The sequence below is a fragment of the Pseudomonas sp. GL_135 genome, assembly GCF_057834665.1.
This window is the reverse complement of record NZ_CM174408.1, coordinates 2472194-2529864: the sequence shown is the minus strand read 5'-3', so window position 1 is coordinate 2529864 and position 57671 is coordinate 2472194. Positions and strand designations below refer to the sequence as shown.

The window sequence follows — 57671 nt, the reverse complement described above, 5'->3', positions numbered from 1 at the left end:
GGGCTGGATGCGTGGCAGGCTGCCCATGTGCAGCCTGAGGTATCGGACAGAACGGCGGCGTGAAGATAAGCGCTGCGGCCGATGTGGAAGCGGGCTATGACCTCGACTGTAGGACTGGCTTTAGCCGGGAAGACGTCGGGTGCCTCATCGCGAATCTGATGGTGCCCAAACCGGCCCCTTCCCGGCTAAAGCCGGTCCTACTTCTAGACCGCGTGCGCTCAGCGGGCCGAGCCGCTCCCTCAAAGCCACAATCGTCTTGGAAAAATCAGATCCCGCTCAGCGCCAAATCCATCGCAAAGTACGTGAAGATCAGATCCGCACCCGCGCGTTTGATCGCGCCGAGGGTTTCGCGCACGACGCGTTGTTCGTCGATGGCGCCGGCCTGGGCGCCGAACTTGATCATCGCGTACTCGCCGCTGACCTGATACGCCGCCAGTGGCAGGTTCGAGGCTTCGCGGATGTCGCGGATGATGTCCAGGTACGCGCCGGCTGGCTTGACCATCAGCGCATCGGCGCCTTCGGCCTCGTCCAGCAGCGATTCGCGCAGGGCTTCGCGGCGGTTCATGGGGTTCATCTGGTAGGTTTTGCGGTCACCCTTCAAGGCCGAACCGCCGGCTTCGCGAAACGGGCCGTACAGCGCCGAGGCGAACTTGGTCGAGTACGCCATGATCGGCGTCTGGGTGAAACCGGCGGCGTCGAGGGCGGCACGAATGGCCTTCACCTGGCCGTCCATCGCGGCCGACGGGGCAATCACGTCAGCGCCGGCACGGGCTGCCATCACCGCCTGCTTGCCAAGGTTTTCAATGGTCGCGTCATTGTCGACATGGCCACCGTGCATCACGCCGCAATGGCCGTGGTCGGTGTACTCGCAGAAGCAGGTGTCAGACATCACGATCATTTCCGGCACGGCGGACTTGATGGTCCGCGAGATCCGCGAGACCAGGCCGTTTTCCTGCCAGGTGTCGCTGCCGGTGGCGTCCAGGTGGTGGGACACGCCGAAGGTCATCACCGACTTGATGCCGGCGCGGGCATAGCGCTCGACTTCCTGGGCCAGCTTTGATTCGGGGATGCGCTGCACGCCGGGCATGCTGTTGATGGGCACGAAGTCGTCGATTTCTTCTTCGACGAAGATCGGCAACACCAGATCATTCAGGGTGAATTCGCTTTCCTGAAACAGCGAGCGAAAGTTTTCGTTGCTGCGCAGACGGCGTGGACGGGCAGCGGGAAACAGACTGGACATGGCGGTTCCTGAGTCAAGAATATCCGGGAGATCGCCGGAGCCAACACGTCCGGCGATATCAATGGCGCGAAGCTTATGCCTGCACCGGCGCCGATTCAAATGCCGTGACGAGAAAGTCCGTTACTTGCGACGCAACAGTGGGCGTGAACGACGCGAAGAAACCGAAGCAGAAACCAAGTGAAGAACCATTGCCACGGCGCCGGGTCATTTAGCAATGCCGCAGCCGTTTCGCTTGCGCATCGCCAGAATGAGGCCGACCTTGAGCAACCCATCCGATCAGCGCAACAACCGTTCTCTGGACGGTCTGAACTTCTTTCTGGCGGATGTGCGCGACGGCCTTGGGCCCTATCTCGCGATCTATCTGCTGGCGGTGCACAAGTGGGATCCGGCGAGCATCGGGCTGGTCATGACCCTCGCCGGGATTGCCGCGCTGGTCACGCAAACCCCGGCGGGTGCGCTGATTGACCGCACCCGCAGCAAGCGGCTTGTTGTCATTGTGGCGGCATTACTGGTGACGGCCGGCTGTCTGGTGCTGCCGTTCATTCACTCGTTTACCTGGGTGGCGATCACCCAGAGCATCAGCGCCATAGCAGGCTCCGTGTTCGCCCCAGCCATCGCGGCCATTTCCCTGGGGATCACCGGGCCGAAAGCCTTTACCCGCCGGACCGGACGCAACGAAACCTGGAATCACGCCGGCAATGCCTGCGCCGCCCTGCTGGCTGGCATCTTTTCGTGGATGTTCGGGCCGATTGCGGTGTTCTACCTAATGGCGTTCATGGCCCTGGCGAGCATTGTCGCCGTGGCGTTTGTCGACGCCTCGGCGATTGACCACGACGTCGCCCGAGGCTTCGACCCCAGCCATGACCAGGGTAAGGACCAGCCAAGCGGCTGGGCAGCATTGCTGCACAACCGGCCCCTGTTGATATTCGCCATCTGCTGCGGGCTGTTTCACCTGGCCAATGCGGCGATGCTGCCGCTGGTGAGTCAGAAGCTCTCGCAGATCGACGTCAACCTCGCCACGCCGCTGACCTCCGCCTGCATCGTCGCCGCGCAACTGGTGATGGTGCCGGTGGCCTGGCTGGTGGGCGCCAAGGCCGACGTATGGGGACGCAAGCCCTTGCTCCTGGCGGGTTTCATTTTCCTGCCGCTGCGGGGTGTGCTGTATGTCATGTCGGATAACCCTTACTGGCTGGTAGGCGTGCAATTACTCGACGGCATCGGCGCCGGGGCGTTTGGCGCGCTGCTGCCGCTGGTGGTCAAGGACCTGACCCGCGGCACCGGGCGCTTCAATGTCAGTCTCGGTGCCATTTCGACGGTGTTCGGCCTGGGCGCGGCGCTGAGCAACGGCCTGGCCGGACTGGTCGTGCGCGAGGCAGGCTACAGCGCGGCGTTTCTGACGTTGGCGGCGATTGCGGCGGTGGCGTTTGTTCTGTTGTGGCTGGCGGTGCCGGAAACCGGCGACCGCGTGGCGCAGGATCAACCCGAGGGCGCGCCGGCCACCTGATCGGCAGGGTTAACGGTCGGGGGTCGTGCTTGCGCCCTCCCCCAGTTCGCGCTGCATGATCACCGTGTCCAGCCAGCGGCCGTGCTTGAAGCCGACGGACTCGAACACGCCGACCTGGCGAAAGCCCAGTCGCGCGTGGAGCCGGATAGAGGCGATGTTCTCGCTGTTGCCAATGATCGCCACCATCTGCCGGCGGCCGGATGCCGTGCAGTGCTGGATGACCGCCCCCAGTAACGCGTGACCAATCCCGAAACCGGCCATGCCCTCGCGCACGTAAACCGAATCTTCCACGGTAAAGCGATAGGCCGGGCGCGGCCGGTACGGGGTCGCGTAGGCGTAGCCGACCACTTCACCGTCGCGCTCGGCGATCAGATAGGGCAAACCGTTGGCGCAGATGTCGGCGCGGCGCTGCAGCATTTGCTCGAGGGTCGGCGGTTCCAGCTCGAAGCTGGCGGTGCCGTGAATCACATGATGGGCGTAGATCGCCTGCACGGCGGGCATATCGGACTCGCGGGCGTCGCGCAGGATCAGTTCGTCGGCCATGGCATTTCCTTTTCCGGATCAGCACGCAGAGAGCGCTGAGCTTGCCCGTGAAGCGATGGGCTGTGCAACCCGCTTAGCCGCGTGTGCCCAAGGGTTTCGCGGCGGACGCAGGGGCGACGAACGCGGGTTCCACGATTGGTCTAGAATGCCGACCCTTCCCACTGCCGACCTGCCCGCCACCGATGAATGCCGACGCCCTCGACCTGCTCGACTCCCACCTTCACACCGCCCTCGCCGACGCGCCCGCCGAGACCCGCCGGCTGTTTCACGGCCGTGGCCGACGCTGGCCGGGGCTGGAACAACTGACCGTCGACTGGATGCAGGCCGTGGTGCTGGTGTCGCTGTTCAAGGAGCCGGCGGCCGATGAGCTGGAAGCCCTGAAGCAGCGGTTGTTCAGGGTGATCGAGTCACCGGCATGGCAGCAATCCGGCGCCCATACGCTGTTGTTGCAGCACCGCTATCTGCCGGACAGCCGCACCGAAGCGTTGCTGGGCGAGGTGCTGGAGGAATGGACGCTGACCGAGGGCGGCCTGCGCTACCTCGTGGACTTCGGCAAAAAACAGAACACCGGGTTGTTCCTCGACATGCGTTACGGGCGCGATTGGGTGCGGGCCAATGCCGCGGGCAAACGGGTGCTGAACCTGTTCGCCTACACCTGCGGGTTCTCGGTGGCGGCGATCGAAGGGGGCGCTGATTGTGTGGTCAATCTGGACATGTCCCGGGCGGCGCTGAGTCGCGGCCGCGACAACCACCGCCTCAATGGCCATGACCTGCGCAAGGTGACGTTTCTCGGCCACGAATTGTTCAAGTCCTGGGGCAAGGTGAAAAGCACCGGGCCGTATGACCTGGTGATCATCGATCCGCCGTCGTTTCAGAAAGGCAGTTTTTTGCTGACCAAGGATTACCAGCGGGTGCTGCGCCAGCTGCCGGAGCTGTTGACGGCGGAAGGCACTGTGCTGGCCTGCATGAACGACCCGTTGCTGGGCGCTGACTTTCTCATCGAAGGCGTGACCCGCGAAGCGCCGGGATTACGGTTTGTCGAGCGGTTGGAAAACCCGCCCGAATTCGCCGATGCCGAGGAAGGGGGTGGCTTGAAAGCGTTGGTGTTCCGCCAGGGCTAATCGTCACGCCCGGTAGTTTAGTGGGACCGCGCTGTGTCAGTAGGACCGGCTTCAGCCGGGAAGAGGCCCGTTTGTACGCCATCAATTCTGCGGCGTGACGACCGACGCTTTCCCGGCTAAAGCCGGTCCCACTAAGTGATCGCGCTGTCTCAGTAGGACCGGCTTCAGCCGGGAAGAGGCCCGTTTTTGCGCCATCAATTCTGCGGTGTGACGACCGACGCTTTCCCGGCTAAAGCCGGTCCCACAATGTGATCGCGCTGTGTCAGTGGGACCGGCTTCAGCCGGGAAGAGGCCCGCTTGTACGCCATCAATTCTGCGGCGTAACGACCGACGCCTTCCCGGCTAAAACCGGTCCCACTAAGTGATCGCGCTGTGTCAGTGGGACCGGCTTCAGCCGGGAAGAGGCCCGTTTGTACGCCATCAATTCTGCGGGGTGACGACCGACGCTTTCCCGGCTAAAGCCGGTCCCACAATGTGATCACGCTGTGTCAGTAGGACCGGCTTCAGCCGGGAAGAGGCCCGTTTGTACGCCATCAATTCTGCGGCGTGACGACCGACGCCTTCCCGGCTAAAGCCGGTCCCACAATGTGATCACGCTGTGTCAGTGGGACCGGCTTCAGCCGGGAAGAGGCCCGCTTGTACGCCATCAATTCTGCCGTGTGACGACCGACGTTTTCCCGGCTAAAGCCGGTCTCACAATGTGATCACGCTGTGTCAGTGGGACCGGCTTTAGCCGGGAAGAGGCCCGCTTGTACGCCATCAATTCTGCGGTGTGACGACCGACGCTTTCCCGGCTGAAGCCGGTCCCACAATGTGATCACGCTGTGTCAGTGGGACCGGCTTCAGCCGGGAAGAGGCCCGTTTGTACGCCATCAATTCTGCGGCGTGACGACCGACGCTTTCGCGGCTGAAGCTGGTCCCACTCTGTGATCGTGCTGTGTCAGTGCGACTGGCTTTAGCCGGGAGAGGCCCATTTGTGCGCCACCCGATGTGCGGCGTGACGACCGACGCTTTCCCGGCTGAAGCTGGTCCCACTCTGTGATCGCGCTGTGTCAGTAGGACCGGCTTCAGCCGGGAAGAGGCCAGCGTGAACGCCCGAGTGTTACGCACTCAACCGCGAAATCACGTCATTCAAGCCCACCGACAACACATGCAGATTCTGGCTCGCAGTCTGCGTACGCTGGACGTTGTCCTGGTTGGTGGTGGCGATGGCGGTGATTTCCGTCAGGTTGCGGGAGATGTCTTCGGCCACGGACGTCTGCTCTTCCGCCGCCGTCGCGATCTGCCGGTTCATGTCGCGGATGGCTTCGACGGCCGAGGTAATGCGTTCCAGCGAAGAACCTGCCAGCGCTACCTGATCGACGCTTTCCTGGCTGCGGGCCTGGCCGCTTTCAATCGCCTGGGCAGCATCCACCGCGCCGGTCTGCACCGAGCTGATGATCTGGTTGATTTCCGCCGTCGAGGCCGCGGTGCGCTGGGCCAGGGTGCGCACTTCGTCGGCGACCACCGCAAAACCGCGCCCGGCATCGCCGGCACGAGCCGCTTCGATGGCCGCGTTCAGCGCCAGCAGGTTGGTCTGCTCGGCGATGCCGCGAATCACTTCCAGCACCTTGCCGATTCGGCCACTGTCGGCTTCCAGACGGCGAATGACGTCAGCGGTATTGCTGATTTCGGTGCGCATCTGGGTAATGGCGGTGATGGTCGCGCCCATCACCTTGCTGCCTTCCTGGGAGCTGCGGTCCGCTTCGTCGGCGGCCTGAGCCGCCTGAGCGGCATGGCGTGCGACTTCCTGGGCGGTGGCAGACATCTCTGTCATCGCCGTCGCCACCTGATCGGTACGCTCGAATTGCTCATGGGTGCCCTGGGCCATCAGCGCGGCGATCGCTTTCAGTTCGCCGCCGGCGCTGTCCAGGTCGGTGGTGCTGCGCTTGAGGCGGGTAAAGGTGTCGGCGAGGAAATCCCGCAGGGTATTGGCCGCAACGGCCAGACGCCCCAGTTCATCCTGGCGGGTGATGCTGACACGGTCGCTGAACTTGCCCTGACTCAACTGCGCAACGTATTCGATGAGCATGCTGATCGGCGCGACGATGTTGCGGTTGACCACCCACAGCGTCAGCACGCCGACCAGCAACGCCGAGGCGAGCATGACCAGCGTGCCGATCAGGATGGTCTGGTCGGCCGTGCTGCTGAGGATTTTCGACTGTTCGTCACTCTGTTTGCGCAGGCCGGCCACCAGGCCGGTCATCTGCTCGCTGGCTGCGCGGTCGACGCCCTTCACGGCCATATCACCGGCGACCGGATCACCACCGGAAGCGATGTAAGCGTCACGGCCCTTGCGATACGCGGCACCCAACGTGCGGTGCTCGGTGCGCAGGGCATCGATCTGGGTCTTGGTCGTGCTGTCCAGGCCATTCATGGCGCTCAGTTGCCCAAGCGTATCCTGCACCTGACGCTCCTGGTCCTCGAACTGCGCCCAGAATTTATCGCGATCGGCCGGCTGCTTGCCGCGCAACAGTACGTTTTTCCATTCCTGCACTTGAATCTTGAATTGCAGGTTGGCCTGATCGACCAGTTGCGAGGCGTGCAAAGGCCCTTCAAGCAGACCGCGATAGGCGTGTACGTTGCTGGAGAGGAACTGGAAACACGCAAGGGCAATCAGCACGACCAGCACGAGGCTGCCGCTGAGCAGCGCGAGGATCTGCAATCTCAGGGATTTCGACATACGGGGATCTCAAAAGGGAGGACAACCTGCTCCGAGGATCACCCGGAGTTTTTGCGGCTTGCCACATCCCTGTGCCATCGCGTCGGATCGATCCGAAAGCGAGGCGCCTACACAGACTGATTCGACCCCGCGCAGGGCTTCTTGAAGGGCAGCCCGGCGCAGCCGACGGGTGGTGGAAAAGCGTCAACGATCTGCCTTTCAGCCCCGTCAAACGATTGTCGAAACGCGCTAGACGGGATTTAGATGAGTGCCCAGGAAGCAGCGATCACTCCCGCTGACCGAACACTTGAGAAGGTCTGCGCAAGACCGGATCGAAGGGGTTGATCTTCTGGCTGATCGCCGTTGCCTCGCGCTTGAGCATGTCCACCACCGTGGGCATGCGATCGGCACTGAGGCGATCACTGATGGTCGCCACGCTCAACGCCGCCACCGCCCGGCCATCACGGTCGAGGATCGGCACCGCCAGACCCGCCATGCCTTCCAGCACGCCGGTGTTGCGCGCGGCGTAGCCAGTACGCCGCACCGTGTCGATTTCCGAGCGCAGCATCACCTCGTCGTAGAGGTGGAAATCCCGCAGGCGCGGCAGGTTGTAGCGGATCACGGTCTCGCGTTCTTCTTCCGGCAGAAACGCCAGGATGGCCAGACTGCCCTGCCCTACGCCCAGCGCCACGCGGCCGCCAATGTCGCCGGTGAAGGTGCGGATCGGGTATGGACCTTCGCTGCGGTCAAGGCACACCGCGTCGAAACCACTGCGCGCCAGCAGAAACAACGAATCTCCCAACGAGGCCGATAACCGCAACAAACTCGGACGCACCACGTCCCGCAGGTTGCCAGACTGCCCGGCCCGAGCCGCCAGGGCGAAGAATTCCAGGCTCAGTCGATAGCGCTTGCTGCGCAGGTCCTGCTCGACCATGCCTTCGTGCATCAGGCTGCGCAGCAAGCGGTGGGTGGTCGGTTGCGACAGGCCCACCTGCTGCGCCAGTTGCGTCACGCGCTCACTGCCATCGGGACAATCGCCCAGTGCACGCAGCACGGCAAACAGGCGCGACACCGCCCCGACACCTGTTTCTTTCTCGACGCTATTCCGCTCAGTGAAATCCATATAGCGCGTTTTCCAATCTATTTCCGCTGAATGAATGAATTCGAAAAAACGACTCACTCAATGAAATTGCCCGTTGAGCGCATCCTAGTCTTGGGCCTAGGATCGGTCCACAGGGCGATTTGAATAACAGCGGCAGCCGACAGTGATCGAGCGCCAGCGTCCACGGCCACACGCAGCACTTCTCTTCGCATCTGCCCATAAAAAACGCGCGCCTCCGGTGCGCACGAAAAAAGGTGGAACGCAGCCATGGCTTTTCTTGAACTCCAGGCACTGTGCAAGCGCTACGGCCCCGTCGATGCCGTCGTGGCCACTGACCTTTCCGTGGAGCAAGGCGAATTCGTCTCCCTGCTCGGCCCCTCCGGCTGCGGCAAAACCACCACCTTGCAAATGATCGCCGGCTTCGTTGATGTCAGCGCCGGCCGCATCTTGCTGGACGGCCGCGACATCACCCACGCCAGGCCGGCAAGTCGCGGGCTTGGCGTGGTGTTCCAGTCCTATGCGCTGTTCCCGCACATGACCGTGCGCGACAACGTGGCCTTCGGCCTGAAGATGCGTAAAGTCTCCACCGCCGACATCGAGCGCCGCGTTTCACGGGTACTGGAGCTGGTGCGCCTCACCCCCCATGCCGAGCGTTACCCCCGCGAGCTGTCCGGCGGACAGCGTCAGCGGGTCGCCCTGGCACGGGCGCTGGTGATCGAGCCGCCGGTGTTGCTGCTGGACGAACCGCTGTCCAACCTCGACGCCAACCTGCGCGAAGAAATGCAGTTCGAAATCCGGCGCATCCAGCGCGAAGTCGGCATCACCACCCTGATGGTCACCCACGACCAGGCCGAAGCGCTGTCCATCAGCGACCGCGTGGTGGTCATGCAGGCCGGGCGCATCACCCAGATCGACGAGCCGTATCATCTCTACGAACACCCCCGCACGCGTTTCATCTCCGGCTTCGTCGGCAAGGCCAATCTGCTGCGCGGCGATCGCGATGCCAGCGGCGCCCCCCAGGTGCGCCATGAGCCCGGCGACGGCCAGCTGGTGCTGAGCCTGCGCCCGGAGAAAATCGACCTGGTGCCTGCGGGGACCGGCCGTCTGCAAGGACGCGTGGTCATGCGCTACTTCCTCGGCAGCCAGTGGCTGTACCGCATCGAAACGCCCATCGGCGAAATCACCGTGGTGCGCCGCAACGAGGGCGACGCGCCGATGAACGAAGGCTTCGCGGTGGGGCTGGACTGGCCGTCGGATCTGCTGCGCGTGTTGAGCGTCGACGAGGTGCCGGCATGAGTGTGCTGCGCGACACCGGACGCGGCTACCTGCTATCGGCCCCGGCCCTGGCGCTGTTCTTCGGACTGCTGTTGCTGCCATTGGCCTTAACGCTGGTGCTGTCGTTCAACGTGTTCGACTACGAAATCGGGGTCAAGGGCGGCGAATGGACCCTGGCGCAGTACGTCAATCTGCTCACCGATTCGTACTTCTACGAGATCTTCCTGCGGACCTTCTGGATCAGCGCGCTGGTGACCCTGCTGTGCGTGGTGATCGGCGTGCCCGAGGCCTACATCCTCAGCCGCATGGGCACCCCGTGGCGCTCCATTTTCCTGATCCTGATCCTCACGCCGCTGCTGATTTCGGTGGTAGTGCGGGCGTTTGGCTGGAGCCTGCTGCTGGGCGCCGACGGTCTGATCAATCAGGCGATCCAGGCCCTCGGCGGGCGTCCGATCAAAATGCTGTACACGCCGTTCGCGGTGATTCTGGCGCTGGTCCACGTGATGCTGCCGTTCATGATCATCCCGGTGTGGACCTCGCTGCAGAAACTCGACGCCTCCGCCGAACAGGCCGCGCTGTCCCTCGGTGCCACCCAGGCGCAAGTGATGAGGATGGTGGTGTTGCCGCAAGTGATGCCGGGCGTGCTGTCGGGGACGTTGATCGTCTTCGGCCTGTCGGCCAGTTCGTTTGCCATCCCGGGCCTGCTCGGTGGGCGCCGGCTGAAGATGGTCGCCACCGTCGTCTACGACCAATACCTCTCGGAACTCAACTGGCCGATGGGCGCAGCGATCGCCGTCGCACTGCTGCTGATCAACCTGTTGGTCATGCTGTCGTGGAACCGGCTGGTCGAAGGCCGCTACAAAAAATCCCTGGGGGAATGAGCCATGTCCAAAAACGGTCCTCTGGCCCTGTCGTTTCATGCCCTGGTGGTGATCTTCATGCTGGCGCCGCTGGTGGTGGTGTGCCTGGTGGCCTTCACCCCGGAAAACACCCTGAGCCTGCCGTGGCACGGGTTTTCCCTGCGCTGGTTCAGGGCAGTGTTCGAGCGCGCCGACTTCATTCAGTCGTTCTATAACAGCCTGATTCTGGCCGTGGTCGCGGCCACCCTGGCGACGTTGATCGCAGTGCCGGCGGCGCTGGCAATTACCCGCTACCGCTTTCCTGGCCGGGATTTTCTCAACGGCCTGTTCCTGTCGCCGATCATCATTCCCCATCTGGTATTGGGCGTGGCGATGCTGCGCCTGTTCGCGCTGATGGGGGTGAACGGCAGTTTCGTCTGGCTGATGTTCGCCCACGTGGTGGTGATCACGCCGTACGTGCTGCGCCTGGTGATCGCCGCCTCCATCGGCATGGACCGCAGCGCCGAGCAAGCGGCCGAGTCCCTCGGTGCCAGCCGCTTCACGCTGTTTCGCCTGATCACCCTGCCGATGATCCTGCCCGGCGTGGCCGGAGGCTGGCTGCTGGCATTCATCAACAGCTTCGACGAAGTGACGCTGTCGATCTTCGTCACCTCGCCGTCGACCCAGACCCTGCCGGTGCGCATGTACGTGTACGCCACCGAATCCATCGACCCGATGATGGCCGCGGTCTCGGCGCTGGTCATCGCCCTGACGGCGGCGACCATGATCATTCTCGACCGGGTGTACGGCCTGGACCGTGTGCTGGTGGGGAGGCATTGATGACTGTTCGGTTTACCCACTTTTACCCGATGGAGCGCGCGCCATGGCCTTGCTGAGACGACTCGCCGAACGCGACCGCGCCGTCATCCCCTTCACCCTCGACGGCCAGCCCGCCAGCGGTTTGCAGGGCGATACCTTGCTGACGGCGGTGCTGACGGCAGAGGATTCCTTGCGCGGCAGCGACTTCAGCGGTAAGCCCCGGGCCGGTTTCTGCCTGATGGGCGCGTGCCAGGACTGCTGGGTGAAACTGGGCGACGGTCGCCGGGTGCGCGCCTGTTCGACGATGCTCGAAGCCGGCGTGTGCGTGAGTCGCGAACCGGGGCGCAGCTTATGAATGCGCCGACCCTTCAAGCCATGAACACCGTTATCGTCGGCGCCGGCCCAGCCGGGATTCGCGCGGCGCAGACGCTGCTCGCCCACGGCCTGCGCCCTTGTCTGCTGGATGAAAGCCTGCGCGGCGGCGGTCAGGTCTATCGTCGCCAGCCGGAGAACTTCAAGCGCTCGGCCAAGGCCCTGTACGGTTTCGAAGCAGGCAAAGCCGAGTCGGTTCACGCCACCCTCGATCAGTTGCAGCGCGAGATCGACTACCGCCCCGAGACGCTGGTGTGGAACGCCGAGGCCCGCACCCTCGACACCCTCTGCAATGGCCGCGCCGCGCAGGTGCCGTTCAAGCACCTGATCGTGGCCACCGGCGCCACCGACCGCATCCTGCCGGTGCCGGGCTGGACACTTCCCGGCGTCTACAGCCTCGGCGCAGCCCAGATCGCGCTGAAGTTTCAGGGCTGCGCCATCGGTCAGCGCGTGGTCTTCGCCGGCAGCGGGCCGCTGTTGTATCTGGTGGCGTATCAATACACCAAGGCCGGCGCGACGGTGGCGGCGGTGCTCGACAGCTCGCCGTTTTCCGCCCAGACCCGCGCCCTGCCCGCGCTGCTCGGGCAACCATCGACGCTGGCGAAAGGGCTGTATTACCGCGCCTGGCTGACCGCTCACGGCATTCCGGTGCACCAAGGCGTGCATCTGCGCGACATTCAGGGCGAGCGCCGGGTCAGCGGGGTCAGTTGGCAACAGGGCAATCAGCTCAAAAAACTCGCCTGTGACGCCGTCGCTTTCGCCCACGCCCTGCGCAGTGAAACCCAATTGGCCGATCTGCTGGGCTGCGCGTTCAGCTGGAGCCCATTGAATCGTGCGTGGCTGCCCACCCGCGACGCCGCCGGCCGCAGCAGCGTCGACGGGGTTTATCTGGCCGGTGATGGCGCCGGGATCATGGGCGCCGACGCTGCGGAAATGGCTGGCGAACTGGCGGCGCTGACCGTGTTGGGCGACATGGGTCACCCCGTCGACCGCGCCCGCAGCGTTGAATTGCAGCGGCAACTGGAAGCCATCCAGCGGTTTCGCCAGGGACTGGAAACCGCGTTCCCCTTCCCCGAAGACTGGGCGGCCAAGGCGCCGGACAGCCTGACCGTGTGCCGCTGCGAGGAAGTCAGCGCCGGCGACATCCGTCAGACAGTGGCCGAGGGTCACTGGGAAATCAACCGGGTCAAGGCCATGTGCCGGGTCGGCATGGGCCGCTGTCAGGGGCGCATGTGCGGGCTGGCCGCCACGGAAATCGTCGCTCAGGCGTCGGGGCGGGAGATTGCCAGCGTGGGTCGATTGCGCGGGCAGGCGCCGATCAAGCCGCTGCCGTTTGGTGTGGAGGCAGAACAATGAGCCAGCCCGTAGAAGTGGATGCGGTGGTGATTGGCGGCGGGATTGTCGGTGCGTCGGCGGCGCTGTTTCTCGCCCTGAGCGGCAAACGGGTGGCGTTGCTGGAGCGGGACTTCTTCGGTTCGCATTCGAGTGGTGTGAACTACGGCGGCGTGCGGCGTCAGGGCCGGCCGCTGTCGCAACTGCCGTTGTCCCGACGCGCCCACGAAATCTGGGGGGACCTGCGCGCATTCATTGGCACTGACGGCGAGTACGTGCGCTCCGGGCATCTCAAGCTGGCCCGCAGCGACAAGGATATGGCCGCGCTGGTCGCGTATGAGCAGGCGTCTCGCGGGTTCGGAATGGAGTTGCAGTTGCTCGATCACGCCCAGTTGCGAGCCCGCTTCCCCTGGGCTGGCGACGTGGCGGTGGGCGCTTCGTTGTGCGCCGAGGACGGCCATGCCAATCCGCGCCTCGTCTCCCCGGCGTTCGCCTCTGCTGCACGCCGGGCTGGAGCGATGACGTTCGAGCAGGCCCACGTCAGTGCGGTCAGCCATGACGGCCAGGCGTTTGTGGTGCGAACCGCCGATGAGCAGAGCTTCCGCGCGCCTTGGCTGCTCAATTGCGCTGGCGCCTGGGCGGCTCAACTCGCCCAGCAGTTCGGTGAACCGGTGCCGATGCGCGCGGGCCACCCGGCGATGCTGGTCACCGAACCGCTGCCGATGTTCATGGACGTCAGTACCGGCGTCGAGGGCGGCGGTATCTATGCCCGTCAGGTGGCGCGGGGCAATTGCGTGCTGGGCGGCGGCCAGGGTTTCCCGCTGGACCCGGCCACTGCGCGGCCCGGTCAGGCGGCGATTCTGGAGATCCTGCGCAACGCCGTTGAACTGTACCCGCCGCTGGCCGGTGCCCAGGCCATTCGCACCTGGAGCGGCACCGAAGGTTATTTGCCCGACCGCGAGCCGGTCCTGGGGGCCAGTTCGACCCAACCCGGCCTTCTGCACGGTTTCGGTTTTGCCGGCTCGGGCTTTCAGATTGGCCCGGCGGCGGGCGAGGCCCTGGCGCAGATCGTCTGTGCCGGGGCTTCGAACATTGAGCTGAGCCCGTTCTCGATCACCCGCTTTCAATCGCCATTGCACACATCATCGCCTGCCATCGTCGTGCCGTCCGGCACCGATAACGTCATTCCATTGCTCAGAGGAAGGTCGAACCCATGACTCACATAAAACGCGTTGCCCTGACCGGCTTGTCTTGCCTGCCGCTTGCCGTGTTTGTCGCTTCGATGCCCGTACAGGCCGAACCGACGCTGTACCTGGGCATGAACGGCGGCACCATGGAGCGCTTGTACGCCGATAACGTGCTGCCTGCATTCGAGAAGGCCAACAACGTCAAGGTGGTGATCGTGCCGGGCACGTCCTCGGACATCCTCGCCAAGGCCCAGGCCAGCAAGGACAACCCACAGATGCACGTGATGTTCCTCGACGACGGCATCATGTACCGGGCCATTTCCATGGGCCTGTGCGGCAAGTTGAGCCCGAGCGCGAGCCTGGCGGACATTCCGGCCAAGGGCAAGATCAAGGAAGAAGCGGTGGCCGTGAGCCTCGGTGTCACGGGGCTTGCCTACAACACCAAGATGTTCAAGGGCAACGGCTGGAGCGCGCCGACGTCCTGGGCCGACATGGCGGACCCCAAGTATAAGGAGAAGCTAGTGTTCCAGTCGCTGGCCTCCTCCACGTTCGGGCTGCATGGTTTTCTGATGTTCAACCGGCTGCAGGGTGGCAACGAAACCAACGTCGAGCCGGGTTTCAAGGCGTGGCCGAAGACCGTCGGGCCGAACGTGCTGGAATACATCGCCAGCTCGGCGAAGATCTCGGAGATGGTGCAGACCGGCGAAGCGGCGCTGTTCCCGCTGACGCCGACCCAGGTCACCGCGCTCAAGCTCAAGGGCGTCCCGGTGGAATACGCGCCACCGAAGGAAGGCGCTGTGGTGTTGAACGTGGCCGAATGCACCATCGCCAACAACGACCAGCCGGAACTGGCGCAAAAGCTCGCGGCCTTCCTGCTGACCCCGGAAGCCCAGGCGCCGGCGCTGGAGATGGGCGACCAGATCCCGTCCAACCCGAAAACCCCGACCACCGACAAGACCCGTGGTCAGGTAGAAGCGATGAACAAGTACCTGGAAACCGCGGTGACCATTGATTGGGACCAGGTCAACCAGGTGCGCCCGGAATGGAACGCGCGGTGGAGCCGGTCGATCGAGCGGTAGGCCCGATTTAAGTGGGACCGGCTTTAGCCGGGAAGGCGTCGGATGCCACACCGGAAAATGGATGACGTATCCGCTGGCCCCTCCCGGCTAAAGCCGGTCCCACAAGTTCCAGTCGCAGGCTCCATGATCGTCCCCACGCTCCGCGTCCATCGCTTTGACGCAGAGCGTCAGGAGATGCATTCCCACGCGGAGCGTGGGAACGATCAAGAAAGGATCTGTGGCACCTCTGAATGTGGGACCGGCTTCAGCCGGGAATGGGGCTGTAGGTACGCCGCACGATCTATGGCGTATGCGCTGGCCTCTTCCCGGCTGAAGCCGGTCCCACCAGGCGGTCGCGTGCAGCCAGTGGGCCCAACCATGCCCCGGGCACCCGGGGTCCCGCGCCGGTCGCGAATCCATCCCACATTTGTTTCAACTATCCCTGCCTACTACAGTCACACAGTCATTCCCGCCCTTTGACTGATGACGAATTCGCATGAGCTTCATTCTTTGCATGACCGTCTTCGGTGTCCTGCTGATGCTGCTGGCACTGACTTCTTCTTACCTGCGCTGGCTGCCGGTCACCACGTCGGCGGTGTGTCTGGCGTTTGGCGCCGCGATTGGCCCCTGGGGCCTGGACATTGCGCAGCTCGACGTGCGCGACGCCCGCCACTGGCTCGAACGCCTCACTGAAATCGCCGTGCTGTTTTCCCTGTTCAACACCGGCATCAAGCTGCGCCTGCCCCTGCACCGCAGCGGTTGGTATTCGGCGTACCTGCTGGCCGGGCCGGTGATGCTGGCGACCATTGCCGGTGTCAGTCTGACCGCCCATTACCTGTTCGGCCTGTCATGGCCCATCGCGTTGCTGCTCGGCGCCATGCTTTCGCCCACCGACCCGGTGCTGGCCGGCCTGGTGCAGGTCAACAGCGCCCAGGACCTGGACCGGGTGCGCTTCGGCCTGTCCGGTGAGGCCGGGCTGAATGACGGCACCGCGTTCCCCTTCGTGATTTTCGCCCTGATGTTCATCACCCACGGTTTTTCGGATTTCGACTGGACCCAGGGCTGGTTGCTGAAAAACATCATCTGGGGCGTACCGGTCGGACTGATGCTCGGCTACGGCCTGGGCCGTGGCGTCGGCCACCTGATGATTTACCTGCGCATCAAGAACGCCGACAGCACGTTGTCACCCAACGACTTCCTCGCCCTGGCGCTGATCGCCATTGCCTACGTCAGCGCCGAAGGCCTTGGCGCCTACGGATTTCTGGCGGTATTCGCGGCGGGCATTGGCATGCGTCATGCCGAGTCCAACGCCACCCAGTCTGAGGTGCCGTCGGAGCATGTGGCGATCCCGGTGGTGGGCCACACCCACAGCGACCCGGAGTCGGCAATCATGGGCGACCGCGATGCGCTGTCAGACAGCCAACTGGCGGCCGGCGTGATGATGGGCGACATGATGGTCTTCGGCAGCCTGGTAGAGCGCGCAATGGAGGTGCTGTTGATCACCCTTCTCGGCGCGGCCCTCGCCACTTACTGGGACTGGCGCGCCGTTGGCCTGGGCCTGGCGTTGTTCTGCGTGATCAGGCCGTTGAGCGTCTGGCTGCTGATCAGTGGCAAATTGCTGACCCGGCCGCAAAAGGCACTGGTCGGCTGGTTTGGCATTCGCGGCATCGGCACGTTGTACTACCTGTGCTATGCGTTGACCCATGGCCTTCCCGCTGAGGCCGTTCACACCACCATCAGCCTGACGTTGTCGGTGGTGGCATTGAGCATCCTGCTGCACGGCATCAGTATCCAACCGTTGCTGGAGCGATACGAACGCAGCATCGCCCGGGCCAGCAGAGACTGACCAGGGACGATGCCGCTTTGATTCCAGAGGAGCGGCCCCGTGCCTGAACACCTTGTGATAGACAGCGTCGATGACGCTATTGGAACAAGCGATTGGACGCTCAACCCCCTGATCGGTAGCGTGCTCACGAATTGATCAGGCCTTTTGGGCGCTGACTGCCCTGCGGTTTAACGTCGCAGCAGCCTGCCCATCAGGGATCGGCGCCGTGTCGGCTGACACCCCGCGCACCAAGCCCGGATGCTTGACCCCTCCTTTGTTTACGCGTCACGGCTCGTTGAGCCGCGGCGCGGTTCATCGCTTGCGAGCCTGAAAGCCTATGTCCATCAATACACCGCAGCAGATCGCCGAAATCACCATTGAAGCCGGCGTGAAGAAGTCCCACCTGCCGACCCCGGCAATTCTGGTGCTGGGCTTTCTTGCCGGCGCGTTCATCGCCCTGGGCTTTCTGCTGGACATCCACGTCAGCACCATGATCCCGGCGCCTTGGGCGTCACTGGGCAACCTGATGGGCGCGGCGGTGTTTCCGCTGGGTCTTATTCTGGTGATTCTCGCCGGTGGCGAGCTGCTTACGGGCAACATGATGAGCCTGCCGACGGCGATGTTCGCGGGTCGGGTCCCGTTGTCGGCGGTGGCGCGCAACTGGGCGCTGGTGACGTTCGCCAACCTGCTCGGCGCGCTGTTCGTCGCCTACTTCTTCGGCCATGTACTGGGCCTGACGGAAGGCGCGTACCTGGCAAAAACCCTGGCCATCGCCAAGGCCAAGGCCAGCGCCGATTTCAGCCAGGCGTTTATTTCAGGCATTGGTTGCAACTGGCTGGTGTGCCTGGCGGTCTGGTTGTCATACGCCAGCAAAGATGTGACCGGGAAGGTCGTTGCCATGTGGTTCCCGATCATGGCCTTCGTCGCCATCGGCTTCCAGCACGTGGTCGCCAATATGTTCGTGATCCCGGCGGCGATCTTTGCCGACGCCCTGAGCTGGACCGATTTCGTCGAAAACTTCGTCGCGGTGTTCCTGGGCAACGCCGTGGGGGGTGCAATTTTCGTCGGGCTCGCGTATTACGTGTCCTATTCGAAAGCCATTCAGGCTTCGGCCACCGGCGTCGCTGCAGCGAGTATCGAGCAGCAGACCGGTCGCCAGATTTAACGCTGCAGCCGCGCGCTTCGTTGCTGCAGTCGCGCACCCTGTTTCTGCCACGCGTCACGTTGTGAGAGTAATCAATGTCAGATCGAGTCCTGATGGACAGCTATTCACGCAAGGTCGATTACGTCCGCATGTCGGTCACGGATCGCTGCGATTTTCGCTGCGTGTATTGCATGGCCGAGGACATGACGTTCCTACCGCGTCAGCAGATTCTCTCCCTCGAAGAAATCCATCAGCTGGCCGAGCGCTTCGTGGCGCTGGGCACAAAGAAGATTCGCCTGACCGGCGGTGAGCCACTGGTGCGCTCCGGTATCGTCGGGCTGGTGCGCAGCATCGCCGCCCTGCCCGGCCTGCGCGAACTGTGCATGACCACCAACGGCTCGCAGCTCGACAAACTCGCTGTGCCGCTGTTCGAAGCCGGCCTCAAGCGCCTCAACATCAGCCTCGACAGCCTCGACCCGGCGCGCTTCAAGGAATTGACCCGCACCGGTGACCTGAGCAAGGTCATTGCCGGCATCGACGCCGCCAACGCGGCCGGCTTCGAGCGCACCAAGCTCAACTGCGTGGTCATGCAGGGCCGCAACGACCACGAGATCAATGATCTGGTGGCCTTTGCGATTGATCGTGGGGTCGATATCACGTTCATCGAAGAAATGCCCCTGGGCACGATCAGCGAGCACAGCCGCGCAGAGTCGTTCTACTCCAGCGAGCAGGTGCGCGAGCGCATCGCCGAGCGTTACACCCTGGTGCATTCGACCGAAACCACGTCCGGGCCTTCGCGCTACTGGCGCGTGGCGGAAGCACCGCACATCCGCATTGGCTTCATTTCGCCCCACAGCCACAACTTCTGCGCGACCTGCAATCGGGTTCGGGTCACGGTGGAAGGTCGTCTGCTGTTGTGTCTCGGGAACGAGCACTCGGCCGATCTGAAGGCCGTGCTGCGGGCCAATCCCGGTCAGCCGGAGAAGCTGGAGAAAGCCATCGTCAACGCCATGCAGCTGAAGCCGTGGAAGCACAACTTCGAGCTCAACGATGATGTGCAGGTGGTGCGCTTCATGAACATGACGGGCGGCTGAAGACGCCCTTGATCATGAGCTGACCTGGCGTTGATGAGAAGCCTGGCAGCCTCCAGCTTGAGACCGCCCGCCTCTGTTGAACAGGCTGATCAGCCCTTGATGAAGCCCAGCAGAATCTCGTTGATCTCTTCCGGCTGCACGTTGCACATGCCGTGGGCGCCGCCCTTGACCACGTGCAGTGTCGAGCCTTTCACCAATTCGTGACTCTTATAGCCGGACGCGACGATCGGAACGATCTGGTCGTCATCGCCGTGGAGGATCAGGGTGGGCACGTCGATCTTTTTCAGGTCTTCGGTGAAGTCGGTTTCCGAGAACGCCTTGATGCAGTCGAACTCCCCTTTGACGCTGCCGAGCATGCCAATGGACCAGAACGAGTCGATGGCGCCCTGGGAGGTTTTCACGCCGTCGCGGTTGAAGCCAAAGAATGGCACGGCCAGATCCTTGAAGAACTGCGAGCGGTCGGCGGTGAAGCCGGCGCGGATGCCGTCGAACACTTCCATGGGCAGGCCTTCGGGGTTGGCGTCGGTTTTGAGCATGATCGGTGGCACGGCGCCGATCAGGACGGCTTTGGCAACGCGGGCGGTGCCGTGACGGCCGATGTAGCGGGCGACTTCGCCACCACCGGTGGAGTGGCCGATCATGATGGCGTCTTTGAGGTCGAGGGCTTCGAACAGTTGGGCGAGGTCGTCGGCGTAGGTGTCCATGTCGTTGCCTTCCCAGGTCTGGCCGGAGCGCCCGTGGCCGCGGCGGTCGTGGGCGATGACGCGGTAGCCGTGCTGGCCGAGGAAGAGCATTTGTGCATCCCATGCGTCGCCGTCGAGGGGCCAGCCGTGGGAGAAGACGATCGGTTGGCCGGTCCCCCAGTCTTTGTAGAAGAATTCGGTACCGTCTTTGAGGGTCAGGGTGGTCATTGGGATGCGGTCCTCTGGAGTGGGTGCGGGGGAAGGTTGAGCGTAGTCGTTTGTGGCGCGGCTGAATTGCAGTTATGTGCTTAATTGCCGTGGCGGGAGGTCAGGATCAAGATCAAGGGCGTCGGCCTAACGGCCTCGGGTTTCGCCTTCGGCGAGTTACTTGGAAAAGCACCCCAAGTAACCAAGGGTGCTTGCTCTCGGTTGGGCCCTTCCTTCGTCAGGGTTCCTTCACTCCGGTCTCGCTCCGTGGGCCCGCGCCGAACGGGCATCCATGCCCTGACGGCGCTCTCGCCGCATCCATGCGGCTCGGCCCACTGCGCGAGACCTGCGTTCAGCCTGCACCCAAGTCGCGATTGGCGTCGTCCGGACGTCTTGCGTATGAAGATCAAGATCAAAAGCTTCCCGGCTGAAGCCGGTCCTACAGACCTCATATACATGTAGGACCGGCTTTAGCCGGGAAAGCGTAATGCGTCACGCTGCAAATCTTGTGGTGTTCAATCCGACCTCTTCCCGGCTAAAGCCGGTCCTACAGACCACATCTCCGATCGTGCCCACGCTCCGCGTGGGTATGCATCACGGGACGCTCCGCGTCCATACCAGGCGCAAGCCGGTCCTACTGACCGCATAGACATGTAGGACCGGCTTTAGCCGGGAAGACGCCGGTGTGGTCACCGGTGATGGCGCGGCCTGAGACAGGCGCCTCAGGCCTGGTTGCCACCGCGGCTCAATGCACCCAGACGACCGGAGATCGACTGCATGCCTTTGCCCAGTTCGCGCAGGGTGCCGGCATCCCGGGCGCCTTGTTCGCTGGAGGCGTGGATGCGTACCGCCAGCTCGTTGATTTCGTGAGTGACATGGCTCTGCTCTTGGGCGGCCACGGCGATTTGATGGGCGCGCTGGACGATGTCATCGAAGCTGAAGACGGTAGTGCCCAGCGTGGCAGCCACATTGACCGCCTGCTGTACCGATTCCCGGGTGCGCTGGGCGCCGTTCTGCATGGTCGACACCGCCGCACTGGAGGCCTGCCGCAGTTGCGAGATCATCTCTTGAATTTCGTTCGCCGAGGCCTGGGTTCTGCCGGCCAGCGTGCGCACCTCATCCGCCACCACCGCAAAACCACGCCCCTGTTCACCTGCGCGGGCCGCTTCGATAGCGGCGTTCAGCGCCAGCAGGTTGGTCTGCTGGGAGATTGACTTGATCACTTCCAGCACGCTGCCCACGCGCTCGATGTCATCGCCCAATTGGGTGATGGCGCCCGCCGCGCCGGCAATGTCCGTTGCCAGTACTTCGATGGACTGGCTGTTGCTGTTGACCTGATCCTGGCTTTTCTGCGCATCCCCCAGGGAACGGCGGGCGGTGTCGGAGCAGTCTGTGGTGTTCTGGGCGACTTCGTTGGCACTGGCCGACATCTCGGTGATTGCGGTCGCCAGCAAGGTATTGTCCTGGCGCTGGGATTCGGCCCGCTCGGCGACGCCTTGGGACAGCTGCGCCAGCTCGTTGGCCTGGCGTTCCAGGGACACCGACTCCTCGGCGATGCGGTGCAGCATGTCGCGCAGGGAACCGGCGTAGCGGTTGACCGACTCACGCAGTGCGCCGATCTCGTCGGCGCGCAAAATCGCCAGCTGAGTATCGATCTGACCGCCCTGGCCCAGACTCGATATCTGCGCGGTGGTTTCCTCCAGTTGCGCCAACAGCCGCTTGCCTGCCAGCCACGCCAGACCCAGCAGCACGCCCAACAGCGGCAACAGGAACAACAGAATTTGTCCGGTGAGGCGGTCGGCCAGGCCGACGACGCGGGCTTCCGGGGTTACCAGGCCAATGCGCCATCCGGTGCCGGCCATGGTCGCCAGGGTCACGTAGGCCGGGCCGTTGAGCCGACCGTCGTGCTCAATCCTCAGGGTCGAGAGGGCCGAGGTGTTGCTCGCAAGCTGATCAGCCACCGGCTTCAACCAGGGTTGCTCCTGGCTCAATCCGGTAATGGTCAACAGGCCCTTGGTGCCTTTCGCATCGGGGAAATACAGCAGATTCCCTGAGGGATCGACCGCAAATGCGTAGCCGTCAGTGACGCCGCCTTTGTCCTTGAGGAAGGCCGCCAGACCGTCAAGCTTCAGGTCGATGGTCGCCACACCGGCGAACGCGCCCTGGGCCCGGTAAGGCACGCTGCAGGTGGTCATTGCCACACCGCTGACCGGGTCCTGATAAGCATCGGACCAGACGCAATGCCCTGCCGGTGCAGACTTGGCCCCGGTGTACCAGGACTCAGCCTGATAAGGCGGCGTTTTGGCGTGGTTGTATTCGTCGGAAAAGTCCAGTCGATTGCCCGCGTCCCGTGCCCAGAAAAAACTGCGCCGTTCGGTGCCTGCGGCAAAGGCGTTGGGCTCCGGCCACACGCCGCCACCGGCGATGGCGGAATCCCCCTGGCTGTCGATCAAGCCGGGGAAATTGCTCATGTACAGGGTTTCTTCGTGGGGCAGTGTCTCCGCCAGCAGCGCCATGGCAGCAGCGGTCCCCTCGATGCGACTCAATGGCAGCGCCAGCTGACGGGTGATGGCGCTGGCTGACTGCTCCGCCGACTCGGTGCCGGCGGCCACCAGTTGGGGTTTGCCGCCCAGGGTCATGACCGCGAAAATCGCCACCGCCGTGAGAATCAGCAATGTCAGGATCCCCAGGGTCATTCGTCCAGCAATACGGCGGGGAATCAAAGACATGGTCAAGCTCCGAAGGAAATGTAGGGCTACATTTGCAACGGCCATGACAGGGAAAAGTTGAAGCCGGACCGTGGTTTAAGCGAGGTGGGCGACCGGTGGTCATAGGACGACTCGCCAAATTCCCCGCCCGTCCCGCTCAGAGCTGCATTGCGTCCCGCGCCACCCGAACGTGCTCGGGTAATTCATGGGCATGTTCCATCAACCACGCATCCAGCGTGTGCCCGACGTGGGTCAGCACAGCCCGCTCGGGTTTCAGCTCGGCAATGATCTTCAGTGCCAGCGTCACATCATTGTGGTTGCGCGGCGTTTGCGGCTGGGGCGGCATGGAGCAGTCGAGGACCAGCACGTCGAGTGCCTCGCGCTGCAAAAAGCTCTGGGTGTCGTGGGGCAAGCCGACGGTGTCGGTGAGGTAGGCGATGCGCCGCCCTCCGCCTTCCAGCAGATAACCCAGCGTTGGCTTGGAGTGCAGCAGCGGCAGCGCGGTGACTTGCAGGTTGCCCAGCGACCGGCTTTCGAAGGGCATGAACGGCTGGCTGAAATCCAGTATGCCGGGGTGCTTGTACAGGTCCGACAGCCCTTCCGCGTCCACCGGGCCATGCACCGGGATCACCAGGCCCTGGCCCCAGCGCAGGTGCAGCAGGCCTTGAGCATGGTCGGCGTGGTAGTGAGTCTGCAAGATGCCGCTGAGGCTGCGCGGCGGGAAGCGTTCGGTGAGGTCGGGCAAGCCGCTGTCGATCAGCCAGCGTTGTTCCCCCAGTTCCACCAGCGCGCAACACGGGCGGCGGCGCAGGCGTTGGTCGGCGTGGGCGGCGCGACAGGCCGCGCACTCACAGCCGTAAACCGGGACTTGCCGCGCATCCCCCGTCCCCAACAGGGTCAGGCGCATGCGGGCGCGCGCTGCAGTCGTTGCAACAATCGGGCGACGGTTTGCTCCAGGGCGCCGGAATTGTCCAGCACGATCATCGACGGGTCACTCATCTGCAAATCGTCAGCGAATTGCGCGTTGCGTGCCAGTCGGGTTTCGATGTCTTCGGCCGATTCCCGCGCCCGACTGAGCAAGCGCTCCCGCAATACCGATTGATCCACTGTCAGCAGCACCACCCACAGCGACGGATAACGCAACCGCGCCTGGGGCAGGTGCCCGCGCGAACCGTTGACCAGCACATCGTGCCCCTCGGCGAGCCATTGATCGATCTCTTTCGGAATGCCGTAATGCAGGCCGTTGGCGAACCAGTCGAGTGCAAACGCGCCCTCGGCCTGCAGCGCCTCGAAGCGCTCGACGCTGACGGCCTGGGCCGCTTCGCCCCTGGCTTCCGCCGACCGGGTGATGACCCGCCGAACGATCCGGCAGTCCCGCGCGGCCAATGCCTCGCGGGCCGCGTCCAGCAGGCTGTCCTTGCCCGAACCCGACGGCCCGATGAGATAGATCAACCTGCCTGCCATCAGAACACCCTCTTCGCTTGTCGCCAGACTTGTTGAATGATTGGCAGTGTGCCCAAAGCCCGGGCGTGGATCAGGTCGGCACGCAGGCCGACGCGGATTTCGCCGCGATCCTGCAAGCCCGCCGAACGGGCCGGTGCCAGGCTGACCGTAGTGACTGCACGCGCCAGTCCCGCACCTGTCGACTCGTCCGCTGCATCCAGCTGGGCGCCCAGGGTGAACGCCGCCTGCAACAGGCTGGCCGGATAGTAATCGCTGGAGAGAATATCCAGTAGCCCTTCTTCGGCCAATGTCGCCGCCGCGATGTTGCCCGAGTGCGAACCGCCGCGAACGATGTTCGGCGCGCCCATCAACACGCTCATGCCCAGACGCCGGCAGCCCTGTGCGGCTTCGAGGGTGGTCGGGAACTCGGCGATGCTCATGCCGTAACCCGCCGACTCTTCCACGTGGGCCAGGGTGGCGTCGTCGTGGCTGGCCACCGACAACCCACGGGCCAGGCAGATGTCGACGATGGCCCGGCGATAACGGTCGCTGTAGGTTTTGGAGTTGGCGACCTGTTCGACAATGAAGGCGTCCATTTGCTCGCTGCTCAGGTGGTACTTGCCCATGTAGTACTCACGGTACTTGGATTCGAGGGCGAACTGGCGCTGGCCCGGCGAATGGTCCATCACCGACACCAGTTGCACCAGCGGCTGCTCGACCAGGTCACGGAACACGCTGAGGGTGTCGGGATGGCAGACTTCGCAGCGCAGGTGCAAGCGGTGCTCGGCGCGGGTCATGTCGGCGGCGTTGGCCTTGGCGATCGCGTCGACCATGCCCGGCAATTGCTGCATGCGCTTGCCCTTGGGATTGACGTCGCCGATGGACAGCGCGTCGAACACCGTGGTGATGCCCGCCGCGATGATTTGCGCGTCGTGGCTCATCACCGCCGAGGCCGACGGCCAGTCCACACCGGGGCGCGGGCTGAGGTGTTTTTCCAGGTTGTCGGTGTGCAGTTCGACCAGCCCCGGCAGCAGGTAGTCACCGTTGAGGTTCTGCGCGTGGGACAGCTGGCTGATGCTGTCATCGACTTCGCTGATCAACCCGTCGCGCAGCACCACGGTGCCGGTGAACACGCGCTCGGCAGTGACGATCTTGGCGTGGGTCAGGATCTGTTCGTTCAGCATTGTTCGGTCTCCTTCGGGCTCGACACCATCGAGGGTTGCAGGTCGACATCTGGCGGGGTCATGTCCAGGTGGCGGTCGGACACCGCTTCCCGGGCCAGTCGGTCGTGGAAGATGCCAATCACCGCAGCGCCGGCGCTTTTCGCTTCAAGGATCAATTCAAGGACCACCTGGCGATTGCCGTCGTCCAGCGAAGCGGTAGGCTCGTCCAGCAGCATCACCGGCCACGGCACCATGAAGCCGCGGGCGATGTTGACGCGCTGCTGCTCGCCGCCGGAAAACGTGCCCGGCGCCAGCTGCCACAGCCGTTGGGGAATGTTCAGCCGAGCGAGCAGATGCTCGGCGCGGGCCTGGGCGTCTTCGCGTTTCCAGCCGCGGGCCAGCGCCGGTTCCATGACCACGTCCACAGTGGCGACGCGGGGAATCACCCGCAGAAACTGGCTTACGTAGCCGAGGGTGTGCTGGCGCACCTGCAGCACCTCCCGCGGCGCAGCGCCGACCAGCTCGATCCACTCGCCCTGGTGCTGCACGCGAATGCTGCCGCCGGCCGGCAGGTAGTTGCCGTAGAGGGTGCGCAGCAGCGTGCTTTTGCCCGCGCCGGAATGGCCGTGGAGCACCAGGCACTCGCCGCCGCTGACGGAGAAATTCAGGCCGCGCAGCACGTTCAGCACCACGCCGCTCTGCTGGTGCAGGGTGAAGGTTTTCGAGAGGTCATGGACCTCGATCAGCGTGTTCATTGAAGGCATCCCGAGAGGCGGATCATGGCTGCAGCACCGAAGACACCAGCAGCTGCGAATACGGATGTTGCGGGTCGTCGAGGATCTGATCGGTCAAGCCGGTTTCCACCACGTGGGAACGGCGCATCACCATCAGTCGATCGGCAAGCAAGCGGGCGACGGCCAGGTCGTGGGTGACGATGACCACCGCCAGGTCCAGCTCGCGCACCAGCCCGCGCATCAGGTCCAGCAAACGCGCCTGCACCGACACGTCGAGGCCGCCGGTGGGTTCGTCCATGAACACCAGCCGTGGGCCGGACACCAGATTTCGGGCGATCTGCAAACGTTGTTGCATGCCGCCGGAAAAGGTTCGCGGCAGGTCGTCGATGCGCGCCGGGTCGATCTCCACTTGGTTGAGCCAGTCCAGCCCCGCCGCCCGCAGCGCCTGATAATTGCGCACGCCCTGGGCCATCAGCCGCTCGCCGATATTGGCCCCGGCCGACACCGCCATGCGCAGGCCGTCGCGGGGGTTCTGCTCAACGAAGCCCCACTCGGTGCGCAGCAAGGTGCGGCGCTCGGCCTCGCTGGCGCTGTACAGATCCAGCCATTGGCCGGCATTTTTGTGGGTGTCGGCGAGGCGGTAATCGATGACGCCCCGGTCGGGCAGGCAACGGCCGCTGAGCAGCGAAAGCAGCGTGGACTTGCCCGAGCCTGACTCGCCGACGATGCCCAGCACCTCCCCCGGATAGAGCTCGAAGCTGACGTCCTGGCAGCCTTTCTCCGGGCCGTACAACTTGGTCAGGCCGCGCACTTTGAGCAGCGGTTGAGTGCGATCGCCCAGCGCATCGCGGTCGATCTGTTGAGCAGCGTTCATAGCGCGGCCCTCCCCTGGCTGACCCGTTGCGCGCAGTAGTCGGTGTCCGAGCAGACGAAGCTCTGGGTGCCCTGATCGTCGAGGATCAGCTCGTCGAGGAACGAATCATGGCTGCCGCAGATGGCGCAGTTGTGTTCCCACTTCTGCACTTCGAAGGGGTGGTCCTCAAAGTCCAGGCTGGTGACGCGGGTGAACGGCGGCACGGCGTAAAGACGCTTCTCGCGACCGGCGCCGAACAGCATCAGCGCCGGGCTCATGTCCAGTTTCGGGTTGTCGAATTTGGGGATCGGCGACGGGTCCATGACGTAGCGCTCGTCGACGGTCACCGGGTAGGCGTAGGCCGTGGCGATGTGGCCGAAGGTGGCGATGTCCTCGTAAAGCTTGACGTGCATGACGCCGTAATCATTCAGGGCGTGCATGGTGCGGGTCTCGGTTTCCGACGGTTCGATGAAGCGCAACGGCTCCGGAATCGGCACCTGATAGACCATGATCTGGTCGGCGTGCAGCGGCGTTTCCGGGATGCGGTGACGGGTCTGGATGATCGTCGCTTCGCGGGTGCGTTCAGTGGTGGCGACGCCGGCGGTGCGGGCGAAAAAGCGGCGGATCGACACGGCGTTGGTGGTGTCGTCGGCGCCCTGATCGATGACTTTGAGCACGTCTTCGGCACCGAGGATCGCGGCGGTCAGTTGCATGCCGCCGGTGCCCCAGCCATAGGGCAGCGGCATTTCACGGCCACCGAAGGGCACTTGATAACCGGGAATGGCCACGGCCTTGAGCAGGCCGCGACGGATCATGCGTTTGGTCTGTTCATCCAGGTACGCGAAGTTGTAGGCCTCGTCTCGCGGCGTCTGTGGTTGCGGACGTGGCTGCGTGGCGGCGTTCATTGAGCCTGCTCCTTGGAGGGCGTGCGCAGTTTGCGGATCAGTTCCAGTTCGGCCTGGAAGTCCACGTAGTGCGGCAGTTTCAGGTGCGAGACGAAACCGGCGGCTTCGACGTTGTCGCAGTGGGCGAGCACGAACTCTTCCTGCTGGGCCGGGGAAACGATCTCCTCGCTGTACTCACCGGCGCGCAACGAGCGGTCCACCAGCGCCATGCCCATGGCTTTGCGTTCGGCGTGCCCGAAGGCCAGGCCGTAACCGCGCGTGAACTGCGGCCGCTCGGTGGCGGAACCGACGAACTGGTTGACCATCTCGCACTCGGTCACCTCAATGGCGCCAATGGAAATCGGGAAGCCCAGCCCTTCCGGCTCGATCCACACTTCAACGTCACCCACACGAATCTCCCCGGCGAACGGGTGATTGCGGCCGTAGCCGCGCTGGGTCGAATAGCCCAGCGCCAAGAGAAAGCCTTCATCGCCCCGGGCCAGCGCCTGCAGGCGTTCGGCGCGGCTGGCCGGGTACTCCAGTGGCTCGCGGGTGATATCAGCGACCGGTGCGCCGGTGTCCTGTTCTTCCTTGATCAGGCCTTCTTTCGCCAGCAATCCCAGCACCCGCGGACAGTCCTGGACCGCCGCGTCGGCCTGACTTTCAGGGCCAGGGAATTCGCCTTCCGCCAGCAAGGTGAAGTCCAGCAAGCGGTGGGTGTAATCGAAGGTCGGTCCCAACAGCTGCCCGCCGGGCACATCCTTGAACGTGGCCGACAGACGCCGGTTGAGCTGCATGTTGGAGGTGTCGATCGGCAAGCTGGCGCTGAAGCGCGTCAGCGTGGTGCGGTAGGCGCGCAGCAGGAAGATCGCTTCCACCAGATCGCCGGCCGACTGCTTGATCGCCAGCGCGGCGAGTTCGGCGTCGTACAGCGAGCCCTCGGTCATCACCCGGGCGACGGCCAGGGGCAATTGCTGACGGATCTGTTCCACGCCCAGCTCGGCAACCGAGGGGTCGCCCCGGCGCTGTTTCGCCAGCAGTTTGTGGGCATTGTCGATGGCCTGTTCGCCACCTTTGACGGCAACGTACATCAGGCCGCTCCTCTTGAGGGTTGAAGACTCGAAGGCTGGGACTTGAACAGCACTTGAGTACTGCGCGGCAAACCGAGCAATTCGCTGCCGGCGACGAAGAACACGTCGATCCCGCGGGGGAAGTCATTGCGCGCTTCGCGCTCCTGCCAGAACGCTTCCTGCAGCGGCAGGCTGACGTGGTTTTGGCGTTCGATGCCCGGCCCGCGCCAGGCCAGTTGCGTGCCGCCCTGCAGGCTCGGCAACTGGACCAGCAGCGTGCAGGACTGATCGGGATAGCGATCATTGCCCAGGTCGAAACCGCTGAGGTCGTGCAACTGGCTGTCGTCGAGCAGCGCGAAGCGGGCGTTCTGCCGGTCGCTGACGATCGGGCAACCACAATGGAAGGTCAGGTTGGCACGAATGGCCTGGGTGTCGAATTTGGGCGCAAGCCACAGTGGCGTGTCGATGTCCAGCAAGGCCAGGCACAGGGCGTGGCTGGCCGCGGCGAGGACTTCGAGGTGCGGCGGGGTTTGCGTGGCGAGCAGGCTTTGCGCGACACCGGGGCCGGCCAGCGCCTTAAGGGCGGCGCGAAAACTGCGCTGGGCATCCAGCACCGGATCGTTGAATGCCGGCTGCAGCAAGGACGCGGGCAAGGATTCAGTTGCGAGAAAGGTGCTCATTAGTTTTCTCCTCTGACCAGGGTGAAGAAGTCCACTTTGGTCGCGGCGGTATCGGCTTGTTGTCGAGCCCGACGCAGAGCCTGCGAGCGAGCCAGCGGGTCAATCAGTTCTGTGATCCAGTGCGTCTGTTGAGCACCCTGCAAATGGGCGTCGGCCAGAGCGGCGAGTTCGGCGTGGGCCTTGTCACGCCCGGCCAGGTAGCTGAAGCCGGTGCAGCCGTCGGCCAGGCGCACCACGCAACGGGTCACGGTCATCTCGCCGACGTTGAACGGCGCACCGCTGCCGCCCATGCGGCCCCGCACCAGGGTCATGCCGATTTCCGGCGCGCGGATCAGTTGGTATTTGGCGTCACGCAATGCGGCTTCGTGGGCCAGCAATTCATCGCGGCGGCTGCGCGAGAGCACGCCGATCCAGTGCTGGCGGGCGGACAGTTCGGCGGCTGAAGCGTCGGGCGCGGTGGAGGGAACGGGTGTCGCAGTCATCGAGGGCATCTCCATCAGGTGACGATCTGATACTGGAAGCGGTCGGAGCGGCTGGTGGAATGGGCAATCTCCACCGGGTTTCCGTGCGCATCATGGGAAAGGGTGAGCACCGTCAGCGCCGGCAGATGACGCGGCATCAGCAGCACACTGGCTTCTTCGCGACTGGGCAGGCGCGCGCCGATCAGGCTGAAGGTGCGAGTCAACGGCAATTGCCGTTCGGTGAGGAACTGGCGCACCGACCCGCTGACGTAGTCGGCGATCAACGACGCGCGGGTGGCGCAGTAACGGTGGCGAATCAGGCAGACCGGCTGGCCGTCGAGGCGGCGCAGGGTTTGCAGTTCGATCAGCGGCGCGTGGGGTTCGAGGCCCAGATGCGCGGCCTCCTCCACCGTCGCCGTGCAATGCCGGCGTTGCAGCAGCACAGCCTCGACGCCGTGGCCGAGCGCGGCAAGGGATTCGCTGTAGGCACTGCCGGCAGCAACCGGGTACACCAGCGGCCGCCCCAACACCTGGGTGCCTTTGCCCTGGCGGCGCAGCAGGCTGCCTTCGCGGACCAGCTCGTCGATGGCCCGGCGAACCGTATGCCGGTTGACCTCGAAGCGTGCGGCGAGCTGGATTTCAGCCGGCAGGTATTCACCGGCGGTGTAGCGGTCGAGTTCACTGCGCAGGGTCTGCGCCAGTTCGCGGTACATGGGTTCCCGATGCGTGGCTTCTCGACGCGTCGGCTCTCGGTGCAGGGCTTCGGATTGTCTAGACAACTGCATGGCTAAAAAAGGGTTCGCACCCTCTCCTGTCGTGGTCATTAGATGAACTGCTTGCGCAGGCGCTGGGAGAAGATGTCGATGACGCTCACCACCACGATGATCACCAGCAGCACCGAACAGGTCTGGGTGAACTGGAAGGCGCGGATGTTTTCCCAGAGGATGACGCCAATCCCGCCGGCACCGACCATTCCCACCACCGTGGCCGAGCGAACGTTGGATTCAAAGCGGTACAGCGCGTAGGAAATCCACAGCGGCATGACTTGCGGGATGACCCCGAAGATCACCTCCTGCAAGGCACTGGCGCCGGTGGCTCGAACGCCCTCGACCGGGCCCGGATCAATCGCTTCCACCGCTTCGGCAAACAGCTTGGCGAGCACACCGGTGGTGCTGATCCACAACGCCAGGACACCGGCAAACGGGCCCAGACCAACAGCGACCACAAAGAGCATGGCGAAGACCATTTCGTTGATCGAGCGGAACGAATCCATGACTCGACGCAGCGGTTGATGAATCCACCACGGCGTGATGTTGTCGGCGCAGAGAATGCCCAGCGGCACCGAGCAGACGATCGCCAGCAGCGTGCCCCAGAGGGCGATCTGCACCGTGACGATCATTTCCTTGAGGTACGCGCGCCATTCGTGGAAATCGGGCGGGAAAAAGTCGGCGGCGAAAGTCGCCATGTTGCCGGAGTCGCGGTACAGCGCCAGCGGGTTCATTTCCGCGCCGTGCCAGGCCCAGGCCATCATCGCCAGGAACAGGCCCCAGCCAAGGTACTGCGGCCAGCTGCGCTTGCCAGCGGCCTGGATGTAAGCAGCGTGAGTGGTCATAAAGAATCCAGTTGCGATCGGGTGAAGCGTCATGACTGGCGCGCTGGGCCCTCGAGCTGCAGCGCGCCCCGTGCATCAACCCGCCTTGGCGGTGCCTTGTTTTTCCAGCTCGGAAATCCGGTCCTGCAGCTTGGTCAGGCCGGCGTCGATGTCTTTCAGGCGCGTGGCCTTCTCCTCGGCGCTGAGGGTGGTGCTGGCGGTGGTCTCGGTTTTCTGCTTGAACAGCTCGAGCTGGCGAATGGTCAGCAACTGGTCGTCCGAGGACTTGAGAAACTTGCCCATCTGCATGTTCTTCAGCACGGCCTTTTCTTCGTCGGTGTCACCGTAATTGGCGAAGAAATCGCGGATCTTGTTCTTGTCCGCGTCCGACAGGCCCTTGCGCCAGACCATCGGGTCGGCCGGGATCAGTGGCGATTTCCAGATCACCTTGAGCATCGCCGCCTTGTCCGGCTGGGTGACTTCCAGACGGTCCCAGCTTTCGGTGTTGAAGGTGGCGACGTCCAGTTGCCCTTTGGCCACGCTGAGGGCGTTGACTTCATGGCTGGAGTTCAGCGTGCGTTTGAAGGCGGTGGCGGCGTCGACGTGGTTCTGCGCGAACACGTAGTAACCCGGCACCAGATAGCCCGAGGTGGAATTCGGGTCGCCGTTGCCGAAGGTCAGTTCCTTGGCGTGCTTGAGCATGTCCTCGACTGAATTGATCGGACTGTCCTTGCGCGCAATGATCACGCTCCAGTAGCCGGGCGCACCGTTGGCGGCGGCGGTCTGGGCGAAGATTTCGCCACCGGAACGGTCCACCGCCTCCATGGCGGCCTTGTTGCCGAGCCAGGCGACGTCGACCTTGTTGAAGCGCATGCCCTGGATCAGGCCGGCGTAGTCGGAAGCGAAGGTGGCGTTGACTTTCAGCCCGGTCTTTTTGGTCATGTCGTCGATGAACGGCTGCCAGACGCTCTTCAGGTTCTGCGACGACTCGGTGGACATGATGCCGAAGTTGATGACGTTGTCATCGGCCTGCGCAGTGCCCATCAGGCAACCGGCGACGACAGCGGCAGACGCGAAGACGCGCCCGATACGGTTCAACATGGGGAACTCCCGGAGCTGGGTTGGTTGTTGGGGTGTTGCCTGGTTTATGGGGTTTGTCAGTGCTGCAGCTGAATCAGGCGCGGGCCATCATCAGTCGCGACGGTCGTTCGCTGTCCCGTGCCGTGCCGTCGAACATCAGGCTGGTGTCAGCGTCGGCGCCGTACAGGTCATTGAGGAACTGGCCGTTGAGCTCGCTGCCGTTGCCGTCGAAGTGAATGCGCCCGCCCTTCAGTGCCACGGCACGCGGGCAATAGCGCACGGCGTAATCCACCTGATGCAGGGTGACGACGACGGTCTTGCCGTCCCGGCGGTTGATGTCGGCGAGGATTTCCATGACCTTGCGCGCGGACTCGGGGTCGAGGGAGGCAATGGGCTCGTCGGCCAGAATGACCTCGGCCTGCTGGGTCAGCGCGCGAGCGATAGCCACCCGCTGCTGCTGGCCGCCGGACAGGGTCGAGGCCCGTTGCGCCGCCAGATCGGCAAGGCCCACGCGGTCGAGGTTGGCCATGGCCCGGGCTTTCTCTTCGGCATTGAACAGCCCGAGACTGCCACGCCAGCGCGGCATGCGACCGAGGCAGCCGAGCAGGACGTTGTCGAGGACGCTGAGGCGATTGACCAGATTGAATTGCTGAAAGATGTAGCCGATGTCGGCGCGCAGTCGGCGCACTTTGCCGTTGAGGCGGCCCGAAGCCTGCACTTCACGGCCCAGCACCTGGACGCTGCCGCCATTGCTGCGATCGCAGCAGGCCAGCCCGGCCAGATGGCGCAACAGGGTGGATTTGCCGGAACCGGAAGCGCCGATCAGCGCCACCATTTCCCCGTGTTGTATAGACAATGCAAGGTCAACCAAAGCGGTCTTGCGGGCGAATGTCTTGTTCAGGCGGTCGACGTGGATGGCTGCGGTCATGGGCTTCTCTGGTCTTGTGATTCCAGCGTCCTGCCGGGGGTGAATGATCAGCCGCACGACCGTCCATGGCCGCGTTCGGTGCGAGTGACATTAGGGGCAGCCTGTGGCAGTTCCATGAATCGACGATGACGGCGGAGTGTCAGTTCAGAGACGGTTTGATGCGGGATTTTTCGGGGGTTTTGTGGACATCAGGACGTTAAAGGGCGCTTTAGCGGCCGTGGGGGATAGACAAGTCGCGCGGATGTTGAAGGCCGGATGGGGAGGGTTCTGGCAGGGCTGAAATAAATAATTCGTGCCGTTGGTCCGTTGGCACAACCCGATGCAGTGAGGGGGACTGGCTTTAGCCGGGAAAGCGTTGGGTGGTGCGCCGCAAGACTCAGGGTGTGCGGGCTGGCCCCTTCCCGGCTAAAGCCGGTCCTACTATGCGTGCTTTGATCTGCTTTTGATCTTCGTACACAAAAGGCTCAGTCACCGCCGATCGCGACTTGGGTGCAGGCTGAACGTAGACGACGCGTAGTGGGCCGAGCCGCATGGATGCGGCGAGAGCGCCGTCAGGACAGGGATGTCCGTTCGGCGCGGGCCCACGGAGCGTCGTCGGAGTGAGGGTATTCCGACGAAGGAGGAACCAAGCCAGGAGCAAGCACCCTTGGTTACTTGGGGATGGTGCGACTTTCGACTTTTCCAAGTAACTCGCCGAAGGCGAAACCCGAGGCCGTTAGGCCGACGCTCTTGATCTTGATCAGACGTTTAGATCCTGAACGTCCCCACCAAATGCTGCAGCCGCGCCGTCTGGTGCTCCAGATGCGCGCAGGCATCAAGCGTCGATTTCAGGTTATCGACCCCTTCCTGATTCAGCGTATTGATCTCCGTAATGTCGACATTGATCGACTCCACCACCGCCGTCTGCTCCTCGGTCGCGGTCGCCACCGACTGGTTCATGCCATCGATCTCACTGATCCGGCGGGTCACACTGTTCAGGCGTTCGCCGGCCTGATTGGCGATGGTCACACTGTTCTCGCTCTGGCGCTGGCTCTCGGTCATGTTGATCACCGCATCACGGGCGCCGACCTGCAACTCCTCGATCATGCCCTGCACCTGCTGCGCCGAATCCTGAGTGCGATGCGCCAGGTTCCTCACCTCATCCGCCACCACCGCAAAGCCGCGCCCCGCTTCCCCTGCCCGCGCCGCTTCAATGGCGGCGTTGAGCGCGAGCAAGTTGGTCTGCTGGGAAATACCGGTGATCACTTCCAGAATCTGACCGATGTTGGCCGTTTTGTTGTTCAGCGTTTCGATATTGGCGCACGACTCACTGATCTTCTCGGACAGCTGGTTCATCGCCTTGATGGTCTGGCTGACGACGCCCTGACCTTCACTGGCCAACTGCGTGGCTTCACTGGAATGCTGCGACGCCAGCGCGGCGTTCTGGGCGATTTCCTGGGCGGCGGCGCCGAGCTGGTTGATCGCGGCGGCCACGCTGCTGGTACGGCTGGTCTGCTGATCGGAATTGCCCATCGACGAGTTCGAGGCCCCGACCACACGGGCCGCGACTTCACCCAGTTGCCCCGCGGTCGACGCCACTTCGCGGATCGAGCTGTGAATACGCTCGACGAAACGGTTGAACGACTGCGCCAACGCGCCGAATTCATCCTGGGACACAATCACCAGACGCTTGGTGAGGTCGCCTTCCCCGTCAGCCATGTCCTGCATCGCCCGGCCCATCTGGTGCAACGGCTGCATCAGCACGCGGATCAACAGCCCCAGCAGCAGCATGATGATCGCCACCGCAATGACCATGGCGAGAATCGCCGAAGAGCGGAATTCACTGAGCATCGAATAGGCCGCGTCGCGGTCGAGGACCAGCGCCACGTACCAGTTCGCCGATGACAGGCCTTCCACCTTGGTGAACGAGATGATCTGCCCCTTGCCGCCGGACTCGATTTCCGCCACGCCCGGCGCGATGGTCGGCGCACCGTTCGGATAGGCCTCGCTGACGTTCTTGAGGATCAGCTTGCTGTCCGGGTGAATCAGAATCTTGCCGTCGGCGCTGACGATGTACGCATAGCCATGGCCGCCGAAGTTCAGCGAGTTGATGGTCTTGCTGATCGCGTCCAGGGAAATGTCCGCGCCCGCGACGCCGATCATTTGCCCCTGCTGGCGCACCGGTGTGGCCAGCGTCACCACCAGCTTGCCCGACGACGCGGCGATGTAGGGCTCGGTCACGATAATGCCCTGGGCCGCATCCGCCGCCTTGTACCAGCCACGGGCCCGCGGGTCATAGTCGGCCGGGCGGTTGCCCGTCGGCACGGAAAACATCACGCCGTCCTTGCTGCCGAAATAACTGAGCTGGAAGTTGTCCGGGTAAACCGGCAAACCGATCACGCGCTGCAGGCTGCTTGCCGATGGGCCGTCCACAGCGATCTGCTGAGCCATGGAGTTGAGCAACTGCGTGCGGCTGTCGAGCCAGGTTTGAATGTTCTGCGTGGTCAGACTGCCCAACTGTTGAAGTTCGGAGGCGACACTGTTTTTCAAGGTTTGGCGCTGGCGATAATCGTTCACCAGAATAAAACACGAGAAAGCAACTACCACGATGAGTGCAGCAGCCAGCAGGATTTTTCTGCTGAAACCCAGACGTTTAATCATATGCGTGTGTCCATAACAGAGATGACAGCGACAAGAGTGCGATGCCGATAGGTGCGCTGCGCTTTGCACGGGTGCAGCAGGAAAGAGAAGGCACGGCCTGAAAGATGTTTCGGCTGCAACGGCACGGAATTTAGGGCTGGGTGGTGATGAAAGTTGAGCGCTGTTCTTCGGGAAGAGAAATAGTTGAACTTCAATGCAATTGCTGAGGGTTAGTTGATGTAGTGGATCCAATAAAGACCGTTTTTTATATACGGCTTAATTAACAAACGTCGAATATGGGCGCGATGAATTGCCGATGTGTTCGCGCAGCCATATGACGCGGAGCGTCAGGGAATGCATTCCCACGCAGAGCGTGGGCACGATCGGGCATATATGGCTTAACTAACAGACGTCGAATATGAGCGGCAGGAATAACCGACGTGTTCCTGCAGCCATATGACGCGGAGCGTCAGGGAATGCATTCCCACGCAGAGCGCGGGAATGATCGGGCGACCGGGTGTCAGCTCGAAACAACCCCATAGCCCACACGGGCCCCTTCCCGGCTAAAGCCGGTCCCACTAACAGCAGCGTGTAGATTCAGGAGGACCGGCTCTGACTGTAGGACCGGCTTCAGCCGGGAAGCGCTTGATCCGCTTTTGATCTTCATACGCAAATGGCGAAATATCTGCAGTTCAGCAGATGCTCTTGATCTCCCTGCGCAGCACGCATCATCACGACTCCAGATGACACCGCACCCGCTCCCCCTCCACCCCCCCCCTCGCCGGCAACAACGCCTGCGGCCTCTCGCAACCCGAGGTTGCCTTCGGACAACGATCCCGGAAAAAACACCCCGTCGGCAACGTCCGATTGCCCGGCAGCTCGGTCGGCGCCGACACCTGAGCGTCGTCCACCGCCACCCCCAGCCGCGGCACCGCCTCCAGCAACAGCTGCGTATACGGATGACGCGGGCGCTCCAGCACCTCCGCCGCGGTACCCAACTCCACAATCTGCCCCAGGTACATCACCGCCAGCCGGTCGGCCATGTGCCGCACCACCGACACATTGTGGGAAATCAAAATGTACGTCAGGTCCCGGCTGCGCTGCAGCTCCGCCAACAAGTTGAGCATCTGCGCCTGCACCGAAATATCCAGCGCCGACGTCGGCTCATCGAGCACGATGATGTCCGGATTGGACGACAACGCCCGGGCAATGGCGATCCGCTGACGCTGCCCGCCAGAAAACTGATGGGGAAACCGATCAAGGTATTCCGTACGAATGCCCACCTGCGCCGCCACCTTCGCCGCAATGGCCCGCATCTCGTGGCGCGGCGCCGATCGCTGCACGAACAACGGCTCGGTGATGACTTTCCACACCGGCAGCCTCGGATCGAGGGACGACTGCGGGTCCTGAAACACAATCTGCACGTTGCTGCTGCGTTCCTTATCGCTGTTGTAGACCCAGTCAAGCCGGCCCGAGGTCGGCTTGATCAAGCCCATCAACAACTGCGCCAGGGTGCTTTTGCCGCAGCCGGATTCCCCGACCACGCCGAGGGTTTCGCCGGCACGGACCTGCAGATCGATGCCATTCAGGGCATGGGCCAGCGCCTTCGGGCGACCGAGCCAGTCCTTGCCCATCGGGTAATGCACGCGCACGTCTTGCAGGCCGAGGATGGTCGGGCTCTCGCCGGGCAAGCTCTGCAGGGCTGAACGGATCATGGCCGCGACTCCTGTGCGGTGGCGTGTGAGGGCGCGCTTAACCAGCAGGCGCTTTTGCGGTCAGCGGCGGCGTCGATGGTCTGCATCGGCGGTCGCTGCAGGCATTGAGCCGTGGCGAAGGGGCAACGATCAAGGAAGGTGCAGCCCTCCGGCAGCGCCGAAAGGTTGGGCACCTGCCCGGGAATGGTCATCAGGTCCTGGCCCGGTTCGACCTGCTCCGGCAACCCGCTGAGCAAACCCTGGGTGTACGGGTGTCGCGGGTCGGCCATCACCTGCGCGGTGACGCCCTGCTCCACCACCGCACCGGTGTACATCACGTACACCCGATCGCAGAACTGCGACACCAGCGCCATGTCATGGGTGATCAGCAGAATCGCCGTGCCCCGCGCGCGGGCCTTTTCCCGCAGCAGCAACAGCACTTGCCGCTGCACCGTGACGTCCAGCGCGGTGGTCGGTTCGTCGGCGATCAGCAACTGCGGGTCGCAGGAGAACGCCAGAGCGATCATCACCCGCTGACGCATGCCGCCGGAAAGTTCGAAGGGGTAGCTGTTCATCACCTGCTCGGGGTCGGCGATGTGCATGTCCCGCAGCAACGCGATCGCTTTGGCCTTGGCGTCGGCCTTGCTCAGGCGCTGGTGATGGATGATCACGTCGAGCATCTGCCGACCGATGCGGCGGGTCGGATTGAGCGCGGTCATGGGCTCCTGGAAGATCATGGCGGCGTCGCGGCCACGCACACTCAACAGGTCCTTCTCTTTGGCGGTGAGCATGTCGCGGCCGAGAATACTCAGGCTGCCACTTTTCACTTCGTAAGAGCGCTCCGGCAGCAGGCGCAGGCTGAGCATCGCGGTGACCGACTTGCCCGAACCGGACTCACCGATGACCCCGACGATCTCGCCGGGATTCACGTGCAGCGACACGCCATTGAGCGCCTTGACCGTGCTTTTGTAGGCCGGGAATTCGATGCGCAGGTCGTCGATCACCAGCACCGGGGCCTGCGCCGCAAGGGGTTGTTGAACAGATGCCTGCATGGTCATTTCCCCTGCTGCCGTGGGTCGAGCAAGTCCCGCACGCCGTCGCCCAAAAGGTTGAAACCGGTGGCGGTGATCAGAATCGCCACGCCGGGAAAGGTCGAGTACCACCATTGGTCGAGGATGTAGTTGCGCCCAGTTGCGACCATCGCGCCCCACTCCGCCGTCGGCTGTTGCGCGCCCAGGCCGATGAAACCCAGCGCCGAGGCCATGAGGATGGCGCTGCCGATGTCCAGGCTCAGTTGCACCAGCAACGGCGGCATGGCATTGCGCGCCACGTGCCAGATGACCATGTGCCAGCGTCCGGCGCCGAAGGTTTCGGCGGCCTTGACGTAACCCATCTGGCGGATGCTCAGGGCCTGCCCACGGGCCAGCCGCACGTAAAACGGAATCCGCACCAGTGTGATTGCCAGCATGGCGTTGAACAGGCTCGGACCCAGCGCCGCAGCCAGGGCCATGATCAGCACCAGCGATGGCACCGACAGCATGATGTCCATCAGGCGCATGATCAGCCCGTCGAAACGCCCGCCGATGATCCCGGACATACAGCCGAGCAAGCCGCCGGCAAAGCACGAAGCGAACGCCACAAAGAGGCCGACACCGACGGATTGGCGGCTGCCGTACAGCACGCGGCTGAACAGATCGCGGCCCACTTCGTCGGTGCCGAACCAATGGGCGGCGGACGGCGCGGCCAGGCGCTGAGTCAGATTAAGCGCATTGGGGTCATGGGACGCGAGCCAAGGCGCAAAGGCCATCACCAGCAGCACCATCACGGTAATCAGCAGCCCGGCCATGGTCAGTGGACTGCGGCGAATCTGATGGGCCAGATACGCCCATTTGTCCTGCCAACGCGAGGCGGCCGGCAGTGGCGCCACGGCGGGCGCGGTGATCGGAGTCGTCATGTCAGTTGACCTCGCCAATGCGCGGATCGATCAGGCGGTACAGCAGATCGATCGCCATGTTCAGCAGCACATAAATGAAGGAAACCATGATCGCGAAGCCCATCACTGCCGGGAAATCCAGCGACTGGATCGACTTGACCACGTAAGCGCCCATGCCCGGCCAGGCGAACACGGTTTCCGTGAGCACCGCGCCGTAGAGCAGATCGCCCAGGGTCAGTCCCAATACCGTCACCGAGGGAATCAGCGCGTTGGGCAAGGCGTGTCGCAGAATCACTGCCCATTTCGACAGGCCGTAGGCGCGAGCGGTACGGATGTAATCTTCGCCGAGCTGGTCGAGCATCGCCGAGCGAATCTGCCGCGCCACCACGCCCAGGTTGACGAAGCCCAAGGTGATGGCCGGCAGAATCAAGTGCTGCACGGCGTTGAAGAACAGCCCGGTGTCGCCCGCCAGCAGCGTATCGATCAGGTAAAAACCGGTGACGGTCCGGGGTGGGTCCAGGCCTTCATCCAGGCGCCCGCTGCCGGGCAGCCAGTTCAGGTGACCGTAAAACAGCACGATCAGGCCCAGCCCGAGCCAGAACGCCGGGGTCGAAATCCCGGTCACCGCGAGGGTTCGCGCGACCTGGTCTATGAAGCGGTTGTGGTACACCGCCGAGAGCACGCCCAACGGCACACCCACCAGAATCGACAACGTCAGCGCCGCCAGCGCCAGCTCCAGCGTTGCCGGGAAGAACGCCTGCAAGTCTTCGAACACCGGACGATGGGTGCGAATCGACGTGCCCAAATCGCCGTGCAGCAGGTCGAGCATGTAGCGGCCGTATTGTTGATACAGCGGCAGATCCAGCCCCAGCTGATGGCGGATGTTTTCGACGATGGCGTCGGTGGCACGGTCCCCGGCGATCAGTCGCGCGGGGTCGCCCGGAATCAGGTGCGAGATGGAAAAGGTAATCAGGGAAACGCCGAACACCACCAGCAGCAGGCCGCCCAGGCGTTTGCGCAGCATATTCAGGAAGGCCATGGGGCACCTCGGTCACGCAGTCGATCAATAACGCGAAACAGCTCGCGGACACAGCGCTGCTCCACAGGACCCCGCCTCCCTTGCGGAGCCCTGTAAATCACAGCGGTTAACGGGATAAAAGGGTTACTTGGTGATCGTGCCGACGTTGAACACCTGTTCCAGCATCGGGTTGAATACGTAGCCCTTGACCTTCTCGCTCATCGGCAAGGTGTACGCCTTCTGGTAGAGGTAGGCGTAGACGCTGTCGTTGAGCACGATCTTCTGCGCCTGCTGGTACAGCTCGGTGCGCTTGGCCATGTCGTTGGTTGTCGCCGATTCGCGAATCAGCTTGTCCACCGCAGGGTTGTCGTAGAACGAACGGTTACCGGCCAGGCCTTTCAGCTTCGAGTCGAAGAAGAAGTTCATGAACATGTAGGGGTCGGCGAAGTCCGGGCTCCACGAGCCGATGGCGATGTCGAAGTCACCGCTGCCCAGGCGCTCACGCATGCTGGCGTTGGCGAGCTTCTCCAGCCTGAGGTTCACGCCCAGCGGTTGCAGACCGGCTTGCAGGGTCAGGCCGATGGGTTCCCAGTTCGGGTCTTTGTCGGAGTACATGAACGTCAGGTTGCTGACCTTCGGCGAGACTTTCGCAAGATCCGCCTTGGCCTTTTCCATGTCCTGCTTGAACGCCGGCAGCTTCTCGTCATAGGCCCACATGCCCTGGGGGATCGGGCCGTTGAGCGGCTTGGCCTTGCCTTTCAGGATGCCGTTGATGATGCCGTCGTAATCCAGGGATTCAACGATGGCCCGCCGCGCATCCGGGTTGTTCATCGGCGCTTTCTGGGTGTTGAGGTACAGCAGCGTCACCCGCAGCGACGGGTAATCGCCGACAACGATGCCCGATTTTCTCGCCAGCGCTTCGAGCTGGTCTTCGGGCATGTCTTCGATGATGTCCAGATCACCGTGTTCCAGCTGCAAACGCCGCACGGAGGCCTCGCCGATGATCTTCACCACGACTTTTTTCAAGGTGGGTTTCGGGCCGGCGTAGTAGCTGTTCTGCTCCATGGTCAGGGTCTGGCCTTTCTGCCAGTTAACCAGCTTGAACGCCCCGGAACCTGCGGTGTGAGTGGACAGGTACGCGTCAGCGCCTTCCGCCTTCTTCGCCACATCGGGGTTGATGATCGCCGCACCGTTGTGGGCCAGGGTCGAGAGGAAAGGCGCGTACGGCGCTTTGAGGGTGAAGCGCACGGTCAGCGGGTCGACCACCGAGACGGCCATGTCTTCGGGGAAGGCGCCGGACGGACCCTGCTTGAGCTTCATCACCCGATCAAAGGAGAACTTCACCGCCTCGGCATTGACCTCGGCGCCATCATCGAACTTGTTGCCGGGCTTGAGCTTGAATTCCCAGGTCAGATTGTCCGCCGAGGTGGTCCAGCTGCTGGCCAGCTCCCCCGCCACTTCGGTGCTGCCCTTGCCGTTTTCGACCTTGTAGGTGACCAGCCGCTGGTACGCCGGGTAGGTCACGGTCCAGTCGTTGTTGTCGATGGTCACGGCCGGGTCGAGGGTCTGCGGGTCGGACGGTTTGCCGATCATCAGGGTGTCCTGGGCCACGGCTGCGCTGGCCGATTGCCAGGCGCCGAGGCCCATCGCAGTGCAGAGGACTGCCATCGCCAGAGTGCGGGGGGTAACGATTGATTTCATGCCGGTTCCTTGATCGTTCGATGTCTGAAAGTTCGTCAGGTTTGTTATTGAAGCTATACCGGGCAGTTAAAGCTCCAGGCCTGGGGCCCGGGAAATGGCGCGCCCTGCCCTTGCGAGGTCGGGTAAGCGCCAGATTCAGCCGGGATTCATGGTTGTCCCGGTCGTGTGTTCGTGTGTCTTGTGTTCTGGTGCGTGCTGCGTGTCGGGTGCTGCGGACTCAGTTAGCGGGCTGGATCGAGCCGTCGTCGATCAGCGGGTAGTCCTCGGCGTCGGGCAGTTCGTAATGCCACCACTCGCTGTCTATGTATGTGAAGCCTGCCGCCAGCATGATCCCCAGCAACAGCAGGCGATTGCGCTGTATACCGGCGGGCAGGTCAGCGAAGAACTGATGGGACTGCTCGCGCATGTCATCGAAACCGGTGCCCATGTCCAGTGCCTGGCCGCTGGCGTCGATCAGGGTCAGGTCCACTGCCACGCCTCGGGTGTGATGAGAACCCAGACCGGGATCGCGCACGTATTCGGGGTTGGGCAGCGCTTGCCACAGCAGGTACTGCGCGTAAGCCGGACGATAGGCGTCGAATATTTTCAGCCTGAATCCTGCTTGGCGCGCCAGACGACTGGCTTTGCGCAGACAACGCTCGGCGTCGCGGTGCAGCAGGCAGCGCGGATCCTGGTAAATCTGCTTGCCGGCGAGGTTGTCGACGCCGGCGTAGATCAAGTCGACCTCGACCTGCAGCGCGTGGGCGTCGACTTCGACGAGGGGGCTATTCACGTAACGACACTCCAGATCAGCGTGTGCGAGTTATTTCAGTGGGACCGGCTTCAACCGGGCAATCGGGCTCATTCAAACTGGCCAAACAGTTGTTGCAGCTCGCGGTTCTTCGCCAGCCGCTGGTCGAGGCGGTCGCCATAACGGTCGGCCACCGCCGACACCATCAAATTGAACAGGCAGGTCAGCGGCGCCAGGGAATCCCAGAACTGCCCCACGTCGGAATTGAGCTGCAGCAGATCGCTCGGGTAATCCCGCGCCCATGGGCAGTGAAAGTCGGTGATAAATGCCAGCCCTACGTCTTGCTGATGGGCGACTTCGCAGAAGGTCCGCGTGACGGCGGAATAGGTGCGGAAGTCGGCGACCACGGCGTAGGGATTTTCAAATTGAGAATTCAGCGATTCGGCGTAGGTGCCGGACAAGCCGTCGACGTAGTACACCTTGGGCCGGATGTACTCCAGATGACTGAAAAACGCGTTGAGGATGCCGCGAGTGGTCTGGATGCCGACGATGAACACCGCATCGGCGCTGTGCAGCCGCTCAACGATGCGGGCGAAGGTTTCGCTGCGTGCCAGCGCGTAGACCCGCTGGATGGCTTCCAGCTCGCGGTTCATCGAACGTTCCAGTGCATCGCCCTGGGTGTTTTCTTCGCGAAAAGCGCCGAGCCGATCAGTGATCACCCACGGACTGGCGCTGTCACCGCGCAGGCTCTGTTTGACGTCGTCGATGTTGCGATAGCCAAGGGAGCGCAGAAACCGCCCCACCGAAATGCCAGTGGTGCCGGTCTGCTGGGCGATGCTGTCGGCAGTCTCGAACGGCAGCTTCTGCGGATTGGCCAGCAGGTACCCGGCGATGCGCTTGCCGGTGGGCGTCAGGTCGCTGAACCGCTGTTCCAATGCATCAAGGAAGGGACGCTTTTCCATGGAGATTCCGCTGGTGGAGCCGGGTTGCGTGGACCGAAATAATGTTATTCGATGGTCATTTTGCAACAGGATGTTAGCAACATAACATCGTGCTTCGCGAGCTTACAACGCTTTTTTCAAGACATTTAACGCGGGGGATTTTGATGATTCAGGGTGGTGCGCAGAGCGCGAAAACGCGCTGTTTGAGGGCGAAAATATCGAGTGGATGTAATCACCGGGGGTGCCCGTCTTTGGATAAGAGCAAAACCTGTCCGGAGACAACTGATTTCAGGCGAAGGAATGCGTCGACTGAAGGACAGTGTCTCCGGACGAAGCCGGCCTCCCAAGTGTGATAAAGAACAACTTGAAACGCCGATGTTGCTACTAACCTCTACTGACCGGGGCTTCAGTCCTCGACGCTCTCGCCAAGCAATCTGACGACCACCGGGACGTCGACCCATGTCCTGTCAACGGTTGCTGCAAGAATGTCAGATTGATTTTGAATGACCACACGGTTAAAAGGAGTCAGCGTGGGGTACTCGTTAACTCCGCTGTTACCGAATGAAGTGTCTGGCGTCCCGTTCGACGCAAGCCTGACGACGCGCGCAACGCCCGGCGACGTTAAGCTCTCGCCACTTACAACGATGCGCTCTTTACGGTCTACAGCTAGGCGAACGTTGTCCTTTTCAATATCTCCAATCAACACCGGCTTACCATCATTAAACTGCGGATCTTGTTCGCCGCTCTTCACGAGTCTCACTACAGCGACAGGTGTATCGAGGGAATCAACGGCGAAAAGCAGGGTTGTAGCCCCTTCTTCAGACACGTGTATCTGATGGATGTAAGAGTTCAACCCGTTGATCTTAAGCGTCTGGGTGCCGTCATGATTTGGCCCGTAGTTTGCGTCTACCTCACCATCCGCGCCATACCGGGAAACGATCCCCGCATCCCCTGTGGACGTCGCCCCCACTAATGTGAGATCCCCTGCGGCGTCAACGCCGTAATCTTTCCAATGAGCGGCACTAGGGTCTGCCGCCGTAGCGATGACTCTCACACCCCTATCGCCATAGCTCAAATCTGGTAAACCGTCGTTTTTTAACTTGACAAGGGCGTACGCGTATTTATTTTCCTTCAGATCGACGAGGCCACAGCAGAATAGAATATCGCCACCGGACTGTAAGGTGCCTGGGTAGGAATTAAAAGCCGAGGACTGTACGTTAGGTCTGGTACCGTCTCCATCGCGCTCTTTATCGAATTTATAAAGCATCACCCCTTTGGTACCAAAGTCCGGATCCATCTTGCCTTCTGCGGTAATGCGCACGGCTGCCGGATAATAGTAGATGCCCGAAGTCGCCTCATCCCCGGTCCTCACAAGGGCTCGGGTGACGCCAACGCAGGTTATCGTGCCTGCTGTACTTGCGGCCTCCAACTTGCCTTTGGGCTGACTAAATATCAAACGTTGGATATCAATCACCGCGCTCATCTCTTCATTGATCGCGGTGATCTGTACACGTGGAAAATCATGATCCATAGTGCCGTCGGCGTTGTAACGCCAAAGCTCGCTCGCATCCGCACCGGTAGGATAGACAGTCAGTGACATGTAAAACTTCTGCTCAGTCGTCGTTGGATCAGCAGCAAACGTTTGCGTCACACTTCTGATGACACCGTCTTCGGCAAAGTTTACATCCCGGTCACCTGCGTGATGGCCAAGATTAACGTCGCCCGTTGCGCTCTTTTTGCTCATGATCATCTTCCTTAATGAATGAGTGTTGAGTGTTAGAGCGTAGCCGAGGCCAACATCTGATTCAAACGACTGTAGCGGTGCTTTACAGCGCTCTTCCACGAACAAAACTGCAATAAATCAAGGGGTTACCGATGACTGGTATATTTCGAAATTACGCTTATTTCCAATAAATCTAGTACTGCGAGATATGAACTGGCTACGCGTGATGTTGCAGTCTGCATTTAATCCGTTTCATTCTTATAACCCTCGAACAGGCGCTGCGCACTGAACGCAGCACCCATCCGCGGAGCTGACAATCAGCGCAAATTGGTCTTCGCCAACTCCAACACCATGTCCGCTTTACCGTTCATTACAGCCTTAAGCATGAACAGGCTGAAGCCTTTCGCCTGAGCCAGTTTGATCTTCGGCGGCATACCCAGCTCCTGTTTCGCGGTCACGACATCCACCACCACCGGTCCCGGATGCTCGAACGCCTTCTTCAGCGCATTCGGCAGGTCCGCCGAGTCCTCCACGCGAATCCCGAGAATGCCCGCACCGATGGCGATGTTGGCAAAATTGGTGCTGTCGAAATCGGTGTCATGGGGCACGTAGCCGCCCGCCTGCATTTCCATCGCGACAAAACCCAGCGAGCTGTTGTTGAACACCACCAGCTTGACCGGCAGGTTCAACTGACGGATCGACAGCAGGTCGCCCATCAGCATCGACAAGCCGCCGTCACCGCAGAGCGCCACCACTTGCCGTTGCGGAAATGCCGCCTTGGCGCCCAATGCCTGGGGCATGGCGTTGGCCATGGAGCCGTGGTTGAACGAGCCCAGCAGCGAGCGCTTGCCGTTCATGGTCAGGTAGCGCGCGGCCCACAACGTCGGCGTGCCGACATCGACGGTGAAGATCGCGTCCGGGTCGGCGTAGGCGTCAACCAGTCGCGTCAGGTACTGCGGGTGAATCGCCTCGCCATGGCCCGACGGCGTGGCCAGTTCGTCGAGTTCTTCGCGGGACTTGGCGTAGTGATCCAGCGCTTTGTCGAGGAATTTGCGGTCGGTGTGCGCCTTGAGGCGCGGCAGTACGGCATCAAGGGTTTCAGCGATGCCGCCGGCCAGACCGAGGGCCACCGGCACGCGACGGCCAATGGCGGTCGGGTCGATATCGATCTGAATGACCTTGGCTTTTTCCGGGTAGAAATTGCGGTACGGGAAGCTGCTGCCGAGGATCACCAGGGTGTCGCAGGCCATCATCGCGTGGTAGCCGGAGCTAAAGCCGATCAGCCCGGTCATGCCCACGTCAAAGGGGTTGGCGTATTCGATGTACTGCTTGCCGCGCAGGGCGTGAACCACCGGCGCCGAGAGCTTCTCGGCCAGCGCGACCACTTGATCGTGGGCCTCGGCACAGCCCGCGCCCGCGAGGATGGTCACGGCCTTGGATTTGTCCAGCAGGTCCACCAGACGTTGCAGGTCGGCTTCTGCCGGGATGACCCGCGCTGGGGCGTGATCGACCCATTCTGGTTTAATGTCCGGCGCTGCGCTCAGGGCGACGTCACCGGACACCACGATTACCGCGACGCCGCGCTGGCTGATGGCCGCGCGCATCGCCCGCTCCAGTACCCGCGGAAACTGCTCGGGGGTGCTGACGGTTTCGACGAAGTGGCTGCACTCCTTGAACAAATCGGTGGGGTGGGTTTCCTGGAAGTAGTTCAGGCCGATCTCGGAAGACGGAATCTGCGCGGCGATAGCGAGAACCGGCACACCGCTGCGGTGGCAGTCATACAGGCCGTTGATCAAATGCAGGTTACCCGGACCGCAACTGCCCGCGCACACCGCCAGCTTGCCGGTGGACGCTGCTTCCGCACCGGCCGCAAACGCCGCGACTTCTTCGTGACGGGTGTGCATCCACTTGATCTTGCCCAGGCGCTGGAGGCTGTCGGTCAGGCCGTTCAGGCTGTCGCCGCTGACGCCCCAGATCTTCGAGACGCCGGCTGCGGCGAGGGTTTGGGCGAGGTAGTCGGCGATGGTTCTGCTGGACATGGGGCAAATTCCTTGTCGAGTCGAATTGGCGCGCGAGGCCGAAACAGACCCCACGTGTGGTCTCAAATCGACCTGTTGCGCCGGGGACAGTTCAGTGCGTCTTAGGGAAACGCAGTGACTGCTCAGCGCCGGATATCACACCGGCGGCTGGCCCACGGACTTGTCCGGCGCAGCGATCTGCACCTTCGGATTGATCGGCGTGACACTCGGCGTGGCGTATTGCTGTTTCAGGTGGCCGTCCTGATCCAGCAGCCAGGCATCAAGGATTTCCCGCACCACGGGACCGGCCACGCGACCGCCCGCCTCGCCGTTCTCGATCATCACCGCGACGACGATCTTGGGACTGGCCGCCGGCGCAAAACCGACGAACAAGGCGTTGTCGCGGTGCCGCTCCAGGGTCTTGTTGCGGTTGTAGCGTTCGCCCTGCTTGATCGCCACCACCTGCGCGGTGCCGCTCTTGCCGGCGATGCGGTATTGCGCACCCTGGGCGGCCGCACGGGCGATACCACGCGCGTCGTGCATCACGGCTTGCATGCCATTGTTGACCTGATCCCATTCGTGGGAATCACGTAGCACAATGTTCGGCATCGGATGCTCGTCCACCGGCGCCACGCCGCCGATCTCTTTGGCCAGGTGCGGACGGTGCCACACACCTTTGCTGGCGATCAGCGTTGTTGCCTGCGCCAGTTGCAGCGGCGTCACCTGCATGTAGCCCTGGCCGATACCGAGGATCACCGTTTCCCCCGGGAACCAGGCCTGACGGCGGGTGATGCGTTTCCATTCTTTCGACGGCATCAGGCCCGCCGATTCTTCGAACATGTCCAGGGAGACCTTCTGGCCGATGCCGAACATGGTCAGGTAATCGTGCAGTCGGTCGATGCCCAGCTTGTGCGCCAGGTCGTAAAAGTAGGTGTCGTTGGAGCGCATGATTGCCGCGTAAAGGTCCACCCAGCCATCGCCGCTGTGGTTCCAGTTGCGGTACTTGTGATCGAAGTCCGGCAGCTGGAAATAGCCCGGGTCAAATACCCGCGTCGACGGCGTGATCACGCCGCTGTCCAGGCCGGCAATCGCCACCTCCGGCTTGATCGTCGAGCCCGGCGCGTACAACCCGCGCAGCACGCGGTTGAACAGCGGCCGGTCGACTGAATCCCGCAGCGCGGAATACTCCTTGAAGCTGATGCCGGTGACGAACAGGTTCGGGTCGAAGCTCGGCTTGCTGACCATCGCCAGGACCTCGCCGGTGGCCGGATCAATGGCGACCACCGAGCCGCGACGATCCCCCAGCGCGTGTTCCGCCGCCTCTTGCAGCTTGATGTCCAGGCTCAACGTGATGTTTTTGCCCGCCACCGGATCGGTGTGCTTGAGCACGCGCAATACGCGACCCTGGGCATTGGTTTCCACTTCTTCATAGCCGACATGGCCGTGCAGTTCGCTTTCGTAGAACCGCTCAACCCCGGTCTTGCCGATGGACTGTGTGCCGCGGTATTCGACCTGATCGAGCTGGGTCGCTTCCTTCTCGTTGATTCGGCCGACGTAGCCGATGGAATGGGCGAAGTGCTCCGCCAGCGGGTAATGGCGAACGAACTGCGCCTCGACGTCCAGCCCAGGCAGGCGGAACTGGTTGACCGCCAGCAGCGCGATCTGATCTTCGGTCAGCTCATACAGCAGGGTTACCGGCACAAAGCGGTGGGGTGAGTTTTTCATCGCCTTGTCGAAGATGATTCGGTCCTCATCGGGCAGGTTGAGGATCTGCATCAGCTCGTCGATTACCGCGTGCCAGTCCCCTGCGCGCTCGCGGGTCATGGTCAGGTTAAAGCTGGGCCGGTTATCGGCGAGGATCACGCCGTTACGGTCGAAGATCAGCCCGCGCTCCGGCGGAATCGGCAGCACGTGGACGCGGTTGTTTTCAGAGATGGTGGAGTGGTAGGCGAATTCGGTGACTTGCAGGAAGTACATGCGGCAGACCAGCGCAACGCTGAGCATGGCCACGAAAACGGCACAGGCGATCAAGCGTTTGTTGACCAGCCGGGTTTCCTTCTCGTGGTCTTTTAAGGGTATCGGATCGGGCATTTCTGTCGCTACTCGGTGAAAAGATGAACGGCACAGTCAGCGCCTCGCGTGAAGATGCAGGACGCAAATGGCGTGCACGATACCAAGAAGTGTTCCTGGCGACGGGCTCGGCTTTATGAAGATTCTGTCAGGTTCGTGCCATTACGCGAGTGCGCGCAGGCCGGGAGCACGCCCGGTTCATGTGCATGGGTTGGATCAACTGACTCGCTTCGGTCACCTGACCGAGGTTCCGCGAAAGCCCATTGTTACTGAGGCGAGGCCTGACTGTTACGAAATCAGTAACAGTCATTTACGAAAATCGTCCGTGGCAATAACTCGCAACACATCTACCATGGCAGTTGGCGTGAAAAGATGATGATCAGTTGCGGCAATTCCCCGCCTAGCGTGCGCCATTCGTGCGCTGGCTTGCCAGAGACCCAATGTCACACCCCGCCAAGAGCCACTTGCCGTGCACATCGTATGCGCGGCAATACCCGTGATAAAGAACGCAGAGCATAGCCCCGGCACGGACCATTCCCCAATGGCCTGTGGGGGCGTGGTTTTGCAGGAGCCCGGAATGACAGAGAAATCCAAAGGCCTCACCCGCCGCCAGTTGCTGAAAGGTTCAGCCACCACGCTGGCCGTGGGCGCCGCCGCTACGGCCCAGGCCGCCACCGTCGTCGGCGTTCCGCAGTGGGTGCCCTTCGACCACAACGGTCCGATGCACTACGACACGCCCGGCTGGCAATTCTTCACTGACGCCGAAGCCACTGCGGTGGAAGCCATCGTCGCCCGGCTGATCCCCGCCGATGAGCTCAGCGTCAGCGGCAAAGACGCCGGTTGCGCAGTGTTCATCGACCGTCAACTCGCTGGCGAGTACGGCACGTTCAGCCGTCTGTACATGCAGGGCCCGTTCGTTCAGGGCACGCCGATGCAGGGTGACCAGTCGGAATTGGTGCCGCGCCAGCGCTACCGTCTCGGCCTCGCAGGCCTCGAAGGGTACTGCCAGAAGCAGTTCCAGAAAAACTTCAGCGCCCTGACCGCGGAACAGCAGGACAAGGTACTCACCGGTCTGGACAAGGCCGAGATCACGCTGGAGGGCATCGACGCCAAGCTGTTCTTCCAGCAAGTGCTCGGCAACACCATGGAAGGCTTCTTCGCCGACCCGGTGTACGGCGGCAACCGCGACATGGTGTCGTGGAAAATGATCGGCTTCCCTGGTGCCCGCTACGACTACCGCGAGTACATCGGCCTGCACAACCAGAAGCTCAATCTGGTGCCGCTCTCCATCATCGGCAGCTCCGCCTGGACCAAGAAGGGTTAATTCGACATGGCCAAAAAACTACCATCCACGGACGTCGTGGTTGTCGGGCTCGGCTGGGCCGGATCCATCATCGCCAATGAACTGGCTGACGAAAACCTGAAGATCATCGGCTTTGAACGCGGCCCATGGCGCGACACCGCCGCTGACTTCAACGTGGCCTCGGCCGCGGATGAACTGCGCTACAACCGCCGTCAGGACCTGATGCTGAGGACCCGGCAAAACACCACGACCATTCGAAACAGCGTGACCGAGACAGCGCTACCCATGCGCAGCTGGGGCTCGTTCCACCCCGGCAACGGCACCGGCGGCGCCGGCAATCACTGGGCCGGCATCACCTTCCGCTTTCAGCCCCACGAATTCCGGCTGCACAGCTACTTGACCGAGCGTTACGGCAAGGAGCTGTCGCCGGAATTGACCCTGCAGGACTGGGGCACCGACTGGGAGGAAATGGAGCCTTTCTACGCCAAGTTCGATCGCCTGGCGGGCATCTCCGGCAAGGCCGGCAACATCAAGGGCGTGATCCAGGAAGGCGGCAACACCTTCGAAGGTCCGCGTTCCGAGGAATACCCGAACCCGCCGACGGCACAGACCTACGCCCCGACGCTGTTCGCCGAAGCCGCGAAAAACCTCGGCTACAAGCCGTTCCCGGTGCCGTCGGCCTTGCTTTCGCGCCCCTACGTGAACTCCCTGGGCGTGGCCATGGGCGCCTGCACGTTCTGCGGTTTCTGCACCAACTACGGCTGCGCCAACTACTCCAAGGCCAGCGCTATCACCACGGTACTGCCGGTGCTGGTGCGCAAGCCGAATTTCACCGCGATGACCAACTGCGAAGTCCTGCGGGTGACCATGGACAGCAGCGGCAAGCGCGCCACCGGCATCATCTACATGGACGCCAACGGCGAGGAATGGGAACAGCCCGCCGAACTGGTGGTGATCAGCGCGTTCATCTTCGAAAACGTGCGCCTGATGCTGTTGTCCGGCGTCGGCCAGCCGTACGACCCGGTGACCAACACCGGCACCACGGGCCGCAACTACGCCTACCAGACCGCCAACAGCGTGCGCATGTTCTTCGATGACAAGAACTTCAACCCGTTTATCGGCGGCGGCGCCATCGGCATGGGCATCGACGAGTTCAACAACGACAACTTCGACCACTCGGGTCTGGGCTTCGTTGGCGGCGGCAGCACCCGCGTCACCCCGATCGGCGCTGCGCCCATCGACTCCCGCCCTCTCCCGCCCGGCACCCCGGCCTGGGGTTCGGAATGGAAGAAAGCCACGGTGAAGAACTACGCCGCCACCATGTCCATCGGCTGCGAAGCGAGCAGTTACGCGACGCGCACCAATTACCTGTCGCTGGACCCGACCTATAAAGATCCGCTGGGTCGCCCGCTGCTGCGCATCACCTTCGACTTCCCGGAGAACGACCGCAAGATGGCCGCGTACGTCACCGGCAAGGTCGGCGAGATCGCCAAGAGCATGAACCCGCGGCAGATGGTGCCCAGCTCTCAGCAGGGGCACTGGAACAGCGCGCCATACCAGTCGTCGCACATCGTCGGCGGCTTCATCATGGGCGCTGATCCAAAAAACAGTTCGGTGAACAAGCACCTGCAAGTGTGGGGCGTGCCGAACCTGTTCGTGGTCGGCTCCTCCGCTTTCCCGCAAAACCCGGGCTACAACCCGACCGGCACCGTCGCGGCACTGGCCTTCAAAGCGGCGGATGCGATCCGCACCCGCTATCTCAAGCGTCCAGGGGAGATGATCAGCGTATGAAAACTCTTCTGACAGTCTGCGCAGGCGTTATCGGCCTGTCTGTTTCCCTTGCGCACGCAGCAACCGGCGCCGATTCCTACAACATAGTGGAAAAAGGCCGCTACCTCACCACCTTGGGCGACTGCACGGCGTGCCACACCATCCCGGGCAAACCGCTGTTTTCCGGCGGCGTGATCCTCGATACGCCGTTCGGCAAGCTGGCGGGCGCGAACATCACGCCTGACCCTGCGACCGGCATCGGCCGCTGGAGCTTCGAGGATTTCCAGAACGCCATGTCCAAGGGTCACGGCCTGGACGGCAAGCGCCTGTATGGCGCCATGCCGTTCACCGCGTACACCAAGGTGCTGCGTGAAGACAATTTGGCGATCTTCGCGTACCTGAAGACAGTGGATCCGGTGGAGAACAAGGTTGAAACCAACCAGCTGCCCTTCCCCTTCAACGTGCGCACCAGCCTGATCGGCTGGAACCTGATCAACTTCAAGGAAGGCGAGTTCAAGGCCGATCCGCAGAAGTCCGAGCAGTGGAACCGCGGCGCGTACCTGGTGGAAGGTCTGGGCCACTGCGGCACGTGCCACACCCCGAAGAACCTGATTGGCGGTGACAAGAACGATCAGTTCCTCACCGGCGCCAATCTGCAGAACTGGGTCGCGCCGAACATCACCTCCACGGGCCACGATGGCATCGGTGCGTGGAGCGAGGCCGATATCGTCAAGTACCTGAAGACCGGCGCGAACCGTTTCGACATCGCCTCCGGGCCAATGGCCGAGGAAGTTGAACATTCTTCGCAGCACTGGAAGGACGAGGATTTGCTGGCGGTGGCGGTGTACTTGAAGGATGGCGCCAAGCCGGTGGAAGCGGCCAAGCCGATTGCTGCAGACGATGCGGCGATGGTGGCGGGCAAGGCGATTTACGCGGATCGTTGCTCGGCGTGCCATACGCCGACGGGTGAAGGTGCGGCCCATCTGTTCCCGAAACTGGCGATGGCGCCGTTGGTGAACAGCAATGACCCGTCTTCGCTGATTCGTGTGGTGCTGGCGGGCAGTCGTGCGGGCGCGACGGATGCGGCGCCTACGGCTCCGGCGATGCCGGCGTTTGGCTGGAATCTCTCGGATGAGAATGTCGCGGATGTGCTGACGTATGTGCGTAATACGTGGGGCAATGCGGCGCCGGCGGTGTCCGGTTCGGATGTGAAGGATGTGCGGGAGGGGTTGAGGGCGAAGTAGGTTTTTCGTTCTTTGCCTGGCCTGGGAGCGTGCCCGGCCTTGGGGAAGATCAAGGGCGTCTGCCTAAGGGCAGACGTTTCGCCTTCGGCGAGTTACTTGGAAAAGCACCCCAAGTAACCAAGGGTGCTTGCTCCTGGTTTGGCCCGACTTCGTCGGGTTCCCTCACTCCGGTCTCGCTCCGTGGGCCCGCTGCCATCCGCCATCCATGGCGGGGGGCAGCTCTCGCCGCATCCATGCGGCTCGGCCCACTCCGCGAAACCTCCGTTCAGCCTGCACCCAAGTCGCGATTTGTGGTGTCTGAACTTTTTGCGTTTGAAGATCAACAGCAAATCAAAAGCTTCCCGGCTAAAGCCGGTCCCACTGGCTGCACGCGATGCTTTTAGTGGGACCGGCTTTAGCCGGGAAGAGGCCTGCTCGGGCATCATCAATCTTGCTGCTCACGCTGATGATCGTTCCCACGCTCCGCGTGGGCATGCATCCCATGACGCTCCGCGTCGATTCCCGGCTGAATCCGGTCCCACCGACTGCACGCGATGCTTTTAGTGGGACCGGCTTTAGCCGGGAAGAGGCCTGCTCGGGCACCGATGTCCTCGGAGGGCGAACGGGATAACCCACCCATCATTCACTTGTACGATGTCTTATCACGAGGTATTACTAGCGACCCGTAAAAAAATAATAGAACGGAGATCGCTACATGGACTCATCCCTGTCCGCCTTGCCCGAGCACGCTGAAACCCCACAACCGTCAAGCGGCAACACCCGCCGCAGCTTCCTGAAAAAATCCCTCGCCGTTTCCGCCACGCTGGCCACCGTCGGCAGCGCCGCTCTGCCCCGCCTCACGTCTGCCGCAGAACCCCTGAGCCAGCGCTACCCGGATCCGCTCATTCACATTCTCGACGACAGCTTTCTCGAACTGCGGGTTTTCAACGCCAGCGTGGAAAAACTCGCCACGGGCATGCGTTGGGCCGAAGGACCGGTCTGGGTCGGTGACGGGCGTTACTTGCTGGTCAGCGATATTCCCAACGACCGCATCATGCGGTGGGACGAAATCACCGATACCTTCACGGTCTACCGCGAGCATTCCAACTTTTCAAACGGCATGTGCCGCGATCGCCAGGGCCGCCTCATCGTCTGCGAGGGTTCCACCACCACCAGCGAAGGCCGGCGCATCACCCGCACTGAATACAACGGCACCATCACCGTGCTGGCCGACAGCTTCGACGGCAAACCCTTCAACTCCCCCAACGACATCGTCTGCAAAAGCGACGGCTCGATCTGGTTCAGCGACCCGCCCTTCCAGACCAGCAACAACTACGAGGGCCACAAAATCACCCCGACCCAGCCCCACGCGGTTTACCGCATCGACGGCGAGAGCAGGAAAGTCACCCGGGTGATCGACGACCTCGCCGGCCCCAACGGCCTGTGCTTCTCCCCTGACGAGAAGACCCTGTACGTCGTCGAAGGTCGCGCCAAACCGAACCGCCTGATCTGGGCCATCGCGGTGAAGGACGACGGCACCCTGGGCGAACGCCGCAAACACATCGAAGGCCTGGACTACGCCGCCATCGATGGCATCAAGTGCGACGAAGCCGGCAACCTGTGGTGCGGCTGGGGCGGCAACGGCGACCCCAAGGCCGACCTGGAAAAACTCGACGGCGTGCGCGTGTTCAACCCCCAGGGCAAGGCCATCGGGCACATCTCATTGCCGGAGCGCTGCCCGAATCTTTGCTTTGGTGGACGTGAAGGGAATCGGTTGTTCATGGCGAGCAGTCACTCGATTTACTCGCTGTTTGTGAATACGCGCGGGACTGGGTTTGCGGTGTAAGGGGTTGGCTGGATCACAAGACGGTCAAACGACCGTCTACCTTCGCATTGCTTTTGGCTTAAAGGGGACCGCACCCTTTAGGGTTTTTACACCCCAAGTTTTTTAGGGACTGCGTAAATCCTTATTATGTCCTCCCCGCTAGCCGAGTCGTGGAATCGGCTTTCATAAAATTCAAAAATCAGTTCAAGGTTGCATCTTGCAAAATGTCTTTTTACTTCATTCATCTCTCGTGAGCTTTCAGTTCTCTGCTTGGCTTTTATCTTTTCCACGAAACCAGTTGAGACTGCCGCTGGGTATACGAATATGTGCGGCATCAACACACCCTGTTCTGCGAACAGATCAAAGTCAGGAAAACTTACCGCGAAAAAGATATCTTTGCTTTTCTTAGTGACTGAAAGCGTCCTAATCGAGGTCATGAGAAAGAATGAAAGACCGATCAAAAAATCCGAAACATTGTCGTTCTCGATACTTTTCGTTAAGAGCTTCAATCGGTGATGCCTAGAAATCAAAGGTATTTCTTCGAAACTTTCGAAGTCTGAGAAAAATACGCTCAAATCGTTATAGGGTTCTTTACTGATCATTTTGCGAAATAGCTTCGTCAACTTCATTTTTTAGGAATACTCCATCCATGACTGTTCAGCCAGTCGATAGTCTTTCTAGAAAACTTCACCTCTCCCTTGCCTTTGTCATGGATTGATCCGTCAAGGTTATAGCCAGATCCGCACTTGCAGTGGGCATGCCACTGACTGTATGGCACGTCCTCCTCTGGACGGTCAATCCGAGTGATGTCAGCAGGACCCTGACGTTTTTCGACTTTTTGTTGTGCCTGTCTGGGCGTACCCCCCGTTCGCCCGCCAATTTTGGCGAGCCCCAGCGGGTCAATCCATCCCGTCGGGTTCGGCACGTAGTGGTAGAGGTTTAGCCCACCACTATAGCCAATCGGATCCTTGCTGATAAACCGCCCGACCTTTGGATCATAGTACCGATGCCGGTTGTAGTGCAGGCCGGTTTCGTGGTCGTGGTATTGGCCCTGGAATCGGATCGGGTTGGTCAGGCCGGCTTGCTGGGCGAACTCTGAGCGCTGTTCGGTTGCTTCGCCCCACGCTTTGTATTCGGCGCTCCACGCGGTGTTGCCTTTTTGGTCGGTGATTTCCTGAGGGGTGCCGAGGTGGTCGCATTGGTACCAGGCGAGTGCATCAATCGGTAGCGCGACGGGTTTGTAGTTCCACAGCGGGTCTTCTTTGAAGTTGTAGCGACCTTCGTAAATCGGTTGGCTTACGAGGCGGATGGTTTCGTGGCGGATGGCCTGGGCCACCGGGACGAAGGTGCCGGGTTCATGGATGTAGTGGACGGTGCGGCCCAAAGCGCCAGCGTATGACGGAGGGCTGCTTTCCCAGGCGAGGTTGTCGCCGTCCCAGCCGTATAGCGTGAAGCCGCAGCC

General features: G+C 62.5%; 48 protein-coding genes and 3 pseudogenes (2 of these 51 running past the window's edge). 17 read left to right on the top strand and 34 right to left on the bottom strand.

The features are described from left to right. Nucleotides 1–63, top strand: the final stretch of a protein-coding gene (locus AC3ISG_RS11225; protein ID WP_489299283.1) for a VTT domain-containing protein. Its footprint begins 885 nt before the window's first position; the window shows 63 of its 948 coding nt (coding positions 886–948); the start codon falls outside the window, past its left edge; its stop codon occupies nt 61–63. Between the two features lie 202 nt (nt 64–265). Here the strand turns inward: AC3ISG_RS11225 and hemB are convergent, their stop codons facing one another. Next, nucleotides 266–1240, bottom strand: a complete 975-nt coding sequence (gene hemB, locus AC3ISG_RS11220; protein ID WP_272634400.1) for a porphobilinogen synthase — start codon at nt 1238–1240, stop codon at nt 266–268. Between the two features lie 259 nt (nt 1241–1499). Here hemB and AC3ISG_RS11215 point away from each other — a divergent pair, with 259 nt between their 5' ends. Next, nucleotides 1500–2744: an MFS transporter gene (locus tag AC3ISG_RS11215; RefSeq protein ID WP_489299282.1), complete on the top strand. Its 1245-nt coding sequence runs from the start codon at nt 1500–1502 to the stop codon at nt 2742–2744. A gap of 9 nt (nt 2745–2753) precedes the next feature. On the opposite strand, the gene AC3ISG_RS11210 is transcribed toward AC3ISG_RS11215, so the two are convergent. Continuing rightward, nucleotides 2754–3287, bottom strand: coding sequence for a GNAT family N-acetyltransferase (locus tag AC3ISG_RS11210; protein ID WP_489299281.1), 534 nt, complete (start codon nt 3285–3287; stop codon nt 2754–2756). Between the two features lie 182 nt (nt 3288–3469). Here AC3ISG_RS11210 and AC3ISG_RS11205 point away from each other — a divergent pair, with 182 nt between their 5' ends. Beyond that, entirely contained in the window at nt 3470–4408 is a 939-nt protein-coding gene (locus AC3ISG_RS11205; protein ID WP_489299280.1) for a class I SAM-dependent methyltransferase, read from the top strand. Nucleotides 4409–5510: 1102 nt separating this feature from the next. On the opposite strand, the gene AC3ISG_RS11200 is transcribed toward AC3ISG_RS11205, so the two are convergent. Then, nucleotides 5511–6215 (bottom strand): methyl-accepting chemotaxis protein, encoded by a 705-nt coding sequence (locus AC3ISG_RS11200; protein ID WP_420793072.1) that lies wholly within the window; start codon nt 6213–6215, stop codon nt 5511–5513. A gap of 1180 nt (nt 6216–7395) precedes the next feature. Further along, nucleotides 7396–8232 carry an IclR family transcriptional regulator gene (locus tag AC3ISG_RS11195; RefSeq protein WP_122625324.1) on the bottom strand — a complete coding sequence of 279 codons (837 nt, stop codon included), beginning with the start codon at nt 8230–8232 and terminating at the stop codon, nt 7396–7398. A gap of 246 nt (nt 8233–8478) precedes the next feature. On the opposite strand from AC3ISG_RS11195, the gene AC3ISG_RS11190 reads away from it, so the two are divergent. From AC3ISG_RS11190 to moaA, 10 genes are all read left to right on the top strand, one after another. Continuing rightward, nucleotides 8479–9507: an ABC transporter ATP-binding protein gene (locus tag AC3ISG_RS11190; protein WP_489299279.1), complete on the top strand. Its 1029-nt coding sequence runs from the start codon at nt 8479–8481 to the stop codon at nt 9505–9507. Beyond that, a complete protein-coding gene (locus AC3ISG_RS11185) occupies nt 9504–10367 on the top strand; it encodes an ABC transporter permease (RefSeq protein ID WP_122625322.1) in 864 nt (287 codons plus the stop codon). The genes AC3ISG_RS11190 and AC3ISG_RS11185 overlap by 4 nt, the downstream gene beginning before the upstream one ends. Before the next feature lie 3 nt (nt 10368–10370). Beyond that, nucleotides 10371–11165 (top strand): ABC transporter permease, encoded by a 795-nt coding sequence (locus AC3ISG_RS11180; RefSeq protein WP_122535809.1) that lies wholly within the window; start codon nt 10371–10373, stop codon nt 11163–11165. A gap of 43 nt (nt 11166–11208) precedes the next feature. Further along, the gene (locus AC3ISG_RS11175; protein WP_489299278.1) at nt 11209–11499 is read left to right on the top strand and encodes a (2Fe-2S)-binding protein; all 291 of its coding nucleotides are present in this window, start codon (nt 11209–11211) and stop codon (nt 11497–11499) included. Further along, on the top strand, nt 11496–12872 hold the full coding sequence (locus AC3ISG_RS11170; RefSeq protein ID WP_489299277.1) for an FAD/NAD(P)-dependent oxidoreductase: 1377 nt from the start codon (nt 11496–11498) through the stop codon (nt 12870–12872). Before AC3ISG_RS11175 ends, AC3ISG_RS11170 begins: the two co-directional genes overlap by 4 nt. Beyond that, complete coding sequence (locus tag AC3ISG_RS11165) at nt 12869–14065, top strand: NAD(P)/FAD-dependent oxidoreductase (protein ID WP_489299276.1); 1197 nt, start codon at nt 12869–12871, stop codon at nt 14063–14065. Before AC3ISG_RS11170 ends, AC3ISG_RS11165 begins: the two co-directional genes overlap by 4 nt. Then, entirely contained in the window at nt 14062–15114 is a 1053-nt protein-coding gene (locus AC3ISG_RS11160; RefSeq protein ID WP_489299275.1) for an ABC transporter substrate-binding protein, read from the top strand. Before AC3ISG_RS11165 ends, AC3ISG_RS11160 begins: the two co-directional genes overlap by 4 nt. 475 nt (nt 15115–15589) lie before the next feature. Next, the gene (locus AC3ISG_RS11155; RefSeq protein WP_489299274.1) at nt 15590–16939 is read left to right on the top strand and encodes a cation:proton antiporter; all 1350 of its coding nucleotides are present in this window, start codon (nt 15590–15592) and stop codon (nt 16937–16939) included. A 316-nt stretch (nt 16940–17255) separates the two neighbouring features. Then, nucleotides 17256–18083: a formate/nitrite transporter family protein gene (locus AC3ISG_RS11150; RefSeq protein ID WP_489299273.1), complete on the top strand. Its 828-nt coding sequence runs from the start codon at nt 17256–17258 to the stop codon at nt 18081–18083. A gap of 74 nt (nt 18084–18157) precedes the next feature. Then, nucleotides 18158–19156: a GTP 3',8-cyclase MoaA gene (gene moaA, locus AC3ISG_RS11145; protein WP_122535803.1), complete on the top strand. Its 999-nt coding sequence runs from the start codon at nt 18158–18160 to the stop codon at nt 19154–19156. 89 nt (nt 19157–19245) lie between these two features. Here the strand turns inward: moaA and AC3ISG_RS11140 are convergent, their stop codons facing one another. The 28 genes and pseudogenes from AC3ISG_RS11140 to mrdA form a co-directional block, all read right to left on the bottom strand. Beyond that, a complete protein-coding gene (locus AC3ISG_RS11140; protein WP_489299272.1) occupies nt 19246–20067 on the bottom strand; it encodes an alpha/beta fold hydrolase in 822 nt (273 codons plus the stop codon). Between the two features lie 701 nt (nt 20068–20768). Continuing rightward, nucleotides 20769–21368 (bottom strand): annotated as a pseudogene (locus tag AC3ISG_RS11135) (methyl-accepting chemotaxis protein); the annotation flags it as partial. A 258-nt stretch (nt 21369–21626) separates the two neighbouring features. After that, nucleotides 21627–22517: pseudogene (locus AC3ISG_RS11130) on the bottom strand (PDC sensor domain-containing protein); the annotation flags it as partial. Nucleotides 22518–22911: 394 nt separating this feature from the next. Further along, nucleotides 22912–23661 carry a phosphonate metabolism protein PhnP gene (phnP, locus tag AC3ISG_RS11125; protein ID WP_489299271.1) on the bottom strand — a complete coding sequence of 250 codons (750 nt, stop codon included), beginning with the start codon at nt 23659–23661 and terminating at the stop codon, nt 22912–22914. Beyond that, entirely contained in the window at nt 23652–24218 is a 567-nt protein-coding gene (gene phnN, locus AC3ISG_RS11120; protein WP_489299270.1) for a phosphonate metabolism protein/1,5-bisphosphokinase (PRPP-forming) PhnN, read from the bottom strand. The genes phnP and phnN overlap by 10 nt, the downstream gene beginning before the upstream one ends. Beyond that, nucleotides 24218–25381 (bottom strand): alpha-D-ribose 1-methylphosphonate 5-triphosphate diphosphatase, encoded by a 1164-nt coding sequence (locus tag AC3ISG_RS11115; protein ID WP_489299269.1) that lies wholly within the window; start codon nt 25379–25381, stop codon nt 24218–24220. Before AC3ISG_RS11115 ends, phnN begins: the two co-directional genes overlap by 1 nt. Beyond that, complete coding sequence (gene phnL / locus AC3ISG_RS11110) at nt 25375–26115, bottom strand: phosphonate C-P lyase system protein PhnL (protein WP_489299268.1); 741 nt, start codon at nt 26113–26115, stop codon at nt 25375–25377. Before phnL ends, AC3ISG_RS11115 begins: the two co-directional genes overlap by 7 nt. A gap of 22 nt (nt 26116–26137) precedes the next feature. Next, on the bottom strand, nt 26138–26968 hold the full coding sequence (gene phnK, locus AC3ISG_RS11105; RefSeq protein WP_489299267.1) for a phosphonate C-P lyase system protein PhnK: 831 nt from the start codon (nt 26966–26968) through the stop codon (nt 26138–26140). After that, nucleotides 26965–27852 carry an alpha-D-ribose 1-methylphosphonate 5-phosphate C-P-lyase PhnJ gene (locus tag AC3ISG_RS11100; RefSeq protein WP_489299266.1) on the bottom strand — a complete coding sequence of 296 codons (888 nt, stop codon included), beginning with the start codon at nt 27850–27852 and terminating at the stop codon, nt 26965–26967. Before AC3ISG_RS11100 ends, phnK begins: the two co-directional genes overlap by 4 nt. Then, nucleotides 27849–28922, bottom strand: coding sequence for a carbon-phosphorus lyase complex subunit (locus tag AC3ISG_RS11095; protein ID WP_489299265.1), 1074 nt, complete (start codon nt 28920–28922; stop codon nt 27849–27851). The genes AC3ISG_RS11100 and AC3ISG_RS11095 overlap by 4 nt, the downstream gene beginning before the upstream one ends. Beyond that, nucleotides 28922–29554: a phosphonate C-P lyase system protein PhnH gene (gene phnH, locus AC3ISG_RS11090; RefSeq protein ID WP_489299501.1), complete on the bottom strand. Its 633-nt coding sequence runs from the start codon at nt 29552–29554 to the stop codon at nt 28922–28924. The genes AC3ISG_RS11095 and phnH overlap by 1 nt, the downstream gene beginning before the upstream one ends. Nucleotides 29555–29580: 26 nt before the next feature. Further along, on the bottom strand, nt 29581–30063 hold the full coding sequence (gene phnG, locus AC3ISG_RS11085) for a phosphonate C-P lyase system protein PhnG (protein ID WP_489299264.1): 483 nt from the start codon (nt 30061–30063) through the stop codon (nt 29581–29583). A gap of 14 nt (nt 30064–30077) precedes the next feature. Beyond that, nucleotides 30078–30827 carry a phosphonate metabolism transcriptional regulator PhnF gene (phnF, locus tag AC3ISG_RS11080; RefSeq protein ID WP_420793070.1) on the bottom strand — a complete coding sequence of 250 codons (750 nt, stop codon included), beginning with the start codon at nt 30825–30827 and terminating at the stop codon, nt 30078–30080. A gap of 38 nt (nt 30828–30865) precedes the next feature. Continuing rightward, a complete protein-coding gene (gene phnE, locus AC3ISG_RS11075; protein WP_122535792.1) occupies nt 30866–31654 on the bottom strand; it encodes a phosphonate ABC transporter, permease protein PhnE in 789 nt (262 codons plus the stop codon). Between the two features lie 75 nt (nt 31655–31729). Beyond that, nucleotides 31730–32734 carry a phosphonate ABC transporter substrate-binding protein gene (gene phnD, locus AC3ISG_RS11070; protein ID WP_122535791.1) on the bottom strand — a complete coding sequence of 335 codons (1005 nt, stop codon included), beginning with the start codon at nt 32732–32734 and terminating at the stop codon, nt 31730–31732. A 73-nt stretch (nt 32735–32807) separates the two neighbouring features. Continuing rightward, nucleotides 32808–33641 carry a phosphonate ABC transporter ATP-binding protein gene (phnC, locus tag AC3ISG_RS11065; RefSeq protein ID WP_489299263.1) on the bottom strand — a complete coding sequence of 278 codons (834 nt, stop codon included), beginning with the start codon at nt 33639–33641 and terminating at the stop codon, nt 32808–32810. A 747-nt stretch (nt 33642–34388) separates the two neighbouring features. After that, a complete protein-coding gene (locus AC3ISG_RS11060; RefSeq protein ID WP_420793071.1) occupies nt 34389–35153 on the bottom strand; it encodes a methyl-accepting chemotaxis protein in 765 nt (254 codons plus the stop codon). Between the two features lie 93 nt (nt 35154–35246). Then, a pseudogene (locus tag AC3ISG_RS11055) lies at nt 35247–36281 on the bottom strand (HAMP domain-containing protein); the annotation flags it as partial. Nucleotides 36282–36991: 710 nt separating this feature from the next. Then, complete coding sequence (locus AC3ISG_RS11050; protein WP_489299262.1) at nt 36992–37975, bottom strand: oligopeptide/dipeptide ABC transporter ATP-binding protein; 984 nt, start codon at nt 37973–37975, stop codon at nt 36992–36994. Then, nucleotides 37972–39006, bottom strand: a complete 1035-nt coding sequence (locus AC3ISG_RS11045; protein ID WP_489299261.1) for an ABC transporter ATP-binding protein — start codon at nt 39004–39006, stop codon at nt 37972–37974. Before AC3ISG_RS11045 ends, AC3ISG_RS11050 begins: the two co-directional genes overlap by 4 nt. A gap of 2 nt (nt 39007–39008) precedes the next feature. Then, a complete protein-coding gene (gene ddpC, locus AC3ISG_RS11040; protein WP_192172213.1) occupies nt 39009–39908 on the bottom strand; it encodes a D,D-dipeptide ABC transporter permease in 900 nt (299 codons plus the stop codon). A 1-nt stretch (nt 39909) separates the two neighbouring features. Beyond that, complete coding sequence (locus AC3ISG_RS11035) at nt 39910–40926, bottom strand: ABC transporter permease (protein ID WP_489299260.1); 1017 nt, start codon at nt 40924–40926, stop codon at nt 39910–39912. Nucleotides 40927–41049: 123 nt separating this feature from the next. Continuing rightward, the gene (locus AC3ISG_RS11030) at nt 41050–42606 is read right to left on the bottom strand and encodes an ABC transporter substrate-binding protein (RefSeq protein WP_489299259.1); all 1557 of its coding nucleotides are present in this window, start codon (nt 42604–42606) and stop codon (nt 41050–41052) included. A gap of 217 nt (nt 42607–42823) precedes the next feature. Further along, complete coding sequence (gene ddpX, locus AC3ISG_RS11025; protein ID WP_489299258.1) at nt 42824–43378, bottom strand: D-alanyl-D-alanine dipeptidase; 555 nt, start codon at nt 43376–43378, stop codon at nt 42824–42826. A 68-nt stretch (nt 43379–43446) separates the two neighbouring features. Then, complete coding sequence (locus AC3ISG_RS11020) at nt 43447–44298, bottom strand: MurR/RpiR family transcriptional regulator (RefSeq protein ID WP_489299257.1); 852 nt, start codon at nt 44296–44298, stop codon at nt 43447–43449. Between the two features lie 385 nt (nt 44299–44683). Then, nucleotides 44684–46021 (bottom strand): delta-60 repeat domain-containing protein, encoded by a 1338-nt coding sequence (locus AC3ISG_RS11015; RefSeq protein WP_489299256.1) that lies wholly within the window; start codon nt 46019–46021, stop codon nt 44684–44686. 296 nt (nt 46022–46317) lie between these two features. Beyond that, the gene (gene poxB, locus AC3ISG_RS11010; RefSeq protein WP_489299255.1) at nt 46318–48039 is read right to left on the bottom strand and encodes a ubiquinone-dependent pyruvate dehydrogenase; all 1722 of its coding nucleotides are present in this window, start codon (nt 48037–48039) and stop codon (nt 46318–46320) included. A 135-nt stretch (nt 48040–48174) separates the two neighbouring features. After that, entirely contained in the window at nt 48175–50109 is a 1935-nt protein-coding gene (gene mrdA, locus AC3ISG_RS11005; RefSeq protein WP_489299254.1) for a penicillin-binding protein 2, read from the bottom strand. A gap of 556 nt (nt 50110–50665) precedes the next feature. On the opposite strand from mrdA, the gene AC3ISG_RS11000 reads away from it, so the two are divergent. From AC3ISG_RS11000 to AC3ISG_RS10985, 4 genes are all read left to right on the top strand, one after another. Continuing rightward, nucleotides 50666–51412 carry a gluconate 2-dehydrogenase subunit 3 family protein gene (locus AC3ISG_RS11000; RefSeq protein ID WP_122535780.1) on the top strand — a complete coding sequence of 249 codons (747 nt, stop codon included), beginning with the start codon at nt 50666–50668 and terminating at the stop codon, nt 51410–51412. Nucleotides 51413–51418: 6 nt separating this feature from the next. Next, a complete protein-coding gene (locus AC3ISG_RS10995; protein WP_122535779.1) occupies nt 51419–53182 on the top strand; it encodes a GMC family oxidoreductase in 1764 nt (587 codons plus the stop codon). Next, nucleotides 53179–54405 carry a c-type cytochrome gene (locus tag AC3ISG_RS10990; protein ID WP_122535778.1) on the top strand — a complete coding sequence of 409 codons (1227 nt, stop codon included), beginning with the start codon at nt 53179–53181 and terminating at the stop codon, nt 54403–54405. Before AC3ISG_RS10995 ends, AC3ISG_RS10990 begins: the two co-directional genes overlap by 4 nt. Before the next feature lie 694 nt (nt 54406–55099). Next, on the top strand, nt 55100–56230 hold the full coding sequence (locus AC3ISG_RS10985) for an SMP-30/gluconolactonase/LRE family protein (protein WP_489299253.1): 1131 nt from the start codon (nt 55100–55102) through the stop codon (nt 56228–56230). 86 nt (nt 56231–56316) lie between these two features. Here the strand turns inward: AC3ISG_RS10985 and AC3ISG_RS10980 are convergent, their stop codons facing one another. Then, entirely contained in the window at nt 56317–56838 is a 522-nt protein-coding gene (locus tag AC3ISG_RS10980; protein ID WP_489299252.1) for an Imm15 family immunity protein, read from the bottom strand. Beyond that, nucleotides 56835–57671 carry the end of an RHS repeat-associated core domain-containing protein gene (locus AC3ISG_RS10975; protein WP_489299251.1) on the bottom strand. 3759 nt of this gene lie beyond the right edge of the window, so the window shows 837 of its 4596 coding nt (coding positions 3760–4596); the start codon falls outside the window, past its right edge — the gene reads right to left on this strand; its stop codon occupies nt 56835–56837. Before AC3ISG_RS10975 ends, AC3ISG_RS10980 begins: the two co-directional genes overlap by 4 nt.

Coding starts and splice junctions, on each gene's coding strand:
- hemB (WP_272634400.1), bottom strand. CDS start 1,240: ATGTCCAGTCTGTTTCCCGCTGCCCGTCCACGCCGTCTGCGCAGCAAC.
- AC3ISG_RS11210 (WP_489299281.1), bottom strand. CDS start 3,287: ATGGCCGACGAACTGATCCTGCGCGACGCCCGCGAGTCCGATATGCCC.
- AC3ISG_RS11205 (WP_489299280.1), top strand. CDS start 3,470: ATGAATGCCGACGCCCTCGACCTGCTCGACTCCCACCTTCACACCGCC.
- AC3ISG_RS11200 (WP_420793072.1), bottom strand. CDS start 6,215: ATGTCTGCCACCGCCCAGGAAGTCGCACGCCATGCCGCTCAGGCGGCT.
- AC3ISG_RS11195 (WP_122625324.1), bottom strand. CDS start 8,232: ATGGATTTCACTGAGCGGAATAGCGTCGAGAAAGAAACAGGTGTCGGG.
- AC3ISG_RS11190 (WP_489299279.1), top strand. CDS start 8,479: ATGGCTTTTCTTGAACTCCAGGCACTGTGCAAGCGCTACGGCCCCGTC.
- AC3ISG_RS11185 (WP_122625322.1), top strand. CDS start 9,504: ATGAGTGTGCTGCGCGACACCGGACGCGGCTACCTGCTATCGGCCCCG.
- AC3ISG_RS11180 (WP_122535809.1), top strand. CDS start 10,371: ATGTCCAAAAACGGTCCTCTGGCCCTGTCGTTTCATGCCCTGGTGGTG.
- AC3ISG_RS11175 (WP_489299278.1), top strand. CDS start 11,209: ATGGCCTTGCTGAGACGACTCGCCGAACGCGACCGCGCCGTCATCCCC.
- AC3ISG_RS11170 (WP_489299277.1), top strand. CDS start 11,496: ATGAATGCGCCGACCCTTCAAGCCATGAACACCGTTATCGTCGGCGCC.
- AC3ISG_RS11165 (WP_489299276.1), top strand. CDS start 12,869: ATGAGCCAGCCCGTAGAAGTGGATGCGGTGGTGATTGGCGGCGGGATT.
- AC3ISG_RS11160 (WP_489299275.1), top strand. CDS start 14,062: ATGACTCACATAAAACGCGTTGCCCTGACCGGCTTGTCTTGCCTGCCG.
- AC3ISG_RS11155 (WP_489299274.1), top strand. CDS start 15,590: ATGAGCTTCATTCTTTGCATGACCGTCTTCGGTGTCCTGCTGATGCTG.
- AC3ISG_RS11150 (WP_489299273.1), top strand. CDS start 17,256: ATGTCCATCAATACACCGCAGCAGATCGCCGAAATCACCATTGAAGCC.
- moaA (WP_122535803.1), top strand. CDS start 18,158: ATGTCAGATCGAGTCCTGATGGACAGCTATTCACGCAAGGTCGATTAC.
- AC3ISG_RS11140 (WP_489299272.1), bottom strand. CDS start 20,067: ATGACCACCCTGACCCTCAAAGACGGTACCGAATTCTTCTACAAAGAC.
- phnP (WP_489299271.1), bottom strand. CDS start 23,661: ATGCGCCTGACCCTGTTGGGGACGGGGGATGCGCGGCAAGTCCCGGTT.
- phnN (WP_489299270.1), bottom strand. CDS start 24,218: ATGGCAGGCAGGTTGATCTATCTCATCGGGCCGTCGGGTTCGGGCAAG.
- AC3ISG_RS11115 (WP_489299269.1), bottom strand. CDS start 25,381: ATGCTGAACGAACAGATCCTGACCCACGCCAAGATCGTCACTGCCGAG.
- phnL (WP_489299268.1), bottom strand. CDS start 26,115: ATGAACACGCTGATCGAGGTCCATGACCTCTCGAAAACCTTCACCCTG.
- phnK (WP_489299267.1), bottom strand. CDS start 26,968: ATGAACGCTGCTCAACAGATCGACCGCGATGCGCTGGGCGATCGCACT.
- AC3ISG_RS11100 (WP_489299266.1), bottom strand. CDS start 27,852: ATGAACGCCGCCACGCAGCCACGTCCGCAACCACAGACGCCGCGAGAC.
- AC3ISG_RS11095 (WP_489299265.1), bottom strand. CDS start 28,922: ATGTACGTTGCCGTCAAAGGTGGCGAACAGGCCATCGACAATGCCCAC.
- phnG (WP_489299264.1), bottom strand. CDS start 30,063: ATGACTGCGACACCCGTTCCCTCCACCGCGCCCGACGCTTCAGCCGCC.
- phnF (WP_420793070.1), bottom strand. CDS start 30,827: ATGCAGTTGTCTAGACAATCCGAAGCCCTGCACCGAGAGCCGACGCGT.
- phnE (WP_122535792.1), bottom strand. CDS start 31,654: ATGACCACTCACGCTGCTTACATCCAGGCCGCTGGCAAGCGCAGCTGG.
- phnD (WP_122535791.1), bottom strand. CDS start 32,734: ATGTTGAACCGTATCGGGCGCGTCTTCGCGTCTGCCGCTGTCGTCGCC.
- phnC (WP_489299263.1), bottom strand. CDS start 33,641: ATGACCGCAGCCATCCACGTCGACCGCCTGAACAAGACATTCGCCCGC.
- AC3ISG_RS11060 (WP_420793071.1), bottom strand. CDS start 35,153: ATGGGCAATTCCGATCAGCAGACCAGCCGTACCAGCAGCGTGGCCGCC.
- AC3ISG_RS11050 (WP_489299262.1), bottom strand. CDS start 37,975: ATGATCCGTTCAGCCCTGCAGAGCTTGCCCGGCGAGAGCCCGACCATC.
- AC3ISG_RS11045 (WP_489299261.1), bottom strand. CDS start 39,006: ATGCAGGCATCTGTTCAACAACCCCTTGCGGCGCAGGCCCCGGTGCTG.
- ddpC (WP_192172213.1), bottom strand. CDS start 39,908: ATGACGACTCCGATCACCGCGCCCGCCGTGGCGCCACTGCCGGCCGCC.
- AC3ISG_RS11035 (WP_489299260.1), bottom strand. CDS start 40,926: ATGGCCTTCCTGAATATGCTGCGCAAACGCCTGGGCGGCCTGCTGCTG.
- AC3ISG_RS11030 (WP_489299259.1), bottom strand. CDS start 42,606: ATGAAATCAATCGTTACCCCCCGCACTCTGGCGATGGCAGTCCTCTGC.
- AC3ISG_RS11020 (WP_489299257.1), bottom strand. CDS start 44,298: ATGGAAAAGCGTCCCTTCCTTGATGCATTGGAACAGCGGTTCAGCGAC.
- AC3ISG_RS11015 (WP_489299256.1), bottom strand. CDS start 46,021: ATGAGCAAAAAGAGCGCAACGGGCGACGTTAATCTTGGCCATCACGCA.
- poxB (WP_489299255.1), bottom strand. CDS start 48,039: ATGTCCAGCAGAACCATCGCCGACTACCTCGCCCAAACCCTCGCCGCA.
- mrdA (WP_489299254.1), bottom strand. CDS start 50,109: ATGCCCGATCCGATACCCTTAAAAGACCACGAGAAGGAAACCCGGCTG.
- AC3ISG_RS11000 (WP_122535780.1), top strand. CDS start 50,666: ATGACAGAGAAATCCAAAGGCCTCACCCGCCGCCAGTTGCTGAAAGGT.
- AC3ISG_RS10995 (WP_122535779.1), top strand. CDS start 51,419: ATGGCCAAAAAACTACCATCCACGGACGTCGTGGTTGTCGGGCTCGGC.
- AC3ISG_RS10990 (WP_122535778.1), top strand. CDS start 53,179: ATGAAAACTCTTCTGACAGTCTGCGCAGGCGTTATCGGCCTGTCTGTT.
- AC3ISG_RS10985 (WP_489299253.1), top strand. CDS start 55,100: ATGGACTCATCCCTGTCCGCCTTGCCCGAGCACGCTGAAACCCCACAA.
- AC3ISG_RS10980 (WP_489299252.1), bottom strand. CDS start 56,838: ATGAAGTTGACGAAGCTATTTCGCAAAATGATCAGTAAAGAACCCTAT.